Annotated in this window: 43 protein-coding genes (1 of these 43 cut by a window edge); 18 read left to right on the forward strand and 25 right to left on the reverse strand. The window is 50.1% G+C overall.

The window, feature by feature from the left end; all coding sequences use genetic code 11:
- The 3 genes from ACN0YR_RS17600 to ACN0YR_RS17610 all read right to left on the reverse strand — a co-directional run.
- Positions 1-1126 carry the start of a glutamine amidotransferase gene (locus ACN0YR_RS17600; RefSeq protein WP_417850546.1) on the reverse strand. The gene continues 1331 nt to the left of window position 1, outside the view, so 1126 of the gene's 2457 nt are visible here — the first part of the coding sequence; its start codon is at positions 1124-1126; its stop codon lies beyond the left edge, outside the window.
- A 162-nt stretch (positions 1127-1288) separates the two neighbouring features.
- A complete protein-coding gene (locus ACN0YR_RS17605; RefSeq protein WP_417850547.1) occupies positions 1289-2557 on the reverse strand; it encodes a CCA tRNA nucleotidyltransferase in 1269 nt (422 codons plus the stop codon).
- A gap of 375 nt (positions 2558-2932) precedes the next feature.
- Positions 2933-4615, reverse strand: a complete 1683-nt coding sequence (locus tag ACN0YR_RS17610) for a Na/Pi cotransporter family protein (protein WP_417850548.1) — start codon at positions 4613-4615, stop codon at positions 2933-2935.
- Between the two features lie 369 nt (positions 4616-4984).
- Here ACN0YR_RS17610 and ACN0YR_RS17615 point away from each other — a divergent pair, with 369 nt between their 5' ends.
- Positions 4985-6373 (forward strand): LutB/LldF family L-lactate oxidation iron-sulfur protein, encoded by a 1389-nt coding sequence (locus tag ACN0YR_RS17615; RefSeq protein WP_417850549.1) that lies wholly within the window; start codon positions 4985-4987, stop codon positions 6371-6373.
- A 231-nt stretch (positions 6374-6604) separates the two neighbouring features.
- Here ACN0YR_RS17615 and ACN0YR_RS17620 read toward each other — a convergent pair whose 3' ends face one another.
- The 7 genes from ACN0YR_RS17620 to ACN0YR_RS17650 form a co-directional block, all read right to left on the reverse strand.
- On the reverse strand, positions 6605-7615 hold the full coding sequence (locus ACN0YR_RS17620) for a rhomboid family intramembrane serine protease (RefSeq protein ID WP_417850550.1): 1011 nt from the start codon (positions 7613-7615) through the stop codon (positions 6605-6607).
- A 73-nt stretch (positions 7616-7688) separates the two neighbouring features.
- Positions 7689-8198, reverse strand: coding sequence for a hypothetical protein (locus ACN0YR_RS17625; protein WP_417850551.1), 510 nt, complete (start codon positions 8196-8198; stop codon positions 7689-7691).
- A 50-nt stretch (positions 8199-8248) separates the two neighbouring features.
- The gene (thrC, locus tag ACN0YR_RS17630; protein WP_417850552.1) at positions 8249-9607 is read right to left on the reverse strand and encodes a threonine synthase; all 1359 of its coding nucleotides are present in this window, start codon (positions 9605-9607) and stop codon (positions 8249-8251) included.
- Positions 9608-9856: 249 nt separating this feature from the next.
- Positions 9857-10006 (reverse strand): hypothetical protein, encoded by a 150-nt coding sequence (locus ACN0YR_RS17635; RefSeq protein ID WP_417850553.1) that lies wholly within the window; start codon positions 10004-10006, stop codon positions 9857-9859.
- A 125-nt stretch (positions 10007-10131) separates the two neighbouring features.
- On the reverse strand, positions 10132-12681 hold the full coding sequence (locus ACN0YR_RS17640) for an ATP-dependent Clp protease ATP-binding subunit (protein WP_417850554.1): 2550 nt from the start codon (positions 12679-12681) through the stop codon (positions 10132-10134).
- Positions 12682-13423: 742 nt separating this feature from the next.
- On the reverse strand, positions 13424-14026 hold the full coding sequence (gene lexA / locus ACN0YR_RS17645) for a transcriptional repressor LexA (protein ID WP_417850555.1): 603 nt from the start codon (positions 14024-14026) through the stop codon (positions 13424-13426).
- Between the two features lie 514 nt (positions 14027-14540).
- The gene (locus tag ACN0YR_RS17650) at positions 14541-15836 is read right to left on the reverse strand and encodes an MFS transporter (protein ID WP_417850556.1); all 1296 of its coding nucleotides are present in this window, start codon (positions 15834-15836) and stop codon (positions 14541-14543) included.
- Between the two features lie 495 nt (positions 15837-16331).
- On the opposite strand from ACN0YR_RS17650, the gene ACN0YR_RS17655 reads away from it, so the two are divergent.
- The 3 genes from ACN0YR_RS17655 to bcp all read left to right on the forward strand — a co-directional run bounded on the left by ACN0YR_RS17655 (position 16332) and on the right by bcp (position 18935).
- Positions 16332-17318 carry a DUF368 domain-containing protein gene (locus ACN0YR_RS17655; protein WP_417850557.1) on the forward strand — a complete coding sequence of 329 codons (987 nt, stop codon included), beginning with the start codon at positions 16332-16334 and terminating at the stop codon, positions 17316-17318.
- Positions 17319-17672: 354 nt separating this feature from the next.
- Complete coding sequence (locus ACN0YR_RS17660; RefSeq protein WP_417850558.1) at positions 17673-18263, forward strand: hypothetical protein; 591 nt, start codon at positions 17673-17675, stop codon at positions 18261-18263.
- 192 nt (positions 18264-18455) lie between these two features.
- Complete coding sequence (gene bcp, locus ACN0YR_RS17665; RefSeq protein WP_417850559.1) at positions 18456-18935, forward strand: thioredoxin-dependent thiol peroxidase; 480 nt, start codon at positions 18456-18458, stop codon at positions 18933-18935.
- 211 nt (positions 18936-19146) lie between these two features.
- Here the strand turns inward: bcp and ACN0YR_RS17670 are convergent, their stop codons facing one another.
- The 4 genes from ACN0YR_RS17670 to ACN0YR_RS17685 all read right to left on the reverse strand — a co-directional run bounded on the left by ACN0YR_RS17670 (position 19147) and on the right by ACN0YR_RS17685 (position 23833).
- Complete coding sequence (locus ACN0YR_RS17670) at positions 19147-19335, reverse strand: hypothetical protein (RefSeq protein WP_417850560.1); 189 nt, start codon at positions 19333-19335, stop codon at positions 19147-19149.
- A gap of 574 nt (positions 19336-19909) precedes the next feature.
- Positions 19910-21301: a hypothetical protein gene (locus ACN0YR_RS17675; protein WP_417850561.1), complete on the reverse strand. Its 1392-nt coding sequence runs from the start codon at positions 21299-21301 to the stop codon at positions 19910-19912.
- 127 nt (positions 21302-21428) lie between these two features.
- Positions 21429-22064 carry a penicillin-binding protein activator LpoB gene (locus tag ACN0YR_RS17680; RefSeq protein WP_417850562.1) on the reverse strand — a complete coding sequence of 212 codons (636 nt, stop codon included), beginning with the start codon at positions 22062-22064 and terminating at the stop codon, positions 21429-21431.
- Positions 22065-22393: 329 nt separating this feature from the next.
- Positions 22394-23833: an alkaline phosphatase D family protein gene (locus ACN0YR_RS17685; protein WP_417850563.1), complete on the reverse strand. Its 1440-nt coding sequence runs from the start codon at positions 23831-23833 to the stop codon at positions 22394-22396.
- 210 nt (positions 23834-24043) lie between these two features.
- Between ACN0YR_RS17685 and ACN0YR_RS17690 the strand changes: the two genes are divergently transcribed.
- The 5 genes from ACN0YR_RS17690 (at position 24044) to ACN0YR_RS17710 (ending at position 30241) form a co-directional block, all read left to right on the forward strand.
- Positions 24044-24664 (forward strand): helix-turn-helix transcriptional regulator, encoded by a 621-nt coding sequence (locus ACN0YR_RS17690; RefSeq protein ID WP_417850564.1) that lies wholly within the window; start codon positions 24044-24046, stop codon positions 24662-24664.
- A gap of 223 nt (positions 24665-24887) precedes the next feature.
- Complete coding sequence (locus ACN0YR_RS17695; RefSeq protein WP_417850565.1) at positions 24888-25439, forward strand: NADH-quinone oxidoreductase subunit B; 552 nt, start codon at positions 24888-24890, stop codon at positions 25437-25439.
- A 430-nt stretch (positions 25440-25869) separates the two neighbouring features.
- On the forward strand, positions 25870-26682 hold the full coding sequence (gene sufC, locus ACN0YR_RS17700) for a Fe-S cluster assembly ATPase SufC (protein WP_417850566.1): 813 nt from the start codon (positions 25870-25872) through the stop codon (positions 26680-26682).
- Positions 26683-26949: 267 nt separating this feature from the next.
- Positions 26950-28389 carry a Fe-S cluster assembly protein SufB gene (gene sufB, locus ACN0YR_RS17705; protein WP_417850567.1) on the forward strand — a complete coding sequence of 480 codons (1440 nt, stop codon included), beginning with the start codon at positions 26950-26952 and terminating at the stop codon, positions 28387-28389.
- A gap of 499 nt (positions 28390-28888) precedes the next feature.
- Positions 28889-30241 carry an acetylxylan esterase gene (locus ACN0YR_RS17710; protein WP_417850568.1) on the forward strand — a complete coding sequence of 451 codons (1353 nt, stop codon included), beginning with the start codon at positions 28889-28891 and terminating at the stop codon, positions 30239-30241.
- A 188-nt stretch (positions 30242-30429) separates the two neighbouring features.
- Here ACN0YR_RS17710 and ACN0YR_RS17715 read toward each other — a convergent pair whose 3' ends face one another.
- The 6 genes from ACN0YR_RS17715 to ACN0YR_RS17740 all read right to left on the reverse strand — a co-directional run bounded on the left by ACN0YR_RS17715 (position 30430) and on the right by ACN0YR_RS17740 (position 35968).
- Entirely contained in the window at positions 30430-31839 is a 1410-nt protein-coding gene (locus ACN0YR_RS17715; protein WP_417850569.1) for a hypothetical protein, read from the reverse strand.
- 297 nt (positions 31840-32136) lie between these two features.
- The gene (locus ACN0YR_RS17720; RefSeq protein ID WP_417850570.1) at positions 32137-32883 is read right to left on the reverse strand and encodes a PEP-CTERM sorting domain-containing protein; all 747 of its coding nucleotides are present in this window, start codon (positions 32881-32883) and stop codon (positions 32137-32139) included.
- A gap of 149 nt (positions 32884-33032) precedes the next feature.
- Complete coding sequence (locus tag ACN0YR_RS17725) at positions 33033-33755, reverse strand: PEP-CTERM sorting domain-containing protein (protein WP_417850571.1); 723 nt, start codon at positions 33753-33755, stop codon at positions 33033-33035.
- Positions 33752-34381, reverse strand: a complete 630-nt coding sequence (locus ACN0YR_RS17730) for a PEP-CTERM sorting domain-containing protein (RefSeq protein WP_417850572.1) — start codon at positions 34379-34381, stop codon at positions 33752-33754. Before ACN0YR_RS17730 ends, ACN0YR_RS17725 begins: the two co-directional genes overlap by 4 nt.
- Positions 34382-34931: 550 nt before the next feature.
- A complete protein-coding gene (locus ACN0YR_RS17735; RefSeq protein ID WP_417850573.1) occupies positions 34932-35333 on the reverse strand; it encodes a 6-pyruvoyl trahydropterin synthase family protein in 402 nt (133 codons plus the stop codon).
- A gap of 425 nt (positions 35334-35758) precedes the next feature.
- Positions 35759-35968, reverse strand: coding sequence for a hypothetical protein (locus tag ACN0YR_RS17740; RefSeq protein ID WP_417850574.1), 210 nt, complete (start codon positions 35966-35968; stop codon positions 35759-35761).
- Positions 35969-36439: 471 nt separating this feature from the next.
- Here ACN0YR_RS17740 and ACN0YR_RS17745 point away from each other — a divergent pair, with 471 nt between their 5' ends.
- The 3 genes from ACN0YR_RS17745 (at position 36440) to ACN0YR_RS17755 (ending at position 39586) form a co-directional block, all read left to right on the forward strand.
- Positions 36440-36925, forward strand: a complete 486-nt coding sequence (locus ACN0YR_RS17745; RefSeq protein WP_417850575.1) for a flavin reductase family protein — start codon at positions 36440-36442, stop codon at positions 36923-36925.
- A gap of 468 nt (positions 36926-37393) precedes the next feature.
- Positions 37394-38053: a hypothetical protein gene (locus ACN0YR_RS17750; RefSeq protein WP_417850576.1), complete on the forward strand. Its 660-nt coding sequence runs from the start codon at positions 37394-37396 to the stop codon at positions 38051-38053.
- A gap of 540 nt (positions 38054-38593) precedes the next feature.
- Positions 38594-39586 carry an FHA domain-containing protein gene (locus ACN0YR_RS17755; RefSeq protein WP_417850577.1) on the forward strand — a complete coding sequence of 331 codons (993 nt, stop codon included), beginning with the start codon at positions 38594-38596 and terminating at the stop codon, positions 39584-39586.
- 209 nt (positions 39587-39795) lie between these two features.
- Here the strand turns inward: ACN0YR_RS17755 and ACN0YR_RS17760 are convergent, their stop codons facing one another.
- The gene (locus ACN0YR_RS17760) at positions 39796-40875 is read right to left on the reverse strand and encodes a deoxyhypusine synthase family protein (RefSeq protein ID WP_417850578.1); all 1080 of its coding nucleotides are present in this window, start codon (positions 40873-40875) and stop codon (positions 39796-39798) included.
- A gap of 266 nt (positions 40876-41141) precedes the next feature.
- On the opposite strand from ACN0YR_RS17760, the gene ACN0YR_RS17765 reads away from it, so the two are divergent.
- Both ACN0YR_RS17765 and ACN0YR_RS17770 read left to right on the forward strand, forming a co-directional pair.
- Positions 41142-41621 carry an HU family DNA-binding protein gene (locus tag ACN0YR_RS17765; RefSeq protein ID WP_417850579.1) on the forward strand — a complete coding sequence of 160 codons (480 nt, stop codon included), beginning with the start codon at positions 41142-41144 and terminating at the stop codon, positions 41619-41621.
- A gap of 158 nt (positions 41622-41779) precedes the next feature.
- A complete protein-coding gene (locus tag ACN0YR_RS17770) occupies positions 41780-41998 on the forward strand; it encodes a hypothetical protein (RefSeq protein ID WP_417850580.1) in 219 nt (72 codons plus the stop codon).
- Between the two features lie 438 nt (positions 41999-42436).
- Here ACN0YR_RS17770 and ACN0YR_RS17775 read toward each other — a convergent pair whose 3' ends face one another.
- Together ACN0YR_RS17775 and pyrE are read right to left on the reverse strand one after the other, a co-directional pair.
- Entirely contained in the window at positions 42437-43831 is a 1395-nt protein-coding gene (locus tag ACN0YR_RS17775) for a glucose-6-phosphate isomerase (RefSeq protein WP_417850581.1), read from the reverse strand.
- 279 nt (positions 43832-44110) lie between these two features.
- Positions 44111-44662 carry an orotate phosphoribosyltransferase gene (gene pyrE / locus ACN0YR_RS17780; RefSeq protein WP_417850582.1) on the reverse strand — a complete coding sequence of 184 codons (552 nt, stop codon included), beginning with the start codon at positions 44660-44662 and terminating at the stop codon, positions 44111-44113.
- A gap of 321 nt (positions 44663-44983) precedes the next feature.
- Between pyrE and ACN0YR_RS17785 the strand changes: the two genes are divergently transcribed.
- Positions 44984-46114, forward strand: coding sequence for a peptidylprolyl isomerase (locus tag ACN0YR_RS17785; RefSeq protein WP_417850583.1), 1131 nt, complete (start codon positions 44984-44986; stop codon positions 46112-46114).
- 248 nt (positions 46115-46362) lie between these two features.
- Here ACN0YR_RS17785 and ACN0YR_RS17790 read toward each other — a convergent pair whose 3' ends face one another.
- Complete coding sequence (locus ACN0YR_RS17790) at positions 46363-47373, reverse strand: NAD-dependent epimerase/dehydratase family protein (RefSeq protein WP_417850584.1); 1011 nt, start codon at positions 47371-47373, stop codon at positions 46363-46365.
- Between the two features lie 251 nt (positions 47374-47624).
- Positions 47625-48344, reverse strand: coding sequence for a metallophosphoesterase family protein (locus ACN0YR_RS17795; RefSeq protein ID WP_417850585.1), 720 nt, complete (start codon positions 48342-48344; stop codon positions 47625-47627).
- Between the two features lie 78 nt (positions 48345-48422).
- Here ACN0YR_RS17795 and ACN0YR_RS17800 point away from each other — a divergent pair, with 78 nt between their 5' ends.
- From ACN0YR_RS17800 to ACN0YR_RS17810, 3 genes are all read left to right on the forward strand, one after another.
- Positions 48423-48647, forward strand: a complete 225-nt coding sequence (locus ACN0YR_RS17800) for a hypothetical protein (RefSeq protein ID WP_417850586.1) — start codon at positions 48423-48425, stop codon at positions 48645-48647.
- 80 nt (positions 48648-48727) lie between these two features.
- Positions 48728-49024, forward strand: a complete 297-nt coding sequence (locus ACN0YR_RS17805) for a hypothetical protein (RefSeq protein ID WP_417850587.1) — start codon at positions 48728-48730, stop codon at positions 49022-49024.
- 226 nt (positions 49025-49250) lie between these two features.
- Positions 49251-52052: a serine/threonine-protein kinase gene (locus ACN0YR_RS17810; RefSeq protein ID WP_417850588.1), complete on the forward strand. Its 2802-nt coding sequence runs from the start codon at positions 49251-49253 to the stop codon at positions 52050-52052.
- Positions 52053-52251: the final 199 nt, after the last annotated feature.

A 52251-nucleotide genomic window follows, 5' to 3' on the forward strand; every position in this document is an offset into this window, starting at 1 on the left:
CTCGATTGAAGAACTTGTATTCCCAATTCGGCCGACCACCAACGTAAAGAATTCTTTTTTTAATTTCGCCACGGTCCACAGTGAGGAGCCGCTCGTTATTCGCTAAAGTCGCTTCGGAACTCTTTTCGGGATGTTCAAAAACATCACGTTCATCATCTGGCAGGACTCGCAAACGGTAAAAGGCAACTCCCCTGTGCGTCGGCTTCAATTTGAAACGGACAACAGCTGGCTTGCCCATCGGAACAATGATCGTCTTCTCGTACTGCGGAAGTTTCTGATTTCCACTATCGGTCTCAATATCAGGTTCCAATGAGCTCTCTTCAGACGCCGCCTCTTCAGGCTCCAGATTTCCAGAGGGTGTAACTGGCATCGCTTCCTGACCGAGCGTTACAAGTACCTTCAACTCTTCTTGAGCAGACGACGAAACCGTCGCTGTCACCTCCAGAGGAGCATCCTCGAAAGGACTTTCCGAAACGGAGACCTGATCAATCGCGACGTCAAAAACGTTGTTCGGTTTTTCGTTTCGCTTAAGTGGATAAACAGGAACGTCGAGATCGACTTCACGTAATCGCTCGAGATCGCTGGCGTTCCCGTCGGTCAGTAACACGATCCCGGAAAGAGGTTGATTTCGAAAACGTTGCTGAATCGATTCAATCGCGGCAGCGAGTTGGCTTCGGCGACCACGAAAATCGAGCGTTGAAAAATTCTCGAACTGATTGACTCGCTCATCGAACGAATACTTGCGTAGATCAAAATCTTGAGTTAGCCGTGTCAGCCATTCGTCGTCATCATTCTTGAGCACTTCCGCAAACTGATCGGATCGAGAGACTCCCGACTCGTCGAGAATCTGCATGCTCGAACTGTTGTCTGTCAGCAGGACGATAATATTCTCGCCCGGTCGAAATTGGCTGCGCACCAGAGTCGGATTCAGCAAACAGAGTGCGAGCAGTCCAATACCGCACGCTTTGAGTAGAATCAAAACGGACTTCAGCCCCAACGATTGCTTCGCCGTCGAGTAACTGAGAACCAACAAACCAAGGCTGGCAATCAAGACAGTCACGACTGGCATGAGCCATTGCTGGCTGCCAATTTCAATGGCTCCAAGAATTGGACCGTTGCTGACCAAACAGAACTCCATAAGGAAGTTATGAACGACAATACCGCCGCGCGAGCATAACTACGATACGTCTCTGCTCGGACAACAGCAAGCGGGCACACCATCAAACAGGTTCGCTTCGAGCTTCACACAACTTGAAATAAGCAGGAGTCGTCCATTTTCAACGAGCTCTCAGTCCTGGCTGAGCTTCCGAACCAGCTCAATCGCCTGCTCTTTCGTTTCAATCTGCTCATTGAGTTGCGCATCACGGACAGCCGCCAGCAAATGCTTAAACTGTGCTCCCGGTCGATAGCCAAGCTCGATGAGTTCTCGCCCATTGAGAAGATCTGGAGGAGCGAGTTTTTCAATCGGCACTTCATTACGAAACATCGCGACCATTTCGAAGGCAGCATCTCCCACCTTCTCGACGCTCGCTGCTGTTCTCTCCATGACGAAGAGGTCATCGAAATGCTCAGAGACGACGAGTCGTTTTTTCTCAGCCAACGTGAAGTCAGCGAATTGCTCAAAGATGCCACGCTTCCGAACGAGCCATTCGATCGTCTCCACTTCCTGATTCGAAAGTTTCAACCGCTTCAACACAGCACGAACAGTTCCAGCCTTCGACTTCTGCCGTGGGTGACTTTGAGGAGCAGGAACATCTCGAAGCAACGCTGCCATGGCGACTTCAAAGGAGTCCGTTGGCAGCTGATGCAAGAACTCAATCCGTTGTTGCCAGCGTTCGAGAGAAAACTCAATCGTTTTCTCAACAACCTCTGGGAGAAACACTGGCAAGAGATCCAACTCTTCACATAACGACATCGCCAGCCCACGATTTTCGTGAGTCAACATTTTCTTCAGCTCCTGAGCAATTCGCTCGGCGCTGACGACCACCAGTTGATGCGCCATCCCACGAACGGCATCCGCAGTGTTCGGATCGAGGTCGAAGTTCAACGCAGCTGTGAATCGAACCGCTCGCAGCAGGCGAAGCTTATCCTCTTCCATTCTGTCATGCGGATCGCCGATTGCTCGAACCAGCCGATTTTTGAGATCCGCTTGCCCTTGGACAAAGTCATGAACCGTCTCACTGATCGGATCATAGAACATCCCGTTGATCGTAAAGTCACGTCGCTGCGCATCTTCTTCAGGCGTACAAAAGGCGACACTCTCTGGTCGGCGACCATCGAGATATTCCCCCTCACTGCGAAACGTTGCGACTTCGACCTGCCCGGCAGACTTTGGCCCGAGCACAATCATGACCCCAAAACTTTCACCGACGGGGATGGAACGCTGATGCCCAAAGATTTCACGAACCGCCTGAGGGTCCGCATCAGTGGCAACATCGAAGTCGTGCGGTTCTTTGCCCAGAAGCAAATCACGCACGCATCCCCCTGCCCAATACGCAAGATGCCCTGCGTCTGTGAGTTGCTGAATGACGTCGATAGAAAATTCGCGTGGCGTCAACGTGATTCCAGGGTTATCAGTTTCGCGGACTCATCTTTTTTGTAGTAGCAGTAAAGCAGCTCGTCGAAACTCCGCTCGAGAGGTTAATTCGTTTTTGAACTTTTGCTGAACGGGAATCCCTCTGAGTATAGTCGATGCCAACCTGTTCAAAAAGGTGACGAATCAGCTGCCACGAAACCTTCAGAAGTGCCTCAGTAATACCAGTTTAGTGATACCCAATCAGTGAATGCAGACGCTGACTGGGCATGAAACGTCGAGAGTCTTTCGTACCGGTAGAAGACTTCCTTCAGTATGACAGAAGTAACCACCTCGGACACTGCCGCACTCCGCGAACCATTGAGCGTGAAGTCCTGAAGACTTGTTGAAGTGGCTCTTTTACTTCTCGCCAGAGACGACTTCAGCAATGTTATGAGCATGGTCTCGGACACGCGAATACGCGTTCAACGATGCCAGAAATGCGACATTCACTAACGGGGCAATCGTCCCGTTAGACAGGTCTTGCAGATGCTTTCTGCGAAGCTGTTTCACGTCGCTGCGAATTCGCTGTGAAGTGGCTTGGGTTTTGATCAAGACATTTCGATTCTTCAACTCAAGTGCTTCATTAATTTCAGCGAGATAACCTGCAATTTTTCGATTCAGATCTCGGAGACCTTCCCGCTGCTCTTCTGTAAAGCGATACCCGTCACGACGGAGCTTCCGGTCGAATTTGTCCAGATTGGCGATGTAGTCGCTCACCGATTCGTATTCATCAGCCAGACGCAACTGTTGTCGGGCTTCCTCGGCAACTGCATATTGAACATTCTCAGCAAGCAAATTAGTGATGAACTCTGAAACTTCATCCTGAATAGAATCCAGGACGCGCTCGCGATGTTTCAAACGGTCAGCCAATGCCTTATCAGGTTCGTCCTGCTGCATCAGCTCAAGCAGCCAGTCCATCATTTTCGAACAGCCATCACTCATCCGTTCGATCTCTTTTCGCGATTGACTAATCGCGAGAGCTGGCGTTTCGAGGATGCGGAGATCCAGATCTGTCAGACGTGGCTTTTCTTTAAACTCTTTGTCAGGAACCACTCGTTCAAGCACCTGCACGAAATATGGCAGGAACGGAAGAAAGATCAGCGTGTTGACGATATTGAAAACACTATGCGTGGCAGCAATTGCAGCCGTCGTTCGAGGAAATGTTTCCAAGCCTTTTACGACGACAGCCTCACTCACGTTCCCTCCAAACATCCACTGAATCATTTCGATGTACCAGTGGAAAATCAGGGTGATCCAAAAGACCCCGACGAGGTTAAAGACAACGTGGAAATAGGCAGCCCGGCGGGCATTTGTTGTGGCTCCCAACGATGCCAGAAACGCAGTGATTGTAGTCCCGATGTTCTCACCCAAAACGAGCGCGGCTGCAGTTTCGAACGAAATGACTCCCTGACTCGCCAGGGAAATCGTAATCCCCAATGTCGCCGAAGAAGATTGAACCAGTGTTGTGAGAACGCATCCAACAAGAGCACACTTCAAGACACCAAAATAACTGTCCGCTTGAAAGCGTTGGAACCACGCCTCAAAGTCGGGAAGATCTTTGATGATCCCGCATGCATCCTTCATGATTTCCAGGCCGAAGAAGACCATCCCTGCTCCCATCAAGGACATCGCCAGGAAACGCCAGCGATCCCTTTTTGAGAAAAGGTAAACAAACGCAGAGACACCCAGGAGCGGCAAACCGTACTTCCCGATCTTCAAGACCAGAATCCAGCCCGTAATCGTTGTCCCGATATTGGCCCCCATAATCACGCCGAGAGCCTGCGATAACCCCATCACGCCACTGTTGACGAAGCCAATAACCATGACTGTCGTAATCGAACTGGACTGAACGACGCATGTGACGATCACGCCAACAACCGTCGCCAGCAGGCGATGTGTCGTAACCAGGTTGATCAAGCTGCGCAGACTTTTCCCCGCTACTGCCTGCATCCCCTCCGACATGTTTTTCATGCCGAGAAGGAAAATTCCCAATCCACCAACAAGTTCGCAAACCAGCGTGACAAGCGTTGAGAGTTCCAAATTGCACCGTTTCAGGCTAAAAAAATTAAGGACTTGCTCAGAGGCGCGCATTCTAGGGACTCACCAGTCTGAATCAACAGCCTCAACCAACCCCATTTCCGAACAGAAAACGAGGTAAAACCGAGCCTTTTGCCTCGTCCCGGACCTGAGTTCCGCCGTTTTCCCCCACGCCCAAACTGCTCAACCCCTATCGTTCAAATTCGAAAATGTCAGAAAAAACAACCTGATTCCCAAGAGTGACAACACCTCTGAACCTGATTCATATCGCTGCAACCTTGAATGCAGCCCAAGTCTATGTGACTATTCGCATAGAGTTTTAAAAAATTCCCCAGATTGCAGCCTCGCTGTTTGAGAAGACGAAAACAAGATATGGCATCAGCAACATCACATCCGAAGAAAGCCGCCGCCTTTGTCAAAGATCTGGACCGTGCCCACTGGCACGATCGGGCACTCTGGTTTGTTCGGGCCAAACGCGATAAAGCTGCAAAGACCATCCCCGAATGGGAAGAACTCCGGGAATGTGCCTCGCAGATCAAGATGTACGCGATGACACATCTGGGCGAGATGCTGACCCAGTTTGAAGAACAGGCTCAGGCCCGGGGAATCCAGGTCCACTGGGCAAAGGATGCGGCAGAACACAACCAGATCGTCCTCGATCTCTTGCAGATGAACGACGTCAAGAAAGTCGTCAAAAGCAAGTCGATGCTTACCGAAGAATGTCACCTCAACCCATATCTGGAGCGTCACGATATCGAAGTTGTTGACACCGATCTTGGAGAGTGGATCGTCCAACTTCGAGAAGAACCACCCAGCCATATCGTCATGCCCGCAATCCATACCAAGCGGGAAGAGATTGGCGAATTGTTTCATGAGAAAATCGGCACCAAGAAAGGAGCGACTGATCCGCAGTACCTGACCGAAGCTGCCCGGCAAGAGTTGCGACAGAAGTTTCTCTCCGCAGAGGCGGGGATTACTGGCGTCAACTTTGCAATTGCCGAATCTGGTGGAATCGTTGTCTGCACAAACGAAGGCAACGCCGACTTGGGAACGTCGCTCCCGAAGTTGCATATCGCTTGCATGGGGATTGAAAAAATCATTCCCCGAGTCAAAGACCTCGGGGTCTTTCTGAGATTACTCGCCCGCTCCGCAACCGGTCAGCCGATCACCACGTACTCCACTCACTTCCACGGGCCACGAGATCAAGACTGCCAGATGCATATTGTCCTCGTCGACAATGGTCGCAGCGAACTCCTTGCCAGTGACGACTTCCGTCGCTCACTCAATTGTATTCGCTGTGGAGCATGTATGAATACTTGCCCCGTGTACCGTCGCAGTGGAGGTCACAGCTACAACAACACCGTTCCCGGTCCAATTGGCTCAATCCTCGGCCCAGCCAGCGATCCAGCGAAACATTCAACACTCCCGTATGCCTGTTCGCTGTGCGGATCCTGTTCGGATGTTTGCCCAGTCAAAATTAATATCCACGAACAACTCTATACCTGGCGGAGCAAGATTGTGCTCAAAGGGCTCTTGCCAACTTCAAAACGACTCAGCATGAAGTTCGCATCAGCCGTTCTCCTCCGTCCCTGGCTGTACCAGTTTGCTGGAAAAATGGCGAGATTCTGGCTGCCAAAACTTCCTCGTTTTCTGGCCTATAACAAACTGAACAAATGGGGCTGGCAAAGAGAACTCCCCGATGCCCCCAAGAAAAGTTTTCGAGAGATGTATCGCCAACGTCAGAAAACCCAAGGCAAATAACCGCTGAAGAAACCTCGTGAGAGGTCACGCTTTTACAGCACGGGCTCAAAAGCCTCCGGTGAGTCACCGGGGGAGGTAAACGCCCAGCCAAGATTCAGCGATATGACTGCAGACCAATCGTGAATTTGCTCTAGAGCATCTTTCGAATTGGTTTGCAGGATCTGTCTCCTGGCGAACAGCATTTTATTAGAGAAATGCGGTCTTCACGGGCACACCGTAGAGCAAACTGCTCTAGCGATATTTTCGACTGGATTCGTTAAGAAAATCCCGCTCTTCCGCAGTGAGGCTCGCTTCGCCTGAGCGGCTGATCTTCTCCAAGAGTTCATCAACTCGCTGCGCAACATGAGCAGGGATCGGTTGAGGCTCCTTCGGCACTGCGATTTCTGCAGAGGAAACTGGCCGATGTATTTTCAGGTTCGGTTTCCGTTTGAAACTCAGTATCTTTTTCAACGAGAACCCTTTGGGAGCAAAAGAACTGAACGTCCATTGCTGTCGAAAGTATAAAAACCCGAAGAGCATCCCACCGATGTGAGCTGAGTGAGCGATATTATCTGTCCGCGCTCCTCCGCTGAATTGAATCAACATTGGAAACAGGTCCAGCCCTGCAGAGATCAGGACCAGAAGCATCGCCGGCACCGGAATGATTCCATAAATATACCAGCGATGGTGTGGCCAGTTCATCGCATAGAGCACCAATATCGCCGAGACAGCTCCGGACGCTCCAACTGCAGCGACAGCTTCCCGATTGATGGCTCCCCAGACAATATAGAAGACCGCCGAAAAGACACCGGCAACTAAATAGAACCAGAGAAACTCTCGGTGACCGTATTTGTCCGCAACAGGTTTGCCAGCCAGGTACAGCAGCCACATATTAAAAAAGATGTGCCAGATACTCTCGGTCGAATGCAGGAAGTCGTAAGTCGTCAGGCGCCAGATTTGGCCTTGAAAAACTTTCGTAGAGTCCAGCGTGAACCATTGATTGAGCAACGGTTCTTGCGGGAGTCGACCTGCAGCTTTCACTTCCAGATAGGCCTCTTGAATCTGCTCCTGCGTTGCGCCTTTTGTATTGTAGTACCTCGGAAAGTCCGAGACACTGATCGGTGCTTGAAGCAGGTTCTGCGCGATGAACACAAGCACGTTGACGATCACCAACGTTTTGACAATGTTCTGCATCGCAGGACTCCCCCCACGATAGTGGCTGGAAGTGCCGTCTCGCATATATTCGCGATTTTCGATGCCCATAGAAGCAGAAGTCAGCTAAAAATGAAAAATAAGAGCGTGCCAGCATCCAGCGCGGCACATGTTCAGCAAACAATCATAGCTCACTTTTCAGCGGAGACCAATGGACGATTTCATCCAGCAGACAACGGAACTCTTCGTGCTGTCGGATTCCGGCCACCAGGGAGTAAAACGGTGTCTGGCGGTTCCGAAGTTCCGTTTGAAGCATTGGCAGAATCGCATTTTGAAAGTACGCCTGCTGACGTTTCTTCATCCAATACAGTGCTCCATAGAGTACTGGGATTGAACAACCGGGAATCAAATACCAGCGATCCCAGCCAACACCGAGCAGTCCATGAACCACAATCGCCAACCAAACCAGAGCAATGCCCGCTACCCAAAGCGGTGTAGTCCCAACAGAACTCAATCGCTCATTGGCCTGAACGAGCATTCCATAGAGTTGCGAATCGTGAATGCCCTCTCGAAGGTCGTCCTGGCTCCACGGTTTGCAAATGAGCTCGCCCGATTCGCGCACAACGAGAACAGCTTCCCCCTCTTCAGGGAGATAGTCAGAGAGATATTCAAGTTCCTCGTAAGGACTGAACAAAGAAACACTCTCCTCGTCAAGATGAATGAGTAAAACAGGTCTGTTGAATCTTATGCGATTCTTTGAATCACTTCCATGATTTTTTCAAAGTCATTCTCGACCGGGATCGGAGCATTCTGAAATTCAGGAGCAGGTTGCCCGGAATGATAGTTCACGGTTGCATTCGGATCCTTGAGTTGATGCCCGGTTAAAATGCAAACCACACGATCACTGGGAGCGATGATTCCCTGCTGACGCAGCAACTTGGCCCCGGCGACGCTCGCCCCACTGGCCGGTTCACACCCAAATCCTCCCGCTCCGACTTGTGATTTTCCATCAAGAATTTCTTCATCGTTCACTTCTCGCACGACTCCATCACAAAAATCGAGAGCCCGCAAGCATTTCTTCAAGTTCACGGGGCGATTAATTTCAATCGCACTGGCAAGCGTATTGGCCCGCCGATCTTCGTCATCCATCTTTTGGTAGAACGACTTGATGAGTTCAGAATCCGGTTTTCCGCCGTTCCAGCATAAACCATGTTTCTCATGCAGTTCGTACAGCGTGTTCGCTCCTTGAGCATTAATGACAGCCAGCCGAGGGACGCGATCGATCAAGCCGAGTTCTTTCAACTCCATGAAAGCCTTCCCGAAGGCACTTGAGTTTCCCAGATTTCCACCCGGAACAACGATCCAGTCAGGAACCTCCCAATTGAGTCCTTCAAGAACGCGATACATAATTGTCTTCTGCCCTTCGAGGCGAAACGGATTCACACTGTTGCACAGGTAAATCCCAGCCGTCTTACAAACCTCGCGGACCTGCTTGAGAGCATCGTCGAAATCCCCTTGAATCTGAAGGGTTGTGGCTCCATAGTCGAGGGCTTGAGAAAGCTTTCCGTAAGCGATTTTCCCGCTTCCAACAAAGACAATCACCTTGAAATGCTTCGTCGTCCCGGCGTAGATTGCCAGTGACGCACTCGTGTTCCCGGTCGATGCACAGGCCGCCATCTTCGCCCCAACCATCCTCGCATGAGTCGAAGCTGCCGTCATCCCGTTGTCTTTAAAACTGCCAGACGGATTGAGTCCTTCATACTGCAGGTACAACTGACCTTCATTCAGGCCGACATACTTCGCGACACTATTTGATTGTTGGAGCAACGTCTGCCCTTCCCCGATCGTCACGATTTGATCATCAGGAGCAAACGGCAGCAGTTGACGGAATCGCCAGACACCACTGTAGTCGAGCGGGCAATTTCGATTTGCCCAGCGAGATTCGAACTCCTTCAACGAAGAGGGAACTTCCACACGATCCCAATCGTATTGAATATCCAGCAACTCTCCCGTTTCGGGACAGGCAGTCAGGACTTCGTCGAGCCCGTATGTACTCGAATGGTCAGGAGAAATACTGGACTGGTACGCTAAATCGGTGGACATAAAAACGGCTCAGGGATTCAAAAACAGTGGCAATTCGACAACGGTCTTCCGACTGGGAGCCAACGGCACGTACGAAGGTTCGCTACATCGCTGATTCCCAGATCTGATGGAAATGAATGATACTCGCAGTCGATCCAGACACAAACCAAGTTTCCGAGATTTGCAAAGCAACAGCCTCAGAACCAGTCCGAAGCCCCCTCAAGTAGCCACTTTTGTCCATTTCCGAGAGAACATACTCAGACTGCAGAATCAGGCCAAAAAGTAGACAGTTCGGAATTCCAGAAAGTTGACATCATCAATCACATTATTGGAAACGATGTCCGCTCTGCCCCGAGACCAGTAGCCTGTGAAGCCACGAAAGTAAATTTCACTGGCAACGAGAACTGGCACGACAAGCATTGAAGATCCTCGAAGTACATAAAGAAAGCCGAAGTGCTGCAGGTGCAACACTTCGGCTTTTCAATTATTGGAAATCACTACCGATCTGAAAATGGCTTTCAAATTCGGTTGATCCTCTCGAAGACTTACTCTTCTGAAGCCTGATCGCCTTCAGCGGTTGCTCCGACAGCTTCCAGATTTTCTTCGCTTGGGGTCTCTCTGTATTCCCCTTCGAAGTCGAGTTGCGTTTCATCACCAACTTTTCGGACGCCAACCTTGATGATGTTTTTCCCATCAAACTGACCTCGCAGCAACTCCTCAGCCAGCGGATCTTCCACATAAACTTCGACAGCACGTCGTAATGGACGAGCCCCGTAGTCTGTGTGATCGCGATCCCCTTGTTCGGACTTACTTTTGTCGATGACGTGTTGCTTCGCTTCATCGGCCAATTCAAGAACCAGACCACGTTCCTTGAGTCGTTCACGAACTTTCTTCAGTTCAAACTCAACGATGTGTTTCAGATCATCGTCAGCCAGTTTATGGAAGACAACAACTTCGTCCAATCGCCCGATGAACTCAGGCTTGAAGCGTTTGCTGACTTCCGCCATGACGTTCTTCTTCATGTCATCATGAGCGGTTTCCACGTTCTGGTTTCCGAATCCAAACGAGGCATTGGCAATCGCTTTGGCACCGACGTTGGTTGTCATAATCAGGATGACGTTCTTGAAGTCGACCTTTCGACCGAAGCTATCAGTCAAATGCCCTTCTTCCATAATCTGCAACAGCATGTTGTAGATGTCCGGGTGGGCTTTTTCGATTTCGTCGAGCAGCACAACCGCATACGGACGACGGCGGATTTTCTCAGTAAGTTGTCCACCTTCTTCGTAGCCGACGTATCCCGGAGGAGCTCCGATCAAACGACTGATATTGTGCCGTTCCTGGTATTCACTCATGTCGATTTGAACGAGTGCCTCTTCATCACCGAACATGAACTCAGCGAGCGTTTTGGCAAGTAAGGTTTTCCCGACCCCGGTTGGACCAGAGAACAAGAACGTTGCCGTTGGACGCTTGGGATCTTTGAGTCCACTGCGCGAACGACGAACCGCTTTACAAACCAGTTTGATCGCTTCGTCCTGACTGACGACACGTTTGTGCATCACGCTTTCCATCTCCAGCAGACGTACGGTGTCTTCGCTGGAAAGGCGTGTGAGCGGAACGCCGGTCATTTTAGCGACAACCTCGGAGATCACTTCGGCATCGACGACACCGTCGGTCTCCTGCGATTTCTGACGCCATTCACTCGTGATCGACTCTTTCTTCTTCTTCAGCTGATCAGCCTTATCACGCAAATTGGCTGCTTTCTCAAAGTCCTGATTCGCAACGGCCTCTTCTTTCTGCGTATTGAATCGCTCGATATCTTCTTCGAGTTCTTTGAGATCCGGAGGTCGAACCATCGATTTCAGGCGAATTCGTGCACCCGCTTCGTCGATGACATCAATCGCTTTGTCCGGCAGGCAACGACCAGTGATGTAACGGCTTGAAAGCTCAACAGATTTTTCAAGAGCATCATCGGTGTACTGAACCTTGTGATGAGACTCGTACCGATCACGAAGTCCTTTGAGGATTTCGACTGTCTGAACTTTGCTCGGTGGATCGACAAGAACCATTTGGAAGCGTCGTTCCAGAGCGGCGTCTTTCTCGATGTACTTTCGGTACTCATCGAGAGTCGTCGCTCCGATACATTGCAACTCACCTCGACTCAATGCAGGCTTCAGAACGTTCGAAGCGTCAATCGCCCCTTCCGCTCCACCAGCACCGACAAGCGTGTGCAATTCGTCAATGAACAGAATCACGTTCTTCGCACGACGAACTTCGTTCATGACCGCTTTAATACGCTCTTCGAACTGACCGCGGTATTTCGTTCCCGCAACCATCATCGCCAGGTCGAGGACGACAATACGTCGCTCACGCAGCAAGTCCGGAACGCTGCCATCAACAACCAGCTGGGCGAACCCTTCGACGATGGCGGTTTTTCCGACCCCTGCTTCACCAAGCAAAACCGGGTTATTTTTCTGACGACGACAAAGGACTTGCGTGATACGTTCAATTTCTTCGGAACGCCCAATCACAGGATCAAGCTTTCCTTGACGAGCCAGTTCTGTCAGATCGCGACCGAAACTGTCGAGAGCAGGCGTTTTGCTTTTTCCAGCCTTTCCTGACGGTGCTCCGCCACGTTCAGACTGTTCAGCCCCTTCGAGTCCGTGACCGAGAAGGTTTAAGACTTCTTCCCGAACGTCTTCCAGCTTCAAGCCGAGGTTCATCAAAACCTGAGCAGCGACCCCTTCTTGCTCACGCAGCAATCCCAGCAGCAAGTGCTCGGTTCCGACGTAATTATGGTTCAGATTGCGGGCTTCCTCCATCGCATACTCAATCACTTTCTTAGCGCGTGGAGTTTGCGGAAGTTTCCCCATGGTCACCAAATCTGGGCCAGATTGCACAATTTTTTCGACTTCGAGTCGAATCTTGCGAAGGTCGACGTCCAGATTCTTCAAGACATTCGCTGCAACACCAGATCCTTCTTTAACAAGCCCCAGAAGGATGTGCTCTGTTCCGATATATTCGTGATTAAACCGTTGAGCTTCCTGATTGGCCAATTGCATGACCTTCCGGGCTCGATCGGTAAAGCGTTCGTACATTCTCTGACTCCTGTTTGCGTGAATTTAATTCGCTAGTGAACAGCCCAGAGAAACAATCTCCGTGCGATGAAACTCACATCGCCTTTCAATTCAGCCATCCTGCTGAATCAATCAAAACAATCGATGTGGGGCCTCAGTAATGATGAGGGAATAAATTCACCTAACCAGATTCTAGCCCTGAACACCAAACGGGACAAGATTTGCTCAGCAATCTCAGCCAAGTTGAAGTAATTTCCACGAAGAATTTTTCTCATTTCTCAACAAACACTACGAATCTGACACCAAACCGAGTTCGCACGCGCCTGAATGATTAGAGCAGTTTGCTCTACCGTTTGCCCGTGAAGAACGCATTTCTCTAGAACCAGTCCGAAAACCTCTGGAATAGCCACTTTCCTCAACGTTTGAGAGAGCAATTTCAAGTTTCAGGATCAGTTCTAGTAAAAATGCTGTTCGCCACGAGGCAGAACCTGCAAACCAATCCGAAAGATGCTCTAGATCGTTGCAGACTTTCAGCCCATGCTGGCGGAAGAGACAATCTCCACGAAACACCAGAAATTCTAGTCTTCATGACCAACCTCATCACGAGCGGTCACTGAAGTCAGAAACGGATCACACGGACACGGCTCGAGCAGTTTGCTCTACCGTGTGCCCGTACAGAACGAGTTCCATCAATAAAATTGCTTTTCGCCAGGAGACAGAACCTGTACGCCTATCCGAAAGATGCTCAAGCACAGAGATGACTCTAATACTGCCGGATCACCCCGACCAAAACACCCAATATCTGGACGTCCTGGCTGTAAATCGACTCCATTGTTGAGTTCGCAGGCTCTAAACGATAGCGGTCTTCTTCGCGATAGAACCGCTTGAGAGTTGCGTCCTCTCCATCGACTAAAGCAGCGACGATCTCACCGGGACTTGCAGTCGACTGCCTGTGAATAATGGCAAAATCACCATCTGCGATGTGATCTTCAATCATCGATTCACCGCTGACTTTCAAGCAAAAATGCTCTTCATCAGCAAACAGATCACCGAAATCGACCTCTTCGGCCTGCTCGACTGCCAATGTCGGCGCCCCGGCAGCGATTTGCCCCGCCATCGGCAATGATGTTTTACCACGGTTGAGTGCCTCTGTGAGTTGAATCGCACGCGACATGTTCTGCTCACGTGTAATTAGCCCCTTTTTCTCCAGCGCCTTGAGATGGCACATGACTCCGTTGGGAGATTTAATTTCAAAGTTCGTCCCAATTTCCCGAACCGTCGGCCCATACCCACGGTTCACGATACGATCTTTGATGAATTCGTAGATCGACTGTTGTCGTTTCGTCAACTTGGGTGGGTCGGTCATCGATTAACTCCTCAAACATGTTTTAGAAACATTCAACAATGACTTCTGAAATCGTTGTCTTTCAATAGACTCACGATCATGCACTCAGGCTTTGTTAGAGCTACACCAAACGAAGTCGCAAACACAAGAACTTCCGTTCACAATATACCTCTGTTCACGGTTCATGTGTACCCTAGTCTTGACGATCCATGCGGAAACTTCAATGTCTCTCTGGAAATTACTCGAAAACGAGCAGTTCCTCTCGCCTGTTTGAACCGGGAATACGCCCGTTTCATTAAAAGAATTCAGTGCATCCCTACGCTGCTGCATGCCATCACTGCAATGCAATTCATTTCACAATTCTGACTGATCAGACTGAATTGTGAAGATTCCAGGACGTGAAAGAGAGAGTCGAAGAGCCTGGATGGAGCAATGGGTGAATCAAAGAGCTACCCTGACAGCAGCTTTCGAATAAGCCATTTCGAATGGCTGTTCGCATTCTGCGTTGCGGGCACGACAAGTATTGAAAACACTATCAAGGGCGAACGCGAGCAGGTTCTTTGGAAGTCACTTGAACTGCCTCCAAAACCTTCGCTGCTCTTGGAGGCTCCTGTTGTTCGCTCTCCGTTTTGATCTCGATATCAGAATCAACAAGCTTCGAGGTCAGCGCCAGATACGAGACAGCCCCGACTAATAACGACCCGCTGACGAAATAGAACATCGCAAAGAAGCCGTAATGATCGATGATCCATCCGAGAATCGGCGCGGTGAGAATCGTTCCGCTGTCGATCGCTGCCAGTGTCACCGTGGTTCCTGTCCCGCGATACTGGTCGGGAAACGCTCCGGCTCCCATCGAGACGACACACGGAAACAATAGTGCATGACCAAATCCCAGACACATCGCAGGAGGAATGAACTGCCAGTCGGTCGTCACAAAGGTCATTAGCAAATGTCCGATCGCATGGCCGAGCAGCCCCATGCAAATCAAGCGATGCCGCCCCATGCTGCGACTCCATTGCCGCGCGACGAGCCTCACTGTGAAAGCGGTCACGGCATAGGCCGTAAAGAAGGTCCGGATTCCACTGAGTCCCAATTCGGTCGAGTAGCGAGTCAGAAACGTCATCGTGACCGCAAATCCCATCCCCATCATGAATGTGACCAGAAAGACTCGATGCGGCCAATACCGCATCATCAGCTTATGAATCGGCGGGGTGAATGACGGAGTTTCGTGACGTTCGCTTCTCGTTAACCAAATCGCCAGGCACATGTGAAGAACACTTGCCAGCAGGGAGATTCCGAACAAAACATGGTAAAGCTGACGACTTTCCGGGTAGAGATGAAAGATCAAATCGCCCAGATTCGTTCCGCAGATCATCCCCACAAAGCCACTCGCTCCGAACGTCCCTATCACTTCAGTACGCCGGCTCAGGGGAGCCAGATGCTGAATATGTGAAACCGAAGAGGCAAACATCCCGGAGAGCCCAATCACAAAGATGATTCTCGCAGCGTAGATCTGAATCCCCACATCAGGGGCCGTTAACACGAGTGCCGAACCGGTGATGTTGATCAGCGAGCAAACAATCCAGATCTTTCGGATTCCCAACTGATCAAGAGCCTGTCCCAGAAAGGCACGAAAGAACAGCGACCCGACAAGGCCAACGCTCACGATCACTCCGGTTGTTTCTTCGCTTCCACCGAGAAATCTAACAAACTCAGCAAATCGAAACGTCAGCGCATTCGCAGTCACAAGGACGACATTCGCAGCGAATGCCAACCAGAATCGTCGTGTATAAATTCGCTCCGATTCCTCGGGACGACGTCCGTGACTCATGTCCGTATACTTTGCCTTAAAGTTTGCCTTAAAGAATGAGAACGTTTAGATCTTCACACAAACACATCTCGTCTGAATGATCTCTAACGATTGGTCGAGAATGACAGCCCAGCAGAATTCCTCAAACGACACTTCAACCCCTGCCGATGGTTTTCTACCAACACCTGATGCCACAGGAGCCTCGGTGGGGGTGAGTCCGAATGTTATCACAATCTCGGTCAACGACCACCCGATTTCATGAGTCCCTATTGCCGAGACATTGAAAACTGCCTGAAAGTTCACTTCATCGATCAGTTTTCTTATTCTCCGGATTCGCATTTTGCCTCAGCGTTTTTTTATTGGACACTTGCGAGACTCCGGCAAACCACCCGTTTCAGTAGAAATCTTCCCTGGAACTGCAAACTTTTGCAGCAGTTGCTTTCTCCGACTTTTGAATCCACCTAAACTTCCGAGCCTCAATCGCTTCAACATGCAATGAACGACGAACAAAAAAACATGACCAAGGACGATGCGGCCACGAAGAAAATCCCCTCAACTGAAGATCTTGCTCAACTGGGGCGAGGCGTTTTAATGGGAGGAGCGGATGTGATCCCGGGGGTTTCGGGTGGAACCGTTGCACTCATTCTGGGGATCTACGAGAGGCTCATCAGTGCAGTCAGTCATGTTGACGCAACGCTCTTGACGTTCGTCTCTCAGCGAAAGTTTCGGGACGCTGCCAAGCATATCGACTTGCGATTTATCATCCCACTCGGGATGGGCATTCTCGTCGGCATCGTACTGCTCGGATCGGTAATGCATACGTTGCTGGAAGATTACCGACAGTACACGATGGCAGCTTTCTTCGGCATGATCGGAGCGAGTTGCTTCCTGGTTGCCAAGCTTGTGACACGTTGGCGCGCTCTGGAATATGGACTCTTAGCAGGCGGAGCTGTCTTTGCTGTCTGGCTTGTCTCTCAGCCGGCACTGGCAAATCCACCCGATCACCTCTGGTATATCTTCCTGTGTGGAGCCATCGCGATTTGCGCAATGATCCTCCCCGGAATCAGCGGCTCATTCATCTTGCTAATCCTTGGTAAGTACCACGAGATCACCGGGATCATCAAAGCGGTCATCAAGCTCAAACTCACTATAGAGTCAATCCTTCTCGTTCTCACGTTTGCTTGCGGGTGTCTGGTCGGGCTGATTTCATTTGCCAAACTCCTGCGATGGCTCCTCGCCAATTACGCCGCACAAACAATGTCACTACTGTGTGGATTCATGATTGGCTCGCTGTACAAAATCTGGCCTTTCCAAGTCGACACCACTCCCGAAGTCGAAGAGTTCAAGCACAAGGTTTTCGAAATCGTTCCGTTTTCAAAGATCGAAATCAATGGCGACTTCGCACTGACTATTCTGGTTGCCATTGTCGCAGCTGTCCTTGTATTTGGACTTGAGCACCTTGGGTCACCAAAACAAGCTCTCGAAGAGGTCACATCGGAATAGCCTGATTGTCGCGACGATATTGAGTCTTCCACTCCGCTCGACACTATTGAATTGAAAGTGCCCGGCTCAAAAAAAATCTCTCAAACACGCAACATCAGTTGTTAACAGACGATCACTGCGAACGTTTATTGAATCTAGAAGCAGTCTCAGGACCTATGGAATTGCGACCTTTCTCTGTACCAGAGAAGTGAACAGCAAGTTTTGAGACCAGTTCTAAAAAAGTTACGTGTTTCTTGTGCCGGTGGAGAGCCTTTTCCCCTGGCGAAAATTGCTGTTCGCCATGGCAGAACACGAACATCATTTCGAACAATGCTATCGAAAATAAAAACACACTTTTCATGAGAGCCTGGAGCCATGCCTGTTCGAGTCTTCGCAACGATTCTTGTCTTCTCCATTGCAAGTTCCACCCACGCACAAATTAATGGTGGTGGAGGATTCGGTGGGCTTGATAACGGAACTTTTGGTTCAAACCTGCAGGCGTCGTCGACTCCGTATGTCGAGACAGACAATGTTTTGATTACGATTTCCAAAACTGGAAAAACGGTGACTGCATTCTCGGCTCTGACAGGCAAAACTGCGTCACTGAGTTTCGAGGAAAAGGTTGAACCATTTGTACCAGTGGTCTCAGCCAATATTGCCTGCTTCGCTCACAACAAATCTGCCTACGCGTTCATCGCAACGACCGGGAAATGGCAAGCTGTAAAAACGAAAACTAAAAGTGCTCAGTTCATTCATTCGGGAACGATGGTTTGCTTTGTGGATGAAAAGACTGCTTACGCGATCGGTGATCAAACTGGAAAGTGGCTTCAGGTCGATGCAGAAGAAGTCCCTATTCCCGGATTTTCAAAGATGACTGTCAAATTCCAAGTCAAATCCAAGATCTACATTTGCTCGGCAGCCTCGAAAGAATGGCAGGTGATTGACTTAGAAAGCGATGGGAAATAAATAGAACTGATCCTGAAACTTGAAATTGCTCTCTCACTCATTGAGAAAAGCAGCTATTCCAGAGGTTTACGGACCGGTTCTGGCCATCCCCTTTGGCCATAAGTTTCACCGCTGCCCCGCTTCAATGTCAGCCACAAAGAATCTATGGTAGGTCAATCCTCATTCACAGATTCTCACGATACCGGAATAGATATGTCGAGCATCCCTGAAGTCGGCAAACGAGCCCCAGCCTTCACTCTGCCAGCGATCCCAGAAGGAAAAATCAGACTCAGCCAATTTAAAGGCGAAAAGAACGTCGTGCTCTATTTCTACCCGCGCGATAACACGCCTGGTTGTACCACCGAAGCGTGCGACTTTCGTGACAACCTTGGACAGTTTGAAAGTGCAGAGACTGTGGTCCTTGGGATCAGCGGAGACAGCCTGAAGTCGCATGAAAAATTTGCAACCAAATTTGAATTGCCGTTCCCTCTACTATCTGATGAAGACCACGCTATCGCAGAAAAGTACGGGGTCTGGGTTGAAAAAAAGAATTACGGGAAGACCTACATGGGCATTCAGCGAGCAACATTCCTCATCGACAAGGAAGGCAAAATTGCAGCCGTTTGGCCTAAAGTGAAAGTCAAAGGGCATGTCGATGAAGTTCGCGAAAAACTCTCTGAGCTTTCCAAGTAGAGCACTATCAAGACTTACCCATCCCGTGAAGGTCACTTCCATGACCTCATCGAAGACTCGCCCACGAGGCAGAACGTCGTAACCGATATTGGAATTGTTCCAAGGCCCGCTAGAGCAGTTTGCTCTACCGTGTGCCCGTGAAGAACGCATTTCTCTAGGAAAAATGCTGTTTGCCACGAGGCAGAACCTGCAAACCAATTCGAAAGATGCTCTAAGCCTTCTTTTTCAACTCTTTCAGCTGACGATGAATTTCTCGAATCATCGTCAGCTGCATCACTTGCAACCGCTCCAGACCTTCGACATCTGAAAGCGCCTGTTGAATTTGATCTCCGTTACGAGCCCCTAACTCTTTGGACTGAATCAATCTTTTTGCACTTTTTTTTGCACTTCGCTTCTTCATTGTTTATGACAACACTGCCCGCGTGCCAGAAAAACAAGCCACTTTTGCAATCCCTGAACATCTGATTGAAAAGCGAAAGAATCATAACGACTCCATCACGATTTCAAAACAAAATTCAGGCCAACAACAGGATTGCACCACTAGAGCAGTCTGCTCTACCGTGTGCCCGTGAAGAACTCGTTTCATCAAAAAATTGCCGTTCGCCACGAGACTGAACCTGTACACCAATTTGAATGATGATCTAGAACTGATCCTAAAACTTGAAATTGCTTTCTCAAACGTTGAGGAAAGCGGCTGCTCCAGAGGTTTTCGGACTGATTCTAAATAGTTCCCCTTGTCACGAGATTATAGATGACGTTTCGTAAGGAACTTTGGGGAATCAACTGGAAGCTCTTCTTCGGTCGAAACTACAGGGAAGAAGCTCCAAAGAGTCGGGTCAAGAAAGCGTAATTCTACGACAGATAGCAAGATCTCACTGCCCCGGACAGCTTTGAATGCGAGGCAGCAAACCGCAAACGTTGACTTGTTTCGCTGTGGAACTCGTTCAGCGAGGCGTCATACATAAGTGTGCGGACTACTTTTCCACATTCGTTTTACGATCAGCGAAATTTGTGACCACTTCGCCGACAAACTCTGTATCTGGAATCGTTGCGAGAAGATACGTATTCCGGCCATCTTCAACCTGAACGGTGAGCCCTTCAGACCGCCCGACTCTCTTGCCACCCTGAAGCGGTTTCAACTCGAATTGATGTTCGCCTGCTGGAAGTTCGACTCGAAGCACCTGAATCTGATCAGGCAAGAGGCCCCAACAACGTGTGTCTGCATTTTCAGCAGCTTCCCAGGCAATGCCGGCCACGGTCAAGGCTATATCAGCCACTGGGGAACTCTGGGCATTCACTTTGCTTTTCACAGCATAGGCTGCAGCCTTTTTCAACGTCCTGCGGACCACTGCTCTCGCCAGCACTTCGGATCGATTTGCTTCTGACTGCTGAACCGCAAATTCACTCACGTTTGTGATCGTCGCTGTTGTCCCAATGTCATCCCCATCGACGATGACCCCGACGTTCGAGATGACAGAACGCCCCGGTTTGACGACCGGTATTTTCACAGGAGCAATCGTTGGTGTAAGCGTTTGATCCAAAACATTACTGAGGATCTGATCAACGATCAGCATCGAAACTTGTGTCGGGATTTCATTCGCTTCCACTTTGTAGGGCCCGCGGCCAACAAGACAAAACAGATAGACAACTCCATTTCCTGGCTCAGAGTGCCGACCATGCCGCGCTCGCTGGAGGTCGTCTTTGCCATCTCGAAACCCTTCTTCCCAGCTCACAACTTTCAACCGGGAACGTTCGATGTCGTCATAATTGGAATGCCGTTCTTCGGTCATTGCAGCGTGGATGTATGGCCCCAAGGCAATCCGTTTGAAGTCCAGCTCCGCTTCGTTGGGATGGCGCTTCTGCTCCATTTTAGCAATGATTTGATTCTGCTTTTCATCAACTTGAAGAGCATAAGCCCCAGCGTCATCACCGCCGTTCATCAAGTTGGAAATTGCTAAAAACGTCCGCACGAGCACCTTCTCATAGTCCTCGCCGGACCAGGAGACACTTTGATCATCCCGAATCATGGAAAGAGCCTGTTCACCTGCATCTTTCTGTTCGAGGTGGTCAAGCCGATCTCGCACCTGTCGCAAGGTTTGCTCTGCACGATCGGGCTGGCCGGATGTCAGCTCAACGATTGCTCGATCGAGTTTGAGAGCATCTGACTCTTTGGTCTCCTTCGCAAGTAGCTGATCAATTGTCTTCGCAGACTTCTCGAGATGACCGGAGTAATAGTCGTCTCGGATTCCTTCCAGCTGATGAGCATGCGTCGCGCAGCCAGACAGGCCTACCAGCAACACAAAAGTCACGGCTATCGCACTTGTTCGCACGCTGTCATGAAGGTCAGTTTGACGAAAGATCAACATACTGATCGCTGCTTAGAGGAGAGACGTGGGCGGCGACATTTCAATATTGAGCAAGTCCGTTGAGAATTCACTCTCACCGCAACAGTCGGATCAACCACAGAGAAACCGCCCGAACGCTGCACAACATCTACATAAGAGATTTTTTGTACATCTTCCGGAGAGTCGCTGACTCTTTTGTGAATTCACCGGTGTTGATGTCCACCATTTCCAGTGTCAGCAAGTAATCTCGTTGATACTTCTTGTTGTCACGCGTCGTGCCAGATGTAATCTTCGCAAACAACATGTAGTCGAATGGCTGATTCATCTTCTGCATGGTCTGCGTGAAGAGTTGCTGATTTTTTGGCATGAACAGGTCGTCCGGACGCAATCGTGCATCGCGTAACCCCGCATCGACATAACGTCGACTGATCGAGCCAAAGAGCTCCGAATTGGAAAGCAAAGTATCGATATGTTCGTAGATCTGTTCTTTGAAGTCGCCAATTTCCTCGGCACTGCGGTTTTCGACTCCAATAAAGCAGATCCGTTTTTTACCGGACGGCATACCTACAGCTGAAGCTTGCTGGATCTCCTGAATCTGCCGACCAGTCAAGCGACTGACCGCTTCATCAATCAGTGGTTTCCAGGTCTCCGCGCCTGCTTCATGGCTGGCTATTGCATCTGCATCAGTCGGATCAAGAACCGTCGCTTTTTGTGTTCCTCGACAACCAAAGGTTGAAGTGAACAAAACGATTGATGATGTAGAAAGAAAGTTTCGCCGATCCATGGCAATTCCGTATCGTGAGTCATTCGAACAGGCCGCATTCCAGTATCGAACCGCGAATGCTAAAACCTTATCGAAAACTACCCCATACCAGATTGAATTGAACCGTTGACATGGAGCTCTGGCGGCACTATCCGCCGAAGAGACGGCAGGATGCGCAAACCTGAGAATCTTGATAGGAAAGAGAGCCCGCTCCCCTCTGCGGTTTCTCAATATCAATTGTGCTGCAATTAATTCAAGTTTTAGATTTTCACCAACTGCCGTAGATCTTGCGATTTCGTCAACGGAATTTTCCCAGGCGAGCAGGTGATTCGCAGGCGTTATTTACAGGTTTATTTTTCCTGACTGACTTGCTTGTACTCGTTGACGACCTTCCCGTGAACGTCATGATGTCGAAACGCGATCACCGGGCTGCCTTCCTCTTTGAGAACATTCACAGACAGAAAGCCCCCCTTGACGCGGTGGAACGGTTGAATCTCAAAATCCTGTCCGGGAGTCCCGCCAGCATGCTGGTCACTCGCAGGCCCGCATGAGAACTCTTTCAGTTTTGTCTTGGGGTCGATCGAGTAATATTGCCAGTGTCGATCTCCACAACAGACAAAGAAGTTGTCCAACTTATGTTCTGCTGTCCAATCACGAAACAGATTCCCTTCGTAAGCAAAAACTTCGTTCGCATGATTGTCTTTCTTGCCACTGCGATCCGGGCCAACGATTGGAGTTGGGCTGACGAGAACTTTGAAATCGGCATCACTTTCAAGGATCGACTTCATTAACCACTCTCTCTGCTCTTTCCCCCAGATCGTTTTCTCTGGTCCGTCAGGACTGTTGTTTGGCGAGCGATACAAACGCCCTTCGACCATCCAGATCTGCAACCCTTTCCCATAGCGAACAGTGCGGTGAGTCGGTTGCGTCCCCAAAGGAACTTGCTCACGAAATGTGGCATAGCCTTGCTCGAATGTCAGAGGCAGCATGAACTTTGGGTTCTTTGTCGGCCAGCAATCGTCGCTCAACGCATCATGATCATCGACCTCCCAGTAACCTGGTATCGTCTGATGGAATTCAATGTGACGTGGCAGCGAGTACATGCGATGCCAGTGATAGCGAGCCAATTCAAGAGTGTGGGCGCGGGGAGTTTCGTTATCGTAATAAACGGTGTCTCCCGTCGGGACGATGAAATCTACTCCAACTTTCTTCATGGCTGGATAAATGTGAAACCCCTCCCGATGGTCCAGATCTTTGTACATTTGCCCTGTGACGACAGCGAACGAGGCATCCTGCCATTGATCTGCTTCTACCGGAGTGCTGAAGGAACCCGCCGCCGTCGCAGTGATGGTCGCACCCTCAGCATCTTTCGCATCAACCCGCAGGAAATACTTCGTTCCCGGGCTCAACTCATTGATTTCGAACTGGTGGACAAAATCTCCAGAAGCCTTCGCTGCCACCCACTTTGTGACGTTTGCATCTTCGAATGAATCGCTGGTTGACCAGGAGAGCCTGAGCAATCCGGAAGCGCCGGTGATCTCCCCTTCCAGGTCCTGCACCGGAATTTCCGAAATCTCGTTCTTTCGACTCTTTGATCGCAACGGCGGTGAGACAATCCCGTCCCAATTGCGTTCTTTCGTTTTCGTAATACGGGTCCACACGACAGCTGAGTTCTGCGTCACCTCGCCAACACGTAGCCCCATTCCCAACTCAGCGGCAACCGAGACATCTGCTTCCATACTCCCGACAATCAAGAGAACCAGTGTAATGAAACCACGAAGACCAAGCATTTGACGCCTCACAAGCAACAGAAAGAGAGTTTGAAACTTGACTTTATGAAGTTTCTTCCCAGATGTGAAACTGAATGAGGAGCAACTCCCATGGCCGTCGAAATTCTTATCCCAGACACTTTTCGCATTATTCGCATTACTTGTTGTCAAAAACATTGCAATGGTTATACTACGAGGAGCAGGGACGGATAAAATCGTCAGGTGAAGCAGATGTCACGCGATCAATCAGATCATGAATTTCTCAGCGTGTTGCAGCGACAGTCGCCCGCAACAGTGCAGAGCATGTGCGATGCCATCGGCGTGACTGCGACCGCTGTTCGTCAAAAACTGATGCGATTCCAGGCTGAAGGTTTTGTGAGTCGAAAAGTCTCACGACAGGATCGCGGCCGCCCGTGCCACACGTATCATCTTACAGAGTCTGGTCTTAAAGAGCTCGGAGACGATCACGCAGAGATCGCAGCCATCCTGTGGCGGCAATTGATGTTGATCGAGAATCCAGAAGTTCGACAGTCTGTTTTAAACGGGGTTCAAGCAGCACTTGTTGAACGATTTGGTGATTTCACTTACGGAACAAGCCTCGCCAGCCGGTTACAGTTATTAACGTCCAAAATGGCTGAGCAAGGTTTTGATTTAGAATATGAAGCCGGAGAAACCCCTTCAGACCTGCTGATCCTGCGAGAGCACAACTGTCCGTATCATGAACTGGCTGCAGAAGATGCGTCAATTTGCGACCTCGAACAATCGGTCTTTTCGGAACTTCTGGGAGTCCCGGTTGAGTTATCGTCGTGCCGATTAGACGGCCATCAATGCTGCGAATTTCAAGTCGGCTGACCGGTCACCTTAGTGTCCAACGAAAAGTGTGTGAAAAGTCGTTATTATTCAGTGTTGAATGTCACCAGTTTTGAGAGTTCATTTTCGAGAGTTGTTTTCGTCACAAAGACTCTCTACTAATGATTTTGAGTTCGATTCTCCGGGGTGTGGACCGGTCGAAGATTACAAATGACGACAGCTGGCACATGCAACGTGCCTGCAGCAGGCTTCCAGGAAGTAAATTATGACGTGGATTGAAGGCAAATTTGAAGAAAATGTCATCACGACAACACTTGAACAGGCAATGAACTGGGCGAAGCAGTCTAGTGTTTGGCCAATGACGTTCGGTTTGGCGTGTTGTGCGATTGAAATGATGGCCACAGGAGCCAGCCGCTACGACATCGATCGTTTCGGAGCAGGTGCGTTTCGTGCCACGCCTCGACAGGCAGACCTGATGATCGTCGCTGGCACAGTGACGCACAAAATGGCATCACGCGTTCGTCGACTTTACGAACAGATGCCCGATCCCAAGTATGTGATTGCCATGGGTGCCTGCACCGTTGGTGGTGGTCCTTACTTCAAACATGGTTACCACGTTGTCAAAGGTGTTGACCTCGTCGTTCCTGTCGACGTTTACGTCCCAGGCTGCCCTCCTCGACCAGAAGCTCTGCTCGAAGGGGTGATGCGAATTCAAGACAAAATCCGCATGAAGCGGATCACAAAAGGAAACGGGGACACACTCCCGATTCCTCACCACACTGGCTACGTCAAAGAACCAGAAATCATTCTGGCCTAAGACTGCGAACAAGACTCCTGAAATCGTTTCGACTCCATCGAACATCGAGAACTTTTTCAAGTTTTGTGAGAGCCAACTCACCCTGATGCAGCCTGTGACACTCCCTGAATGTCACGCTACTCAGAATGTTAGATGACTAAGGATGTCACACGACCACGAATGTTACCCGTCAAGAAAATGTGAAGTTGCAAAGAAAAAGGAAGCGTCAGTTCAGGTCACCTGATTGAGAGACGAAGACTCAAGAATAGAAAATGAAACTCTATTCAAGAGCATCGCAGCCTGAAGAATCGACGCTGAAACACATTCATCACAATGAGTTGCGAGGAAATTCGCGCAGAACGCGCTCAGCAAATCGCACTGCCCAGTGCAGGCGTTTGATGCACAGATTTTTCTGTCGTTCCTACCACTCCTAATTCCCAGTTCCGAACTTATGTCTACTTTGAAAATTGAAAACCTGCACGTTTCCGTTGGCGAGACCGAGATCCTCAAAGGGGTCAATCTCGAACTCAACAAAGGAGAGGTCCACGCACTCATGGGCCCCAATGGCTCTGGCAAAAGCACCTTGGCCTACACGCTGGTTGGTCATCCAAAGTACGAAGTGACTCAAGGTTCAATCACAATTGATGGCCAGGACATCAACGAGCTTGATCCTGCCGAGCGTGCCAGACTCGGACTGTTCCTCGCCTTCCAATACCCCGTCACAATCCCAGGTGTCAAAGTTGCAGACTTCCTGCGACACGCCATCAGCAATGTTCGTAACCCTGACCGCAAGGAAGGTGAAGAACTCATGCCGATGCGAGAGTTCCGTAAAGAACTCCGCTCCACAATGGAAGAATTGAATATCGACGCCGAGTTTGCTCGCCGATACCTGAATGATGGATTCTCCGGTGGTGAGAAAAAGCGAATGGAAATTCTCCAACTCGCAATGCTCAAACCGAAGTTTGCAATCCTCGATGAAACCGATTCCGGCCTCGATAGCGATGCCGTTCGCGTCGTCAGCGAAGGTCTCAATAAACTCTCTGGACCGCACATGGGCGTGTTGATCATCACACACCACGAGCGACTTCTGGAATACAACGTCCCACAATTCACACACGTCATGTTGGCTGGACGTATTGTTGAAACAGGCGATGCCTCACTCGCTCGTGAACTTCACAACAACGGATACGCTGGCGTCCGAGAACGTTACCCGGATGCTGCCGCTGAAGAAGAAGCAGCCAAAGGAGCACCGGCAACCGCCTAAAACTGATGAGTCACCGACTGCCATGAAGGGTTTCCTCAGTGCCTGAGAAGCCAGGTTCAGGTTCCCGAAGCAATGATCCGGAACCCACAATTTGGCCAACAAACGTCATTATCAGCAAACACCTTCCTGGATTTTCCTGCGAGATCAAAGCATTTCGCAATCGCCCAGAGGTTCCATTGTCAGTCAGGCTACTTGCCTGAGACTGATTTGTCACAACTGAAATTCACTCACTTTAGCAATCCCGACTTTCAATCGGAGAAAGCAGATATGGCTACTACAGACGCACTTCAAAACGAAGCAACGGATACCGAAAAAGCACACGTTGCAATCGGTGATTATCAATACGGATTTCACGATCCAACTGACCAGTACTCGTTCACCTCACAACGAGGTCTAAACCGAGAGATCGTTGCCCAGATTTCAGAGATGAAGGGTGAACCAGGCTGGATGCGTGACTTCCGCCTGAAATCCTACGACATCTTTGAATCCAAGCCGATGCCGAACTGGGGCGGGGATATGTCTGAAATGGATTTTCAGAACATCTTCTATTACGTCAAAGCCAGTGATCGTCAGGAGAAGTCCTGGGACGACGTCCCCGAAGACATTCGCAAAACATACGATCGCCTCGGGATTCCCGAAGCAGAAAAGAAATACCTCGCCGGAGTGAAAGCTCAGTACGAATCGGAAGTGGTTTACGGTTCTCTTCAGGAAGACCTCGCCAAGCAAGGTGTCCTTTTCACTGATACCGACACCGCTCTGAAAGAACATCCGGAAATCTTCAAAGAGCACTTCGGTACAATCATTCCACCGAGCGATAACAAGTTCGCTGCGTTGAACTCCGCAGTCTGGTCGGGCGGTTCGTTTATCTATGTTCCACCGGGAGTGAATATCGAATTCCCGCTGCAAGCCTACTTCCGCATCAACACGCAGAACATGGGACAGTTCGAACGGACACTCATCATTGTCGACGAAGGGGCCAGCGTCCATTACGTCGAAGGATGTACCGCACCAACTTACAGCTCGGATTCGCTTCACTCAGCTGTTGTCGAAATCCTTGTGAAAAGAAAAGGCCGCTGTCGATACACAACAATTCAGAACTGGTCGAACAACGTCTACAACCTCGTCACCAAACGTGCGATGGCTTATGGCGATTCGCTCATGGAATGGATCGACGGAAACCTCGGCTCGAAGCTGACGATGAAGTACCCCGCAATCTACCTGATGGAACCAGGTGCCCGCGGCGAAACATTGTCAATTGCTTTCGCAAGCAAGGGACAGCACCAAGATGCCGGAGCCAAAATGGTTCACTGTGCATCAAACACATCAAGCCGGATCATCTCGAAGTCCATCAGTAAAGATGGCGGACGGAGCAGCTATCGTGGATTGGCGAAAGTCGTCAAAGGTGCCACGAACTGCCGAAGCAACGTTGTGTGCGACGCCCTGATCCTTGACTCAGATAGCCGAAGCGACACCTACCCCTACATCGAAGTCGAAGAAGACGATGTCGCGATGGAACACGAAGCATCTGTTTCGAAGATTGCTGAAGAACAGTTGCTCTATCTGATGAGCCGCGGCCTGACGGAAGCAGAAGCATCTGCAATGGTCGTGACAGGTTTCATCGAGCCACTCGTCAAAGAACTTCCTATGGAATACGCAGTCGAAATGAACCGACTCATCGAACTCCAAATGGAAGGAAGCGTTGGATAAGTTCATCTCGTCCAAAGCCATCGAGCAACAGTTAAAAAACTGATAAAGCCCTGCCGAATTCGGCAGGGCTTTTTTTGTCTACCTGCTCGACCTCAAATCCTGAAGTCATCCCAATATCAATCTTGAACTTCTGTCTGGAAAAACTCTTCAGCCTCAAACAAAATACGAATACCGTAATTTGAATCAGATCACTCCGGCACAACGTCTTGACCTGATACACTTCGAGTGAACTGAACATCAGAGTTTTGCGCGGTTCTCGTCCTAGAGCATCTTTCGAATTGGTTTGCAGGTTCTGCCTCGTGGCGAACAGTATTTTTACTAGAGAAATGCGTTCTTCACGGGCACACGGTAGAGCAAACTGCTCTAAGAAACGAATTTCGTCGACTCAAGGGTCTGGTGCTCACAGGGAAAACCGCGAAGATGAATTCAACAACGCGCTTAAAGGCGCTGCGATGAATCCATGCTTCTCCATCACGGAATTCAATAAACCGAGGCTTCCATGGACAGCAATTCAAAAAGCACTCGCCGTCAGCTACTTGGCATGGGAGTCCCGGTGCTCGCTGCCGCCGCACTGGCTCCACATCAACAGAGTTCAGCAGATGACTCGCGAGTCCGTGAAGGCTCTCCAGAAAAGGCCAAGAAAAAACTGTGGCCGGAAGAACGAAAAATCATCGAGCGTAAATGGCTGGATCTGCTCGGAGACTTTCCCAAAGAGATTCCGGACCTACGGGTTGAAATGAAGGAAGTCGCCAAAGAAGAAGGCATCACGAGATACCACGTCAGCTTTCAGTCCGAGCCTGACGACCGAGTCACCGCCTGGTTACTCGTTCCAGATGCCGCCCGAAAGAAACCGACACCAGCGATCATCTGTCTTCACAGCACCACTTGGGGTTCTGGAAAAGATCAGGTGATTGGATTATCTGGTAAACGTCCGATCGATCCGCCACCAGATCCGAAAGCGGGGCGGGACTACGGACGAACCCATGCACAACATGGCTTCATCACACTGAGCATCGACACGATCACGGACGGCGAGCGGATCGAGCCAAAGCGAAGAGTGATGGACACTCGAGTCTTCTACGAGAAGCATCCCGAATGGTCCATTGTGGGAAAAAACACCTGGGACTGCATGCGGAGTGTCGACTTTCTACAGACTCTCGATTTTGTCGACCACGCACAAATCGGAATCACCGGCCTTTCGATGGGTGGGCATCTGGCGCTGTTCGCGGCAGCCTTCGAACCTCGAATCACAGCGACTGTCAGCAATGGCGGAGTGCTTGACTGGTACCGCCATGCCAGTGCATGGTCGCGAGTCCCACCGAATGATAACTGGCGTCCTTGGGAAGAAGGCGTTGACGCTCCGACCAGCAGCAAAGAACTGGAACGACGATTCGGCTTCAAATCAAACAGCGGCCCATTCATCTACATCAAGAAATTCCGGCCGTACATCGAGGATCAAAATTTACCGTTGCCGGTCGACTTCGATGACCTCATGGCGATGATCGCGCCACGACCGCAACTGATCATCTCCACGGAACAGGAACTCTACCGGCATAAGTTCTTTGAGAAAGTCCCAAAGGTTCTGGACGTCTATGTGAACTGGCGCGACACCCCTGGCCTGCCAAGTGTTTTAAAAGCCCGACAAGATCGACTCGGATTTGAAGAAACTCTGGAGTACTACGAAACTCAGCACAGAATGAGCGAATCGAAGATCGTAAAACAGTTCAGCGAATTCGGAGCCGGTGACTGCTTCAGCTGGTTCTCATTCCCCGGCGGCCACGGACTCCCCGGAGTCGCACGCCGCATGAGCCTTGCCTGGTTCGACCGCTGGCTAGGCCGAACACTCCATTAACCGCCCCAACACAACATGCCTCCACTTGCCTTAGAGCTTGTGTCTGTGGAGAAAGCGCTTCAATAAGAACCAATCCGGGAGATTGTGGAATGGTCAATTTCCTCAGTCTTGATGAAAGTCCAGTGTCGATGAAAGAGTGGGGCGAAATGCTGTACTACTCCACCCCACTCTTCTCTCTGATCTCTCGCTCAGCAACTTCTTGATGAAGTTTTGCAGTCACGTTTCTCGCGAGCTTGGCGTGTTAACCTACGTCGCCAAAGCACGATCCCGCCACACATCAAAAGAAGTGTCATTGATGCAGGCTCTGGAACTGGACTTGAAGCTGGAGTGGTCGTGGTTGTGATTTGAAAATTATTGAACGTAAACCCGAGCCCCCGAGGGTCATTCTCATTGACCTGGCTTAAACGAAATCCCAAGTTGCCACCAATTGCCAATGTTGAATTGAATAACGACGTGACATCAAAACTCAATTGGCTTCCTGGGCCAGTCCCTCCAGTGCTAAATTGCCCTAGGATGGGTGCGACAGGCGTTTGAAAATCGATGACATCTGGGGCGCCGTTTACTCCAGTGACAAACGGTTCAATCTGAATATCGAAGACCTGGTTTTGTGGTCCCGGTATCGAAGTCATTTGATTCCTAATCACATCAAATGTGAGTTCCGCTTCGTCGACCGCTCCGCTTGTAGTCGAAAGAAACTCAGCAAATCCACGAACATCGGGAACCCCACCAATCGGAAGATTGCCGACCTCAGCAATCGATACTGTTGTCACTGCGGCGCCCGAGTTGACTCCATTGCTGGGGTTCCGAACAGAAAACGTTGCATCCGAGTCGAACACAGAAATCACAGGGTCTGGCGATGAATCTCCACCACCGTCTCCACCACCGTCTCCGCCACCGTCTCCGCCACCGTCATCAATCGTCGCGTTCCGCAGTTCGAGGTTATCGACACCGACAGAGTAATCCGGCCGAATGAACCTCAGCTCGGCGCTTAAGAATTGGTCATGCTCGACACTTAAGGTTTGTATCGCTCCATTTCCGCCAAACCCAGCGGTCGTCGAAACGACGCTTGAAGTAAAATCCGAATTAGCAAAACCGCTCAGAACAACTTCTGTCCCTTCATAATCCAGCAAATCCAGAGAGAATTTGTCAACAGGCTGCGCGAACTGAAAGCGAAACGTGCCATTCGCATTGAGGTAACCACTGTTTTCATCTGTCAAAAAGAAATTTCCAACCGAAGCCTGGTTATAAACGCCATCTGCCCCATTCCCATAGAAGGCTGTCGGCTGGCCGCCTTTTCTTGCAATGTACGCCCCCGGACTTCCGGATGTTGAAATCTGAACGGAGTTGTCCCCAGAACTGATAGGCAGGCCTGTAATCGGCTGGCGATCAAAAAAACCACTTTCAAATGTGATCACACCAGCTTGCCCATCTTGTTGAGACCAGAGCGTGCTTCCAAGACATGCAAAGAACAACACAAACATTTTTAGCCGGGATCTTGCCCGATGGTGCGAACAGGAATCGTGGAAGCTTCCCGCAACTCCGCTCGCTGAAGACTTGGTTTGTGGTTTGGAGTTCAGTGAGAAAAAATTGAAAAACATAAGATGCCCATTTTCATTTTTGAAAGTGATCGGGTACGTGTGGAGGCTCTACAGAAATGATTGTCATTCACTGAAAGACAATCATTCGTTGAGTTTTATGGATAGAACTGATCCTGAAACTTGAAATTGCTCTCTCAAACGTTGAGAGAAGCGGCTATTCCAGAGGTTTTCGGACTGGTTCTAGAAAGAAAGTGGATGATCCTTCTCATTGGTGAGGAGTGCCCAGCAGTCGGAATGACGAAACAACAAGGTCTTCCCAACGGAAATTGCTGCAAGTTCACCGAGTGCCGACCTGCGTCAGTTCTTTTCAAGAAATCTGGATGCAATCAAGCGTCGCCTTCGTCGAGCGATGACGATCATTCCGGTAGAAGCGAGGCAAAGGAGTGCGAAGGAACTTGGCTCCGGGACGGCGCTTTCTATTGTGGCTGAAAGAGTGTGTCCATCCGGGATCAGACCTGATGGTCCGGGAGCTGGGCTTGTGATGAACTGGTAGCGATGGTCGCTTCTGCTGTGTCCTGGTTCGTTATAACCACTTACAGCCGTTGTTGGAAAAATCGGAGGAGGGGTTGGGTCGCCGGAAAAGGAAAAAGTATCCGAGGGAAGGTTGTAAATGTAGTAGATGCCAATTAACACTTCGTTGACGACCGCACGGAAAGTAAAAGTGACTTGGTCAAACTCGGGATTCCCTAAGTTTCCCCCACTTCGGAAATTGTCGTAGATAAAAATTGGGACATGAGGAGCGTCGAAAGTCTCACCATCGATCGTGATCGTTCCGTCAAAACCACTGATACCCCCGATTCTGTTTCCGGGAACCTGAGACAAGACTCTCTGGGGATCGTCATTCACCTTAACTTCAAGTTCAAAGGGAAGCCCCGGATAGGGAGTAAGTCCGAAACCAGCCGGGTCATGATCTGGTGCAATACTGGGGACGTACAAATGCCCGGTGCCGGAATAGGTGATAATGGCTGCCTCGGAATGAGCGGAGGAGAGCAACCACACACAGCCGATTAAGAATGCTGCCAGGTTTCGAAATTGAATGATCATCGTTGAAATTACCATTTGGAATAGTCAGTCCGATGATCTGCGCAATACAATGAAACCAGCAAACCCACGGGCGCGCAGACCGTATGCCCGAGGGTGCTGGACCGGCTGGTGAGGACTGAGTTTGGCGACTGGGCCTCACCGGTCGGATTTCAAGTTGTCGCTGATACACTTAACCTTCTACGACGCGCGATTACAGACAGCCCCAACATGCCTAAGCCTAAGATTGACAAAAGGATTGAACTCGGTTCAGGAACTGAAGATCCAATACTGTCATCTCGGAGTCTGAAGTCATGAATCGAGCTATACTCAGTCCATCCCGTGGTGGCAAGGAATGAAAGATCGACTCCGTCCACACCAGTTTTGTAGCTCCAAAACCAATCGTCGTTGTTGTCGACCGAGGTATCATTATAAATCGAGAGGACATATCGACCTGCAGTCAGAGCAATCGGCGTGATGTTTGCTGAATAGCTGAAGATGTCAGACGAATACGAGCCGAGTGAAAAATCTTCTCCTGAGTCAGTTCGATTAACGTTGTTGCCGACGTTGATTGTCGTCAACGGAAAGCCTCCAGGATTCGCTCCTGAGAAGTCATAGATGCGAACCGAGAAGTTATCGACCGCTTGTGGAGTGTTGTCTGCCCAATAGATCCCAGACCATTCGATGGACCTTAAAGTGGAATCGGCACTGAGGACAAAGTCATCCCCACTGAAAACACTTGGCGAACTCAGGTCTGACCTCCGCGCCTGATCTCCATCCGACGGAGAGACGCCGTTGTCATAAATGATGCCAGCCATCAGCGAACTACCCGGAAAAATGCTGACGACTAACAGCATCGTAAGTTTGATGCTGCTGAAAAAAAAACGACAATTCACCTTAGAGCTCCTTTCCTTTGACGACGAATCGCAACACATCCCAGTGCGCACAGCCCGAGCAGCAAAATCGATGATGGTTCCGGAACTGAGGAGGTCGAAATAAATGCGTTTGCGTTGTAGCGACCTGAAGCATCGGACGCCGGGAAATTCAAACCCGGGCCATTGATATAGCCCGACCTCGGAGCCACTGGCCCAACCGCGGGATCAAATGGACCGACGAAACCATTGAAGATATATCGATCTCCAAAAACTTGTGTTCCGATGCGATATTTCTGATTGGCATTTAAAGTGACAGGAGTGATATCAACCATTCTCCACTGTCCAATTAACTCAGCGACTGTCCCGGCCGGGACAGTCGCTGAAGTGACCAGTCCACCTGTCCATGTCCAAATTGCGACTTCATGACTGGCTAATAATCCGTCGGCATTGTGGTCATAAAATCCGAGTTTCGAAATGACGACATCATTTGAACCGACGAGAATATTCAGGGAAGTCGTTTGATGAATGTTGGTAACACCATTAGATCCTCCACTGAAAGACTGGATCACCAGTCCTGCAGAGCCAGAAACGGGCGCGAACACACCACAAATCACCGTCAACACAACGCAAAATATAGAAAAACGCATCAATTTCACCTGGTTATTTTGTCCCGGTTCCGAGGCGAAAAACCTAATGCCCCAATCACTAATGCGATTAGCAGGCTTTGTTTGTCCGGAGAAATCTGGAAGAAAAGCAGGTATTGCTGAGAATATCCTCAAGATTGCCTGAGAGACTGAGCCCTGACAAGTTTGTATCTGGCGAGAACCATCTCAAAACATTCGCTCTGACACGATCACCGCATCCTTTAGAGCCGTTTGCTCTACCGTTTGCCCGTGAAGAACACATTTCTCTAGGAAAAATGCTGTTTGCCACGAGGCAGAACCTGCAAACCAATTCGAAAGATGCTTTAAGCGACCGGTTGAACAGCATTGAGCCGGTGGGCAGCTTCGGCGTACGACTTCATTGAGGCGAGTTGCTTGCGAAGCCTTGAAAGCGGTCTTCACTGGAACAACAAGCGTTGAAAATGCCTGTCGCAGTCTCGAATTCGTGTTCGGACTTGTCGGGAACAGCTATTTCACTGGTGAAACACGTTCGACACAGGAACGCTGCACAGCAAACTGCTCCAGAAACTGCAGTTCAAGCGGAATACGTTGCGCAGGAGTGAGAGGTTTCCCAGAGTTTGACTTCTACGACTGGTAAGCCTTTGCGTTGGGCTTGTTCGAAAATGAGCCTGGCGATGTTCTCAGCTGTCGGGTTGGTATCGATGATATAGAGTGCTTCACCCATCTCCTGAAGCGTGGGCAGGACGGGATCATGCTCGCAAAGAATCATCCGATGATCCAGATTGTCTTCGATCCAGCAGCGAATTTTCTTTTTAACATCGGTGAAGTCGATGAGCATGCCTCGGTCATCGAGTTCCATCCCTTCCAGGACAAGCACGGCTTTCCCGTTGTGTCCATGCAAGTGCCGACACTTGCCATCATAGTTCAGCAAACGATGACCGTAACAGAATTCGATTTCCTGGGTGACGCGATACATTCGAGAGAGCCGTTAGTCGTAGAACAACAAACATCCATTGTAGACATCGAGACACGCCGCGAAAATGATCGTGCCGACGACTTCATCAAGAGTTTACTAGATTCACTACAAGAAGAGTACAGGCTGCCACCATGAGAGGCATCAATCTCAGGTCTCTGAATTGAGGGAGAGTACTTGAGAGACAGGAAAACGCTGCACAGCACGAGACAGATCACTTAGACTCTTCCCGAAAATGCCATGTTCAGGCTTTTCAACGCTGAGAAGCATCAAAGCTCAGGAACTTCGGCATCGTTGAATACGCCGGGTTCGGAAACCCGGCGTACCTGGTCCTGGAATGTGGAACGATCTCTGATTCAAATTGCCTGACAGTAAAGCCAGTCACCGACTCGAAGCTTCCTGCGTGACAATTCATGTTTGATAGAGTTCTACGATTTGCTCTCGGCGTACTCTGCGAGGAATCGCAAGAACCTGAGCCGTGCTTTGTGTTCTTGGTGTTCTGTGTCGACCCGGAACTGCTTCTGCCGTTTTTCGGAGATTTCTGGCGACCAGTGAGCGCGGATCATGCGGCACTCTTCTTCGATTTGCTCGGGAGTGGGATTGATAGCAGCGTCTTTGATTCGATTGATGTGAGGCATCTCAAAGTCATCCTGATAAAGGGATTTACGAGCCGTTCATCGAGAACAAATGTCGGGTGGTCTTCATTCCATGGCACGCCAGTGAGCATGCACAATGAATGAAGAGAGATGACATCCGAAGCTCGAAAGAGCTGGCTCTAACTAAACCTGACCAAGGAATCGAAGTGCCGGTTAAGGACAACGATTCCGTAAAGGTTTGCAGCAAGGCAAGGGGAATGCATTCTGCAACTCCCAATCTTTAGGTCATCATTTCGGAGTCGGCGGATTTTTCTGGTGTTCCGTTTCAAAAAAACAACAATTCGTCACGAGCGTCTCATTCCACCCGACCTCACTCACCAACTTGTAGGAATTGAATCGATTTTGCGACTTGTTGCAGCAGCTTGATATGACAGTCCTCTTTCGAATTGTTTATGATTATTGAATCTTTCCTCCCCCCGACAAAATCGATCTCACCTAGATAAAGAGTAAATTGTGAATCAAGAACAAATCGGCCCAGTACTTGGACGCATCCCCAGTGGAGTCCTCATCCTCACAGCTAGAAGCTCGGAAGATGACCAAACCGGAATGCTTGCCAGTTGGGTCCAGCAGGCATCGTTTGAACCTCCCATGGTGACAGTCGCTGTCAACACGAAACGGTATCTCAACGATTGGCTGAAAGAAGGTGTTCCGGTCGCCTTAAGCCTCGTCGGAGAGGCTCAAAAGAAGCTGATGGGACATTTCGGAAAAGGTTTTGAACCGGGCGAGCCAGCCTTTGAAGGGCTTGCCACGGAAGAGACTCCAGCTGGCTTAACAGTTTTGAGTGACGCTTTGGGCTGGATGGAAGGGACTGTTCGGAGTTCATTACAAAGTGGCGACCACACGGTCTATCTTGTTGAAATCACTTCGGGAAAACCGAGCGAGGAGATCGCGACCGGTAAGCCTTACGTTCACATCCGCAAGAATGGATTTGGCTATTGATCGCCAATCTGGCTCTCACTGAGAAGTTTGCAAAATCATCGGGGCGAGAGACTTCATAACCTGGTCTCTCCATATTGATTTGTATTCGGGTGCGCCGGTCGATCTGTAATTGCTCAATCTGAAGCAAATAATCTCGCCATCGAAGCGAATATGACTCTGGAACATGAACCACCGAAGCCCACAGGTGGCAGAGTCGCTGAGTCGGCGGGCAGAATGAGCAGTTCTTCAAGCGGCCCTTCGACCTCGGAGAGGAGTCCACACATTTACGGAATGTTGCAAAAACGAAACGAACGTTTCAACTGCAACACGCACGTTGAATTCAGTCAACACGCCACGACTTTGGCGGTGTTAATTTTTACTGACTGGGTACTCTGCAACATGTTACCTCTTTTGGGTTTGCGTAATTTTTGCGTGGTTTGAAAAAAACACTATTGTGAACAGGCATGAGCTTTGCCAGATTGAAGCATCATGATTAAGTTCTCCTCAAAATCACTCCCGTTCTCAGAACGCATTTACATTGCGTTCCGAATTGCCTTCCTCGAAACCCAAGAGCGATTGGCGTTGGCCGAGCAATTAGAGCTCGAATCGCATCGCACGTTTGGGTATCTGACGCATGTCCCTTTCTTGAAAGGGGTCCCGGCACAAGTGCAACTCGACCTGTTGCTCGACCTGTGGGACAAGCATCTTTCGAAAGAGACTTTTTCCGCCACGTATCTCGACGAAGCAATTGTCTACGCAGTGTGTGAAACAGCTGCCAATCTGATCCGGAGCGAACCCAAACATGCTCAGCGATGCATCGAATCGGGACCGTTAAAAAGTGGCGCGACCATCAACCACGCATTCGCTGAAGAGCTTCAACAACTTCACCTCGATTATGCTGGGGATGGCCATTATCTTTTGCTCAGCCAGTTCCAGGACTTACCTCCTGAAGCAGCGAACAAGCACAAGGATCAGTACGGGATCATCGCTGAAAAAGCCGATAGTCTCTTTGACGCTCTATCTCGCTGGAACGTTCGCCCGGGCTACGAAGAGCGTGCCTGCGGTTTGCTGACAGATGAAGAGGTTGAGCAACTCAGTTCGATGATCGACTTCACGCGTCTTGCTGGCAAAATGAAAAATGGTTCGTAAGGTTAAAATCATTAGATCGACCTGCCTCAAATTTTCGTTTTCTCACTTGAGACAGACTCTCAACCGATCAAAGACTGCTAATTCGAAATTGACACCAGGTAACCTGAGTGGTACTCTAAGTAGCGACTCGAAAACCTGAATTTGAGTTCTCAAACATTGAGAAAACCCTTCGCGACACAGGTTCTTGATGGGGTTCTAAGATCTTGTCTTATCCCCCGGGTTACTAATTTCGAACTTAAAAGTTTCTAAACTTTCACTTCATCGTCAATATTCATTGCGACTTCATATTAAACTCAAAGCATCCTTCAATTGAGATTCGGTTGTGAATCAACAACGAATCATCATCAGAATTTCAAATCCTTGGGGTTGGTTTCATCCCGTGGAATTCATAAAATTCTGAGTGAGATCTTCGGGTCGGATTGAAATCCCTCTCCGGACATCTCTGTGTTGAAGGATTTTCTTAGAGCCTGAGAAACTAATTTCAGGCTTTCGGATTTGCTTTAGAGTTTTTGAATCGATTTCAGCTAAGGTTGGATCAGCATGCTGCAAGCGGAATTACGTGTCCTATCTGGAAAACATGCCGGCAGCACAATCCCGTTACCAGTTGGGAAATTTTTGATTGGTCGAGAAGAAGATTGCCATCTTCGGCCCAATAGTGACTTGGTGAGCCGTCATCACTGTGTCTTTACGCTCGATGAATACGGATTACGATTTCGTGACTTGGGCAGCACAAACGGTTCGTTCGTCAACAGAGAACAGATTCGTGGAGCTGTTGTCCTGAATCCGGGCGATGCAGTCTCTGTCGGGAAACTTGAGTTTCAAGTGATCCTCGGTGATCCGATCACTGATGAAACACGGACAAACCTCGCCAACGATATGCCGACGGAAATCATCTCTCCCACAGGTGAACCGAGTGGCGCTCCCGCTGACGCCGATTCCTCATCGAGTTCAGAATTCGAGACGGCTCCCGACCAAACTCTTCATGACTCAGAGCTCAACGAAGCTTCTGCTTCTGACACTCTCATCAATATTCCAACTCAACCTATGCCCGCGGAAGGCCAAAGTTTTCCTCCAGCCGGGGATACGCAATTCTACCCTCAGCCAGGTGGAATGCCGCCACAAATGCCTGTCGGATATCCTCCACAAATGGGTTATCCGCAAGGGATGATGCCATACGGCTATCCGGGATATCCGCAGCAAATGGGTTACCCACCACAGCAAATGGGTTATCCCCCAAACATGTACCCGCAGCAGCAATACCCGCCTCAGCAACCGGGACAGCCAGGACAACCTGAAGCAGTCCTACCACAAGAAGGTGCAGCTGCCGACTCGGGAGCAGAGTTGGCTTTTCGCTTGCCAGACCCCTCTGAAACGGGTGTCAAAGCTCCGCCCCCAGCCCCACCTGCTGCCGAAGGTGAAGCTGAAAAGGAAGACGGACGAACTGCCGATCAAAAGGCAAAAGAAGAAGCTCCCAGCGCGGCAGCTGATGCCATCCAACAGTACCTGCAGCGCCGCCCCAAAACCAACGGATAACGCCAAGGTCATCGGTAGAGCAGTTTGCTCTACCGTGAGCCCGTGAAGAACGCATTTCATCATGCTTCTCCACCCGTAATGCTTGCTCCATGACTGGGCATCTCGGCGACTGAATCCTTACTGCTTTCGCACGACGATCGAAGGTGAATGTCCTGAGGGACAGTTACTGTCATGCCCCTCAGGCGATCAGAAATCGGCGACAGTCTCTCTCAAGCTTCTTTATCAAGCTCTTCGAAGACAGCTCTCATGAGCAGTGGCCAGACTGCAGTGGCGTCGCAATGGACTTCGGCGTAACGCCCACCTTCACTCGGTGCAACGAACTTCCCCCAGCTGACGCCTTCGGAGTAAGTACATCCAGACAGACCTCCCCAATGAACCGGTTCCGGACAGATGCGGACTGCGTACTGGAAACGTGGAGGCTGAAACGTCGTTCCAACCCGGTCATTAGTGATGTCGATGTAAGGCGCGACCTGCTGAGCCCAGTTTCGTGGGACTCCTCCTCCAATTGTGAAGATCCCCAGCTTTTTGGCTTTGCCCGCCAGGCGTGCATATTCCTGAAGATCAAAGAACGGATTGAATGGAGGAATCGCCTGAAGAGCTTCATCGTGGGTCAGTTCAGCGATGTTTCTGCCAGCGAGGGCCTTCCTCATCGCCCAGGTTGAGACATCCAAACCGACTTCACTGTCTGTGAACGCCGGAATGAAGACCGGGACATCCTGTTGAAAGGCGCTCTTCAGGATGCCTCTTCCTTCTCCCACCTCATTCAATTTCCGCCCGATTTCGCGACAAAGGCGAGCGGAACTCCAGCAACCCTCCGGAGGATCGGTCTCTTCGAGGACCATTCGGATCAGTTTTTCGACATCATTCAAGTTCGATTCCATCTCCAATGTGTCGTAAACTCTGTTATACCCTTGGTTAAATAGAGTTTCATCATTTTTGGTGGGATCATATTGGTAATGTGCCAATCCGATCGATTCTGTGAGGCCATGAGCCATCAGGGCGCCGGTCGAGACAACTGCATCGACCAGCTTTCTGTCAATCATTTCACAGATGACGGTCCCCATCTTGGCGACGGTCATCGCTCCTGAAAGGGTCAAGACAACCTTACAATCCGGGTCTCGGGTCATCTCCAGAAAAACATCGAGCGCAGATCCGAGTTGTCGCCCAGCAAAAGCCGTCTTCGACATGCCTCGGAGCAAGTCCGCAAAGCTTGTGACCGAACCTAAGTCCAGTGACTCTAATGGGATAAGTCCGTCTGAACGTCCGTCGTGAAGTTCTCGATGAGACACGCTGCTTCCTTTTTAATTAAACGTCCGTTGATATTAATTCAGTGGGACGTGGTAAACTTTGCGGATTCTTGTGGTTTTAACTCATGTGCCAGTTATTAGATGACGATGTCAATTGTGTGTCTGAATGGATTCCTTTTCAAGGGTTCGTTCACACTCACTTTCGGAACAACTACTTGACAGTAAGTCGCTGTTGCACTTAAAGTTGAGTCATTCTCAATACTGCAACCTCGCGATGCTTGTCATCGGTTAGCCGGGAGTAGAGAGTCGTGACAAAGAAAGAAATCGTCAAGACAATCTCCGAAGAGTGTGGCCTGACTCAACTCAAAACAAAAGAAATCGTTCAGAAAACTTTCGAAGCGATTATCGATACGTTAGTTGCTGAAGGTCGCATTGAACTGCGGAACTTTGGTGTCTTTGAAGTGAAGAAGCGTGCTGCGCGTAAGGCACGTAATCCTCGCTCTGGAGATCGTGTTGATGTCCCTGAAAAATTTGTTGTGACATTCAAACCCGGTAAGGAGATGGAAGAACGGGTCTTGCAGATCCCGGTGGAGTCAGCTGAACCGCATCGCCCTGTTACGCAGGAAGATACGGGAATCTCATCACCTCCTCCGCAAGCAAGTCCACCTATTCGACCTTCCCCAACGCCAGAGTCACAAACACCTTCGGTTGGAATTCCGCCTTCACCGGCCTCACCAACACCCCACACTCCAGCGTCACCATATCCTCCTCCGGGAGGGCAGCCTTAGGATCACTCCAGCGATCCTGAGGTCATCAAGATAGATACTTGTTGCAGACTTTCTGCATATTCCATAGATGAAATCAGGATTGTCGTCAGCCCAACTGGGGTTGGCAGTCTCTCCACGTTGGTTCAAGAAGAATCTTCGAGGAGTCAAGGAGGATACCGATGCGGAAACTGTTGCTGCTGATCGTGTTAACGGCCACTCTGACGGTCTCGTCCGGCTGTGTAGTTCCTATCTGGTCGGCGACACCAGACGAACGCGTTCGCCAATTGATTTATCAATCAGAGAACTATCGACACGTTCCAAACATTTGGGATCGCATCTGGGGCTTCGACATGCCCGATTTGGCAACCCCGTTTAGAACACACGGCGGCGTAATCTAATAAGACGTTTGTGCTTCTCTGTTCGTGAAGAAAACTATTCATAAAATGAATGGCCCTTTCTCACGGGACAGCACACGTACATCATTTTCAAAACGGCTCAAGAACCAGTCCGTCTTTTCTGCCCCGTGAAGTAAGCCTTTCAGATGCTGAACGGCTCGCCTTCAGAGCATCTTTCGAATTGGTTTGCAGGTTCTGCCATGTGGCGAGCTGTCTATGAAGTCATGAAAGTGAGTTTCACAGGCACACGGTAGAGCAAACGGCCCTACTGTCAGAGAACCTTGCCGTCAGAGTAACAGCGTATTCAACAAAACCCCGTTCCGCGATTGATCGCAGGACGGGGTTTGTTGACGTTCCGTGCTTCAGATCGCCCCTTGTGAATCATTTCTACATAAGGGAATCACCTGCTGACTGGACCACATTCGAGACGTGATTCGGGCATCACTTATAAAGAATCTCGCCCATGTTGTTTTTGTAAGCTTCAACCCCAGGTTGACCATAGGGATTCGTCCCGACGAGGCGGCCTTCGATGGCAGTGGCGAGCATGAACAGTTGCAGTAACTGTCCCATGCCGTAGGCATCCAACTTTGGAAGCACCATGTCGGTCGTCGGCCGCTTTTCGTCAGCATAAGCCTTGTTGGTACCCTGAATAGCGGCTTGCAGAAGTTCCGGGATGGTCTTCCCTGCAATTCGGTTCAGCTGATCCTGATCGAGATCTTCGGCAACCTTTGGAATAGATATCGGCTCGCTGGCGAATTCGGAGATAGTCAGGTTGTTGATGACTCGATCTCGCTTCCCTTCCTGATGTTGTTGTCCACGGCTGTGCAGGTCACGCGTATTCACAACGGTCAACGGAGTGGCACCTCGTTCGTGTTTCCCAAGGCTTTCTGCCAGAAGTTGGTCGTACCAGAAGCCGGTTGCTTCGAGTCGATTTCCCCAGGTGGAGAGGACACGCATGTCCATGCCGTGGTCACGCTCTAAAAGATGGCACGCCGCCACGTAATCAAGAACCGGGTTTTCTCCGAGTGGCTTTGTGCGACACAACTCTGTGATATCGGCCGCTCCCCGAAGTATCGCGCGGATATCCATCCCGAGTACAGCAGCCGGCAACAGGCCAACCGCAGTGAAGACCGAAAACCTCCCTCCGACACCATCGGGAATGGGAAATACATGCTCGTAGCCCAATGCGTTCGACAAGTCTCTCAGTTTACCGGTCTCTCCCGTGACAGGGATGACAAGTTCCTGCGCGAGGTGAGATTGGTGTCCGTAGTATTCTCCCAACGCATCGCGAAACATCCGAAACGCGGCAGCTGTTTCCAGTGTTCCGCCCGACTTACTGATGACAACAATCCCCCAGCGTTCGGCAAGTTCCTGAGGACGCACGCACTGGGTTTTCAACATCTTCAGCAGCGACGACATCGTGTCATTGTCGAGGTTATTGCCTTCAAAATAGAGTCTGGGAACGTCACCGCGCTCACTGCGGGAGAGCTCGTTGTGATACGGATCGCACAACGCTTCAAACAAAGCTCGCAGCCCCATGTAAGACCCGCCAATCCCCAGAACGACGAGTCGATCAATCCTCGTGCGAAGTGAAGCCGCCGAAGATAAAATCTTATCCACCAGATGATCTTCGCCACCAAGCAATCGCTGCGGAAGATCAATGAAACCACTATCGAGTGGTTGCTTCTCTGCAGGGATCTCACCGCCTGAACGGAGCAAGTCCACGTCCGCAAACGTTTCATCTCGTGCGGCATGTAATTGGTCAGTGATCTCTGAGAGTTGATCACCGATCAGAAATTGTGAAGCGTTCGAGCAAAATTTGATGGGAGTGGTCATTGGCTTAGTATCTCGACAATGTGATGAGGTTTTCTGTTCGCCGGTGGGCCGCAGCACGCTTCAAGTATGTGTTTCCAGAACGAAATTAGGAATCGTATTCACATTCTGTCTCCTGGAGCTCAGCAATTTCGCTGCGAGAACCGCTTCCCCACGGGGACAGAATGCACAAAAAACGGACTAGAGCAGTTTGCTCTACCGTGTGCCCGTGAAGAACGCATTTCTCCAGTAAAAATGCTGTTCGCCACGAGGCAGAACCTGCAAACCAATTCGAAAGATGCTCTAAGCGGGGGGGGTAATCCCAAAGTCTTCAATCGTGAGGAGCGACTGCATATCGTAGCCTTTGCTCTTGAAGTTGGCGGCTCCCCCCTCCATGCGGTCGATAATTGTGAGAACCTGCTTCACTTCGCAGCCGAATTCTTCAGCTCGCTCAATCGCCAGCAGTGAGCTTCCCCCGGTGGTGACCACATCCTCGACGATGGCAACCTTCATTCCCGGTTCGACTGGTCCCTCGACGAATTTGTTTGTGCCGTGTCCTTTCGATTCTTTTCTTACGAGAAACCCGTTCAGGTCTTTCCCTTTGGCTGCCGCTGCGGAAAGGACCCCTGCGACGATCGGGTCCGCTCCGATGGACATTCCGCCAACGGCGTCGATCTCTTCCATGTCGAGAAGTTCGAGCAAACCTTCACTGACGAGCTGTAAGCCTCGTGAATGAAGAGTGATCTGTTTTCCATCAAGGTAATAAGTTGCTTTCTTTCCAGAGACGAGTGTGAAATCTCCAAATTTCAAAGCTCGTTCACGAAAGAGTTCCATCAAGGCGTTTTTGTCGTACATCTTCAATCTCTCCGGTGTTTCAAAAGACTCACTTTTTCCATGCTAACGGACGGCGATTGAATTGGAAGGAATCGAAGTGGACTCCCATCACAATTGTCCATTCTCTCAGAACTGCTTCCAGCCACTTCATTCTCAGCGGATTTTGTCCCAGATTTTGTAAATGTTACAGAGCTTTTCAACGCCCCTCGGCAATCGTCGATACGATCTTGACCCAAAATGCTATTTTTTTGTAAATCGGCTGTATCTCGAGTCCACAAACCCCTGTGAACTCGACTCAGATGTCAATTCGTAATTTCTCGCCCCACGGATGGAGTCGAAACCATGAGTGAACTGAATCACTCTTCTGAAGAAGTCCAGAACAATCCAACAACTGAATCGGTAACCATCGAAACGGCATTGCCACCTGCAGCTGCTCGCAGGTCCTGGAAAAGCTATTTGGCTGGCACCGTGGTTCTGTTGGTACTCGCTGCGGTTTGCTTGCAGTTTTTCCAAGCGAACCCGGCAGTCTCCCAAACCGATGGGACAGACGCCAACACTGGTCGAGTCACAATGAACGCTGCGACTCCGGGGAAAATCTTGGCGAAAGTCAACAACCAGGGGATCACTTATGATCTCGTCGCTCGTGAATGCGTCGCAAAATATGGCGAAGAAATCCTTGAAAGCATGGTCAACCGCCTGATCATCCAGCAGGAATGTGATCGCCTTGGCATCACCGTTTCACGTGGTGAAGTTGAAGCCGAAGTTGCGGAAACGGCAAAGAAATTCAACCTGCCACTCGATACCTGGTATCAAATGCTGAGTAGCGAACGAGGGTTAACGAAAGAGCAATACCAAAACGACATCATCTGGCCGATGCTGGCACTGAAAAAGCTGGCTGGCAAAGATACAGAAGTCACTGAAAGAGAAATGCAGGAAGGGTTTGAACGTGACTACGGTCCGCGCGTCAAAGCTCGGATGATTCTTGTTGAAGGAAACATTCGCCAGGCAAATCAAATCTGGGAGAAGTGCATGGCAACTCCCGATGATTTTGACCGCATCGCCCGCGAAAGTTCCGCAGATCCGAACTCACGACCATTAGGTGGTGTGATTCCTCCCATCCGAAAAAATGGTGTCGACAAAGCCATCGAAGAGGCTGCCTTCAAACTGCAACCAGGTGAGCTGTCGGGATTGATTCAAGTTTCCGAAGGTCGCTACGTCATTCTGAAATGCGAAGGCATGACCGAACCTGTCGTGGAAGACATCCGCGTTGTCTGGAATGATCTCTTGGCGCAACTGACAGAAGAGAAAACCCAAACATCCGTCGCCAAAGTCTTCGAAAAACTTCGCAAGGAAGCTCGAGTTGATAACTTCCTGACGAGAACCTCCACCGCTGGCCGCAATCCGATTCAGCAAACCGCTGGCTTCACGAACGGAGAAGCGGTGAAACCACAAGTTCAGCAAATCACGCGATAACAATTGAAAAGCTGAACGACATCCGTCAACACGAGCCGTCGCCCTCAAAGGTGACGGCTCGTTTGACGTTGTAGCCAATGCGTAGCCAATGAACTGAGTTCAATGCAATTTGCCGACAACCTTTTAAGGTCCTCTTCGAACCGGTGTCCGCGTTCTTCAAAAGAACACGTCAGAGCAAACTGCGACAGACAAGTCTGGCATTGAAGTCCCCTCCCCCTTTGAGGACGAGGAATGACTGGGCTCTAAGTTCAGGAAGATTTTTTCCTGGCAACATACGCTTCGACTTCTGGACGAAGCCGCTCCATTCCTTCCTCATAGGAGACAGCCGGATTGTACCCGAAGTCTTTTTTGGCATTATCGATGGAATACGAATGCGACTGGCTCAACTGTGACGCGAGGAATCGGGTCATTGGTGGCTCAGAGTTGATTCTGAAAAGTGTGTAGACGCCTTCCAGGGCCCTGCCGACGGTTCTTGCAAAACCGGGTGAGATATTTCTCTGCACTGGTGGAAGTCCCCCCAACGCTAAGAGTTCATCGACCCACTTCCAGAGCTGAATCGGTTCGGGCTCGTTAATGAAGTAGGCCTTTCCGGCACAGGAGCTTGCAGGCGAGAGAGATTCGAACGCCTGCACGTGAGCTGCTGCTGCGTTTTCGACATACGCCATCGACACAACGTTTGTTCCGTCACCAACACGGACCAGCCGACCAGCCATCGCGCGGTCAATCAGTCTTGGAATCAGATGATTGTCACGCGGTCCCCAAATGAGATGTGGACGCAGGGCCACTGTCGAAAGAGTCTCCGAATTGGCTGCGAGGACCGCTTTCTCTCCCAGTGCTTTGGAATGAGGATAATGGCACAAATAACTTTCCGGGTAAGGGAGAGACTCATCTCCATTCAGATGCGGCTGTCCGTCGTAAACAACACTTGGTGAACTGGTGTAAATGAGCTTCGGTACTCCACTGGCTCGACACGCTTCAATGATGTTCTCTGTTCCGACAGAATTGATCGAATGATATGTCTCCCACTTCCCCCAGATGCCAGGGACAGCTGCGACATGAAAAACGGCATCCATTCCCTGACAGGCCTGCCTCACAGCTGAGGCATCCTGCAGATCACCCCGAAAAACTTCCACGCCAAGTGCATCAAGTTCGGGATACGCTCCACGGCAAAACGCACGCAGGCTGTGTCCTTTGGTGAGAAGCTGTTCAACGATGTAACGACCAAGGAATCCTCCGCCGCCGGTGACGCATATTTTCATAAGAAAGAAGTTAGGAGTTAGTGTTAAGTTCTGTCGCTCGATAAACCGTGCATCGAGCTGTTTCCATCGTCTATAACCAGTCCGAAAACCTCTGGAGTAGCCGCTTTCCTCAACGTTTGAGAGGGCAATTTCAAATTTCAGGATCAGTTCTAAAATATTTCTGAAATGGAAGTGCATCTTCTGTCTCATGGAAGTAAGTGATTCAGTAAACGAAGAGCACTTCTCACAGACTGAAGAAACACGAGAGTCTTTTATTGAAATTGATCCATTTGTTCTTTTGTCAATTTCCCTCCCATTCTCCAGATGGCAGCGTTGAGTTCAACGACCCAGTCGTCAACACCGATCGATTTCACCTGGTTGATGGCAGCCTCGATATCATATTCAATTCGATGCAGAGAGACTTTTCCATCTTCGATTATGGCGTAAGAGGCCCGTGGATCACCATCTCGAGGTTGCCCGACCGAACCTGGGTTCAATACCTGAATTCCATCGAGATCCAAATGAAACGGAATGTGTGAATGACCGACACAAACAATATCTGCGTCGACATCAGCGAGTCGCTGCTTCCATGAGACTGGGTCGGCGCTGAGGTATTCATCCATCGGGTCACGTGGGGTCGCATGCACCAGCAGAAGAGAAATATCATCGACACGAAAGTGTGTCGTCACTGGAAGTCGTCCCAGAAACTTTAGCTGTTTCGGACTGAGCTGCTCCCAATGCATCGGTCGTGTCACTCGGGCCAGGCGTCGAAATCCGGTGGCTCCGACTGCAGGGACACGCTGAGCCACTGCATGGTCATGATTCCCTCTCACGGCCGCACTGGCGTGTCTTCGAATCCATTCGACACATGGCAGCGGATCTGTTCCGTAATCGACGAGATCACCAGTAAACACGCAATAATCGAATTTCTCATCGATGGCGCTCAGGGCAGCCCAGTTCGAGTGGATATCTCCGAGGACGAGAATTCGCATAGGATTTTGGAAACTGTCATTGACCGTAGGCAGGGAGAAAAGGTTACAATACGCTTGGATGGTTCCATCCATCAATCCATGAAGTGGCACCTCAATCGTTTTTTGCAAATCGTCGGAAAGTATCGCCGAAAGGAATTGTTGCGAGAAGGAGCGAACGATGATGCGAATTTCATCTCACGCTCGAAACTGACCAGTTCTAGAGCATCTTTGAAAATGATGGAAATGTTCCCATCGCCCCCCACATCAGTGATCGCTATTCCAAGTGGTCGCTATTCAATGGATCACAACCTCAATACGTCGTAATCTCAATCACTCAGAACGGTTACCGCAGGACGACAATAGAAGTATTCGCGTTTCCTATTCTTTTCGAGAGTTGGTCGCCAATGAGTCAACAGCTAGAAAACATGACGCTTCGAAACAAATTGAACGAAGCAGAACGACTCATCCGCGAATTGATCCACCATATTGAACATGGGTATATCCCAAAAGCTCATCTATTACGCAGAACCGCAAGAAAAGGAAACGACCCGAAAGAGCAGCACGAAATCACCGACATGACTGTCAGAGGTGGTGTCGAGAAAGTGCTGAAGTCGGATCAGTTTTCACGACAACTTTGTCACCAACTCCAAGGCTTTCTTGGATCAATCGAACAAGATGTCAACAAGATCATCGGAAATTAAGTGTTGAAATGATTTCCCTCTCGTCGACATTGATATAGAAGGTAGAGTACAGCAATTAAATAACACCTCGATCTTCGCATCGACTTGAAGTTTTGGCTTCAAGTCATGACCAAACCAGTAGTTACACACATCACCAATAATTCTCGAAGAAACAACCGAACTCGACCCACAGATTTTCGGTCGATTCAGGTCTACTCCGAGTCACCTTGTCACGACGTCTTCAGAAATGTCTCAATTTGGTGTCGACCAACCGGCTTCAGCTTCTGAGGGGACGGGACTGACGTTCGTCCGGCCTCTTCCACAGAGCCAGTCTGCGCACACCGAACATCGTCCACTTGCTCCCATCTCTCCACGGGACCAAGTTGAATTTGCCAGCCGCTTGTTTCCACCACGCATTCTGGAAGACTCGGGCTCGATGCCTTCCGTGACTGGACTGGAACTGGGGCATTTTGTCATTGAAGAGCGAATTGGACGAGGCGGAATGGGATCCGTCTTTCGTGCAATCGACAAACGACTTGACCGGATTGTCGCCCTTAAGGTTCTCTCGCCGGACCTCTCTTCCGATCCGGAATCGGTGTTGCGTTTTCAGAATGAAGCACGTGCTGCTGCACGACTCGACCACGACAATATCGCACGTGTCCATTACATCGGAGAAGAAAACGGGCTCCACTTCATCGCGTTCGAGTTCGTGACCGGAACCAATGTCCGGATTTTCATCTCCCAGAAGGGCCAGCTCAGCCCGGAGAGTGTGGTCAACTACACGCTGCAAATCGCAGAGGCACTTCGACACACCGCAGCGGCGAACGTTGTCCACCGAGACATCAAGCCGTCAAACATCATTGTCTCACCAACTGGAAGAGCAACCCTGGTCGATTTGGGATTGGCTCGACACTACCCAGAAGATCAATCGAAAGACCTGACAGTTGCCGGGACTGCACTGGGAACATTCGACTACATCGCTCCTGAGCAAGCGATCGATGCCCGCAACGTTGACGTCCGCAGCGATATCTATTCGCTCGGCTGCACGATGTATCACATGCTCACCGGCGAGCCTCCGTATCCGAAAGGAACGATGTTCCAGAAGGTGATCAACCATCACGGTCCTGCTCCGCCTGAAGTCACTCTTAAAAACCCGCGAGTCTCGCAGCAACTCTCGCGCGTGGTTCAGAAGATGATGCACAGCAACCCGGACGAACGCTATGCGACTCCGGATGCATTAATTCATGACCTTGTCCAAATTGCAGAAAAGCTTGGCCTCGCACCGACGTATCCAGAAGCTGTCGTCTGGACGACGCCACTGTTCAAAGCTCGGAACCCGTATTGGGATGGGACTCGCACCTGGATGGCCGTCGCGCTGGTGCTCTTGTTGTTTGTGTATCTCGTCGACCAGTTGCAACCGAATCAAACTCCAACGTTAGTGTCGGATGACTCGACACAGTCTCAAGTTGTTGATCCTCCCACAGAAATCAATTCAAAGACAACTGGATCAACTGAAGGACCTGCAGAGGAAGCCACTCCGTCTGAAACCGATACTCTCGCTCAAACGAAGCCTGACAAGCCTGATCTGAGTGTGCTCCCCTCAACAGCCACGCTCGGCTCGGACTGGCCCTCAAGTTTCATTTCGGGTGATTCGAGCAACCTCTGGAAGTCTCTCGCAGCGAACGAACTCAAACCGACCCCGGAACCGAAAACGACCCCATCCACAATCGTCAAGGTCGATCCGGAGACGACGAAAGTAGAGCCTCGCCCCGCAATGGTTGAGGAGAACACCAACCGATCGATCCCATTCGTTGTCACTCAATCAGCGACAGGCGAAACCAAAGCTTATGCGACACTGGCTGAAGCCTTTGCAAAAGCGGATGACAACTCAGCAATCGAAATTCACGTTGACGGTGTTCTTGATATCCAAAAGAAAGCGATTCAGTTTTCCGGGAAGCGGGTCATCTTGCGAGGTGCTGAGGATTTCCACCCAGTGATCAGATTTGACTTCACTGAAGAATTGCTCATTTCCGGTTCGTTGACCAGGTCTGTTTCGGTCTTCGACATTGGTAAAGGAGGAGCACTGGAAGTCTATGATGTCGACATCGAACTCCTTGTCGATCCGGACACAACAGTAGATCAGTGGTCGATTGTCAAACTCTCGCCGGGAACCGATTTTGTTGCGAGGTGGTCCTCGTTCACAATGAACAACCCAAGTCGCATTCCAGCCGCATTGATTCTCTCGCCCGATGCAGAGCCAGCAGATTTTTCAAACCTGATGCCGGAAAGGATGTCCGAGCGGCCATCAATGGTCCAAATCCGAGATTCGATTTGTCGCGGTCAAATGGACATCACAAAGCAATTTAATCTCCATCCGCTGGACGTGTCGCTCGAAGAAACAGCGATAGCAATCAGTGGAACTGTCCATCGTCTCGACGGAGCCAGTTCGGATGAGACAAACATGACGGCAGACTCTGATCCCGGAACCTTCATTTCGCTGAATCATGTGACAGCGTTTGTCGGCGAAGGCATCCTGAGAGCAACCACTGGAGACCATGGAACACTCGATCCGGTTTCAATCGATATCCGAAACAGCTTGATCCGCATCGAGCGACCGGATCAATCCGTCGTGTCACTGGCGGGGCATCTCGACGCTGCACTCCTGAAGGACAAAATTCTCTGGCAACAACATTCTGACCGGAGCTTTGTACAGTCCGAAGGCCCTCTTTTCACTGTGGAGTCGTCTGCCAATTTTCCTTTGGAACCACAAGTCATCTCACCGCGGGAAATCGGCGCCAACCTGGAACATATCACTGACGACAATATTTTCACAGTGCCTAATTCAATCTCCCGAACATCGCTGCACACCACCCAGCCAATCGCGTTTCAGCTCCGTAATCGGGACTTCAATTTCGACAACCCTGCATTGAAATCCGCTAGCGACGGACGCAACGCAGGGGTCGATTGGACACGCTCCGGCCTCCCGGAATCTCTCCCACTTCCGAGCCCGATGATCTCCGAAAACGAAACGATCGATAACGATCTTTAGTCGGAACCTGAAACCAGAACTTGCTCTCTCAAGTACTGAGCAAAGTGACCATCCCATCACTTCCGGACCTGAACGTTCCCCACAATTGTTGGTAGGTTTTACAACTTTGGTTTTGAGTGGATGCGGGTTTGTGGCTTGAATTGCTGGGGAGCTTGCTCTTTGGCGGGTGTGGTCTGATGTTTGCTCTTGAGGCAGGTCG

The organism is Thalassoglobus sp., assembly GCF_048270125.1.
Taxonomy (GTDB): domain Bacteria; phylum Planctomycetota; class Planctomycetia; order Planctomycetales; family Planctomycetaceae; genus Thalassoglobus.

Bases quoted from the DNA above. Each gene is read 5' to 3' on its own strand.
- ACN0YR_RS17615 (WP_417850549.1), top strand. From the start codon at position 4,985: ATGGCATCAGCAACATCACATCCGAAGAAAGCCGCCGCCTTTGTCAAA.
- ACN0YR_RS17620 (WP_417850550.1), bottom strand. From the start codon at position 7,615: ATGGGCATCGAAAATCGCGAATATATGCGAGACGGCACTTCCAGCCAC.
- thrC (WP_417850552.1), bottom strand. From the start codon at position 9,607: ATGTCCACCGATTTAGCGTACCAGTCCAGTATTTCTCCTGACCATTCG.
- ACN0YR_RS17635 (WP_417850553.1), bottom strand. From the start codon at position 10,006: ATGCTTGTCGTGCCAGTTCTCGTTGCCAGTGAAATTTACTTTCGTGGC.
- ACN0YR_RS17640 (WP_417850554.1), bottom strand. From the start codon at position 12,681: ATGTACGAACGCTTTACCGATCGAGCCCGGAAGGTCATGCAATTGGCC.
- lexA (WP_417850555.1), bottom strand. From the start codon at position 14,026: ATGACCGACCCACCCAAGTTGACGAAACGACAACAGTCGATCTACGAA.
- ACN0YR_RS17650 (WP_417850556.1), bottom strand. From the start codon at position 15,836: ATGAGTCACGGACGTCGTCCCGAGGAATCGGAGCGAATTTATACACGA.
- ACN0YR_RS17655 (WP_417850557.1), top strand. From the start codon at position 16,332: ATGACCAAGGACGATGCGGCCACGAAGAAAATCCCCTCAACTGAAGAT.
- ACN0YR_RS17660 (WP_417850558.1), top strand. From the start codon at position 17,673: ATGCCTGTTCGAGTCTTCGCAACGATTCTTGTCTTCTCCATTGCAAGT.
- bcp (WP_417850559.1), top strand. From the start codon at position 18,456: ATGTCGAGCATCCCTGAAGTCGGCAAACGAGCCCCAGCCTTCACTCTG.
- ACN0YR_RS17670 (WP_417850560.1), bottom strand. From the start codon at position 19,335: ATGAAGAAGCGAAGTGCAAAAAAAAGTGCAAAAAGATTGATTCAGTCC.
- ACN0YR_RS17675 (WP_417850561.1), bottom strand. From the start codon at position 21,301: ATGTTGATCTTTCGTCAAACTGACCTTCATGACAGCGTGCGAACAAGT.
- ACN0YR_RS17680 (WP_417850562.1), bottom strand. From the start codon at position 22,064: ATGGATCGGCGAAACTTTCTTTCTACATCATCAATCGTTTTGTTCACT.
- ACN0YR_RS17685 (WP_417850563.1), bottom strand. From the start codon at position 23,833: ATGCTTGGTCTTCGTGGTTTCATTACACTGGTTCTCTTGATTGTCGGG.
- ACN0YR_RS17690 (WP_417850564.1), top strand. From the start codon at position 24,044: ATGTCACGCGATCAATCAGATCATGAATTTCTCAGCGTGTTGCAGCGA.
- ACN0YR_RS17695 (WP_417850565.1), top strand. From the start codon at position 24,888: ATGACGTGGATTGAAGGCAAATTTGAAGAAAATGTCATCACGACAACA.
- sufC (WP_417850566.1), top strand. From the start codon at position 25,870: ATGTCTACTTTGAAAATTGAAAACCTGCACGTTTCCGTTGGCGAGACC.
- sufB (WP_417850567.1), top strand. From the start codon at position 26,950: ATGGCTACTACAGACGCACTTCAAAACGAAGCAACGGATACCGAAAAA.
- ACN0YR_RS17710 (WP_417850568.1), top strand. From the start codon at position 28,889: ATGGACAGCAATTCAAAAAGCACTCGCCGTCAGCTACTTGGCATGGGA.
- ACN0YR_RS17715 (WP_417850569.1), bottom strand. From the start codon at position 31,839: ATGTTTTTCAATTTTTTCTCACTGAACTCCAAACCACAAACCAAGTCT.
- ACN0YR_RS17720 (WP_417850570.1), bottom strand. From the start codon at position 32,883: ATGATCATTCAATTTCGAAACCTGGCAGCATTCTTAATCGGCTGTGTG.
- ACN0YR_RS17730 (WP_417850572.1), bottom strand. From the start codon at position 34,381: ATGCGTTTTTCTATATTTTGCGTTGTGTTGACGGTGATTTGTGGTGTG.
- ACN0YR_RS17735 (WP_417850573.1), bottom strand. From the start codon at position 35,333: ATGTATCGCGTCACCCAGGAAATCGAATTCTGTTACGGTCATCGTTTG.
- ACN0YR_RS17740 (WP_417850574.1), bottom strand. From the start codon at position 35,968: ATGCCTCACATCAATCGAATCAAAGACGCTGCTATCAATCCCACTCCC.
- ACN0YR_RS17750 (WP_417850576.1), top strand. From the start codon at position 37,394: ATGATTAAGTTCTCCTCAAAATCACTCCCGTTCTCAGAACGCATTTAC.
- ACN0YR_RS17755 (WP_417850577.1), top strand. From the start codon at position 38,594: ATGCTGCAAGCGGAATTACGTGTCCTATCTGGAAAACATGCCGGCAGC.
- ACN0YR_RS17770 (WP_417850580.1), top strand. From the start codon at position 41,780: ATGCGGAAACTGTTGCTGCTGATCGTGTTAACGGCCACTCTGACGGTC.
- ACN0YR_RS17775 (WP_417850581.1), bottom strand. From the start codon at position 43,831: ATGACCACTCCCATCAAATTTTGCTCGAACGCTTCACAATTTCTGATC.
- pyrE (WP_417850582.1), bottom strand. From the start codon at position 44,662: ATGTACGACAAAAACGCCTTGATGGAACTCTTTCGTGAACGAGCTTTG.
- ACN0YR_RS17785 (WP_417850583.1), top strand. From the start codon at position 44,984: ATGAGTGAACTGAATCACTCTTCTGAAGAAGTCCAGAACAATCCAACA.
- ACN0YR_RS17790 (WP_417850584.1), bottom strand. From the start codon at position 47,373: ATGAAAATATGCGTCACCGGCGGCGGAGGATTCCTTGGTCGTTACATC.
- ACN0YR_RS17795 (WP_417850585.1), bottom strand. From the start codon at position 48,344: ATGCGAATTCTCGTCCTCGGAGATATCCACTCGAACTGGGCTGCCCTG.
- ACN0YR_RS17800 (WP_417850586.1), top strand. From the start codon at position 48,423: ATGAAGTGGCACCTCAATCGTTTTTTGCAAATCGTCGGAAAGTATCGC.
- ACN0YR_RS17805 (WP_417850587.1), top strand. From the start codon at position 48,728: ATGAGTCAACAGCTAGAAAACATGACGCTTCGAAACAAATTGAACGAA.
- ACN0YR_RS17810 (WP_417850588.1), top strand. From the start codon at position 49,251: ATGTCTCAATTTGGTGTCGACCAACCGGCTTCAGCTTCTGAGGGGACG.